Annotated in this window: 49 protein-coding genes and 1 tRNA gene (1 of these 50 running past the window's edge); 19 read left to right on the plus strand and 31 right to left on the minus strand. The window is 68.8% G+C overall.

Translation table 11 applies throughout. From position 1 onward, the window contains the following. The 3 genes in view from ACXRVZ_RS07825 to ACXRVZ_RS07835 are tightly spaced (at most 14 nt apart) and all read right to left on the minus strand, a layout consistent with a single transcriptional unit that may run on beyond the window. On the minus strand, positions 1 to 748 hold the 5' portion of the coding sequence (locus tag ACXRVZ_RS07825; RefSeq protein ID WP_457421906.1) for a tartrate dehydrogenase. The gene continues 332 nt to the left of window position 1, outside the view; only the first 748 of its 1,080 coding nucleotides appear in the window; the start codon lies at positions 746 to 748; its stop codon lies beyond the left edge, outside the window. Next, complete coding sequence (locus tag ACXRVZ_RS07830) at positions 748 to 1,638, minus strand: alpha/beta fold hydrolase (protein ID WP_457421908.1); 891 nt, start codon at positions 1,636 to 1,638, stop codon at positions 748 to 750. Before ACXRVZ_RS07830 ends, ACXRVZ_RS07825 begins: the two co-directional genes overlap by 1 nt. A 14-nt stretch (positions 1,639 to 1,652) precedes the next feature. Further along, positions 1,653 to 4,646: a hypothetical protein gene (locus ACXRVZ_RS07835; RefSeq protein ID WP_457421910.1), complete on the minus strand. Its 2,994-nt coding sequence runs from the start codon at positions 4,644 to 4,646 to the stop codon at positions 1,653 to 1,655. A 509-nt stretch (positions 4,647 to 5,155) separates the two neighbouring features. Here ACXRVZ_RS07835 and ACXRVZ_RS07840 point away from each other — a divergent pair. From ACXRVZ_RS07840 to ACXRVZ_RS07850, 3 genes are read left to right on the plus strand one after another with little or no spacing between them, the layout of a single operon-like run. Beyond that, the gene (locus ACXRVZ_RS07840; protein ID WP_457425944.1) at positions 5,156 to 6,739 is read left to right on the plus strand and encodes an ABC transporter substrate-binding protein; all 1,584 of its coding nucleotides are present in this window, start codon (positions 5,156 to 5,158) and stop codon (positions 6,737 to 6,739) included. Further along, positions 6,736 to 7,635: a LysR family transcriptional regulator gene (locus tag ACXRVZ_RS07845; protein WP_457425946.1), complete on the plus strand. Its 900-nt coding sequence runs from the start codon at positions 6,736 to 6,738 to the stop codon at positions 7,633 to 7,635. Before ACXRVZ_RS07840 ends, ACXRVZ_RS07845 begins: the two co-directional genes overlap by 4 nt. Further along, a complete protein-coding gene (locus ACXRVZ_RS07850) occupies positions 7,632 to 8,249 on the plus strand; it encodes a M15 family metallopeptidase (protein WP_457425948.1) in 618 nt (205 codons plus the stop codon). The genes ACXRVZ_RS07845 and ACXRVZ_RS07850 overlap by 4 nt, the downstream gene beginning before the upstream one ends. Here the strand turns inward: ACXRVZ_RS07850 and ACXRVZ_RS07855 are convergent. The 12 genes from ACXRVZ_RS07855 to ACXRVZ_RS07910 form a co-directional block, all read right to left on the minus strand. Next, complete coding sequence (locus ACXRVZ_RS07855) at positions 8,246 to 8,704, minus strand: GNAT family N-acetyltransferase (protein WP_457425950.1); 459 nt, start codon at positions 8,702 to 8,704, stop codon at positions 8,246 to 8,248. The two genes, ACXRVZ_RS07850 and ACXRVZ_RS07855, sit on opposite strands and share 4 nt — an antisense overlap. Then, complete coding sequence (locus ACXRVZ_RS07860; RefSeq protein ID WP_457425952.1) at positions 8,701 to 9,375, minus strand: hypothetical protein; 675 nt, start codon at positions 9,373 to 9,375, stop codon at positions 8,701 to 8,703. The genes ACXRVZ_RS07855 and ACXRVZ_RS07860 overlap by 4 nt, the downstream gene beginning before the upstream one ends. Before the next feature lie 128 nt (positions 9,376 to 9,503). Beyond that, positions 9,504 to 10,784, minus strand: a complete 1,281-nt coding sequence (locus ACXRVZ_RS07865; protein WP_457425954.1) for a winged helix-turn-helix domain-containing protein — start codon at positions 10,782 to 10,784, stop codon at positions 9,504 to 9,506. A 53-nt stretch (positions 10,785 to 10,837) separates the two neighbouring features. After that, positions 10,838 to 11,344 (minus strand): chemotaxis protein CheW, encoded by a 507-nt coding sequence (locus ACXRVZ_RS07870; protein WP_457425956.1) that lies wholly within the window; start codon positions 11,342 to 11,344, stop codon positions 10,838 to 10,840. A gap of 8 nt (positions 11,345 to 11,352) precedes the next feature. Then, positions 11,353 to 12,918: a methyl-accepting chemotaxis protein gene (locus tag ACXRVZ_RS07875; protein WP_457425958.1), complete on the minus strand. Its 1,566-nt coding sequence runs from the start codon at positions 12,916 to 12,918 to the stop codon at positions 11,353 to 11,355. A 221-nt stretch (positions 12,919 to 13,139) separates the two neighbouring features. After that, a complete protein-coding gene (locus ACXRVZ_RS07880) occupies positions 13,140 to 13,550 on the minus strand; it encodes a hypothetical protein (RefSeq protein WP_457425960.1) in 411 nt (136 codons plus the stop codon). Positions 13,551 to 13,564: 14 nt separating this feature from the next. Then, a complete protein-coding gene (locus ACXRVZ_RS07885) occupies positions 13,565 to 13,975 on the minus strand; it encodes a hypothetical protein (protein WP_457425962.1) in 411 nt (136 codons plus the stop codon). A gap of 136 nt (positions 13,976 to 14,111) precedes the next feature. Beyond that, positions 14,112 to 14,543, minus strand: a complete 432-nt coding sequence (locus tag ACXRVZ_RS07890; protein ID WP_457425964.1) for a hypothetical protein — start codon at positions 14,541 to 14,543, stop codon at positions 14,112 to 14,114. Beyond that, on the minus strand, positions 14,540 to 15,955 hold the full coding sequence (locus ACXRVZ_RS07895) for a C13 family peptidase (RefSeq protein ID WP_457425966.1): 1,416 nt from the start codon (positions 15,953 to 15,955) through the stop codon (positions 14,540 to 14,542). Before ACXRVZ_RS07895 ends, ACXRVZ_RS07890 begins: the two co-directional genes overlap by 4 nt. An 86-nt stretch (positions 15,956 to 16,041) precedes the next feature. After that, a complete protein-coding gene (locus ACXRVZ_RS07900; RefSeq protein WP_457425968.1) occupies positions 16,042 to 16,278 on the minus strand; it encodes a DUF1653 domain-containing protein in 237 nt (78 codons plus the stop codon). A 16-nt stretch (positions 16,279 to 16,294) separates the two neighbouring features. Beyond that, positions 16,295 to 19,141 (minus strand): peroxidase family protein, encoded by a 2,847-nt coding sequence (locus tag ACXRVZ_RS07905; RefSeq protein ID WP_457425970.1) that lies wholly within the window; start codon positions 19,139 to 19,141, stop codon positions 16,295 to 16,297. 108 nt (positions 19,142 to 19,249) lie between these two features. Next, positions 19,250 to 20,065 (minus strand): hypothetical protein, encoded by an 816-nt coding sequence (locus tag ACXRVZ_RS07910; protein WP_458232285.1) that lies wholly within the window; start codon positions 20,063 to 20,065, stop codon positions 19,250 to 19,252. A 48-nt stretch (positions 20,066 to 20,113) separates the two neighbouring features. On the opposite strand from ACXRVZ_RS07910, the gene ACXRVZ_RS07915 reads away from it, so the two are divergent. After that, on the plus strand, positions 20,114 to 21,151 hold the full coding sequence (locus tag ACXRVZ_RS07915) for a S66 peptidase family protein (protein ID WP_457425974.1): 1,038 nt from the start codon (positions 20,114 to 20,116) through the stop codon (positions 21,149 to 21,151). 42 nt (positions 21,152 to 21,193) lie between these two features. On the opposite strand, the gene ACXRVZ_RS07920 is transcribed toward ACXRVZ_RS07915, so the two are convergent. From ACXRVZ_RS07920 to ACXRVZ_RS07930, 3 genes are all read right to left on the minus strand, one after another. Beyond that, positions 21,194 to 21,673, minus strand: a complete 480-nt coding sequence (locus ACXRVZ_RS07920; protein ID WP_457425976.1) for a hypothetical protein — start codon at positions 21,671 to 21,673, stop codon at positions 21,194 to 21,196. A gap of 155 nt (positions 21,674 to 21,828) precedes the next feature. Continuing rightward, positions 21,829 to 23,244 carry a D-alanyl-D-alanine carboxypeptidase/D-alanyl-D-alanine endopeptidase gene (dacB, locus tag ACXRVZ_RS07925; protein ID WP_457425978.1) on the minus strand — a complete coding sequence of 472 codons (1,416 nt, stop codon included), beginning with the start codon at positions 23,242 to 23,244 and terminating at the stop codon, positions 21,829 to 21,831. After that, entirely contained in the window at positions 23,244 to 24,143 is a 900-nt protein-coding gene (locus ACXRVZ_RS07930; protein WP_457425980.1) for an ornithine cyclodeaminase family protein, read from the minus strand. Before ACXRVZ_RS07930 ends, dacB begins: the two co-directional genes overlap by 1 nt. A gap of 217 nt (positions 24,144 to 24,360) precedes the next feature. Here ACXRVZ_RS07930 and ACXRVZ_RS07935 point away from each other — a divergent pair, with 217 nt between their 5' ends. After that, a complete protein-coding gene (locus ACXRVZ_RS07935) occupies positions 24,361 to 27,180 on the plus strand; it encodes a TonB-dependent receptor domain-containing protein (RefSeq protein WP_457425982.1) in 2,820 nt (939 codons plus the stop codon). A 283-nt stretch (positions 27,181 to 27,463) separates the two neighbouring features. On the opposite strand, the gene ACXRVZ_RS07940 is transcribed toward ACXRVZ_RS07935, so the two are convergent. The 6 genes from ACXRVZ_RS07940 to ACXRVZ_RS07965 all read right to left on the minus strand — a co-directional run bounded on the left by ACXRVZ_RS07940 (position 27,464) and on the right by ACXRVZ_RS07965 (position 33,643). Beyond that, complete coding sequence (locus tag ACXRVZ_RS07940) at positions 27,464 to 28,546, minus strand: serine hydrolase (RefSeq protein WP_457425984.1); 1,083 nt, start codon at positions 28,544 to 28,546, stop codon at positions 27,464 to 27,466. Then, on the minus strand, positions 28,543 to 29,784 hold the full coding sequence (locus ACXRVZ_RS07945; RefSeq protein WP_457425986.1) for a D-amino acid dehydrogenase: 1,242 nt from the start codon (positions 29,782 to 29,784) through the stop codon (positions 28,543 to 28,545). Before ACXRVZ_RS07945 ends, ACXRVZ_RS07940 begins: the two co-directional genes overlap by 4 nt. A gap of 121 nt (positions 29,785 to 29,905) precedes the next feature. Next, positions 29,906 to 30,796, minus strand: a complete 891-nt coding sequence (locus ACXRVZ_RS07950) for a hypothetical protein (protein ID WP_457425988.1) — start codon at positions 30,794 to 30,796, stop codon at positions 29,906 to 29,908. 33 nt (positions 30,797 to 30,829) lie between these two features. Continuing rightward, a complete protein-coding gene (locus ACXRVZ_RS07955) occupies positions 30,830 to 32,026 on the minus strand; it encodes an amino acid aminotransferase (RefSeq protein ID WP_457425990.1) in 1,197 nt (398 codons plus the stop codon). A gap of 31 nt (positions 32,027 to 32,057) precedes the next feature. Next, positions 32,058 to 33,155 carry a DUF2332 domain-containing protein gene (locus ACXRVZ_RS07960; protein WP_457425992.1) on the minus strand — a complete coding sequence of 366 codons (1,098 nt, stop codon included), beginning with the start codon at positions 33,153 to 33,155 and terminating at the stop codon, positions 32,058 to 32,060. Further along, positions 33,152 to 33,643, minus strand: a complete 492-nt coding sequence (locus ACXRVZ_RS07965) for a glutathione peroxidase (RefSeq protein WP_457425994.1) — start codon at positions 33,641 to 33,643, stop codon at positions 33,152 to 33,154. Before ACXRVZ_RS07965 ends, ACXRVZ_RS07960 begins: the two co-directional genes overlap by 4 nt. Before the next feature lie 160 nt (positions 33,644 to 33,803). Between ACXRVZ_RS07965 and ACXRVZ_RS07970 the strand changes: the two genes are divergently transcribed. After that, the gene (locus ACXRVZ_RS07970; protein ID WP_457425996.1) at positions 33,804 to 34,766 is read left to right on the plus strand and encodes a hypothetical protein; all 963 of its coding nucleotides are present in this window, start codon (positions 33,804 to 33,806) and stop codon (positions 34,764 to 34,766) included. Positions 34,767 to 34,891: 125 nt separating this feature from the next. Here the strand turns inward: ACXRVZ_RS07970 and lplT are convergent, their stop codons facing one another. Next, the gene (lplT, locus tag ACXRVZ_RS07975; RefSeq protein ID WP_457425998.1) at positions 34,892 to 36,184 is read right to left on the minus strand and encodes a lysophospholipid transporter LplT; all 1,293 of its coding nucleotides are present in this window, start codon (positions 36,182 to 36,184) and stop codon (positions 34,892 to 34,894) included. 128 nt (positions 36,185 to 36,312) lie between these two features. On the opposite strand from lplT, the gene alr reads away from it, so the two are divergent. Next, positions 36,313 to 37,413, plus strand: a complete 1,101-nt coding sequence (alr, locus tag ACXRVZ_RS07980) for an alanine racemase (RefSeq protein ID WP_457426000.1) — start codon at positions 36,313 to 36,315, stop codon at positions 37,411 to 37,413. Then, positions 37,406 to 37,816 carry an alternative ribosome rescue aminoacyl-tRNA hydrolase ArfB gene (arfB, locus tag ACXRVZ_RS07985; protein ID WP_457426002.1) on the plus strand — a complete coding sequence of 137 codons (411 nt, stop codon included), beginning with the start codon at positions 37,406 to 37,408 and terminating at the stop codon, positions 37,814 to 37,816. Before alr ends, arfB begins: the two co-directional genes overlap by 8 nt. Here arfB and tet read toward each other — a convergent pair. After that, entirely contained in the window at positions 37,813 to 38,988 is a 1,176-nt protein-coding gene (tet, locus tag ACXRVZ_RS07990; protein ID WP_457426004.1) for a Tet(A)/Tet(B)/Tet(C) family tetracycline efflux MFS transporter, read from the minus strand. The genes arfB and tet overlap by 4 nt on opposite strands. Before the next feature lie 60 nt (positions 38,989 to 39,048). On the opposite strand from tet, the gene ACXRVZ_RS07995 reads away from it, so the two are divergent. Then, a complete protein-coding gene (locus ACXRVZ_RS07995) occupies positions 39,049 to 39,699 on the plus strand; it encodes a TetR/AcrR family transcriptional regulator C-terminal domain-containing protein (protein WP_457426006.1) in 651 nt (216 codons plus the stop codon). Here the strand turns inward: ACXRVZ_RS07995 and ACXRVZ_RS08000 are convergent. Further along, the gene (locus ACXRVZ_RS08000; protein WP_457426008.1) at positions 39,662 to 40,564 is read right to left on the minus strand and encodes a DMT family transporter; all 903 of its coding nucleotides are present in this window, start codon (positions 40,562 to 40,564) and stop codon (positions 39,662 to 39,664) included. The genes ACXRVZ_RS07995 and ACXRVZ_RS08000 overlap by 38 nt on opposite strands. Further along, positions 40,564 to 41,193 (minus strand): LysE family transporter, encoded by a 630-nt coding sequence (locus tag ACXRVZ_RS08005; RefSeq protein ID WP_457426010.1) that lies wholly within the window; start codon positions 41,191 to 41,193, stop codon positions 40,564 to 40,566. Before ACXRVZ_RS08005 ends, ACXRVZ_RS08000 begins: the two co-directional genes overlap by 1 nt. Positions 41,194 to 41,322: 129 nt before the next feature. Between ACXRVZ_RS08005 and radA the strand changes: the two genes are divergently transcribed. The 9 genes from radA (at position 41,323) to ACXRVZ_RS08050 (ending at position 47,097) form a co-directional block, all read left to right on the plus strand. Then, complete coding sequence (gene radA, locus ACXRVZ_RS08010; RefSeq protein ID WP_457426012.1) at positions 41,323 to 42,687, plus strand: DNA repair protein RadA; 1,365 nt, start codon at positions 41,323 to 41,325, stop codon at positions 42,685 to 42,687. A gap of 74 nt (positions 42,688 to 42,761) precedes the next feature. After that, positions 42,762 to 43,193 carry a hypothetical protein gene (locus ACXRVZ_RS08015; RefSeq protein ID WP_457426014.1) on the plus strand — a complete coding sequence of 144 codons (432 nt, stop codon included), beginning with the start codon at positions 42,762 to 42,764 and terminating at the stop codon, positions 43,191 to 43,193. Positions 43,194 to 43,215: 22 nt separating this feature from the next. After that, positions 43,216 to 43,563 (plus strand): antibiotic biosynthesis monooxygenase family protein, encoded by a 348-nt coding sequence (locus tag ACXRVZ_RS08020; protein WP_457426016.1) that lies wholly within the window; start codon positions 43,216 to 43,218, stop codon positions 43,561 to 43,563. Next, complete coding sequence (locus ACXRVZ_RS08025) at positions 43,560 to 43,937, plus strand: hypothetical protein (RefSeq protein ID WP_457426018.1); 378 nt, start codon at positions 43,560 to 43,562, stop codon at positions 43,935 to 43,937. Before ACXRVZ_RS08020 ends, ACXRVZ_RS08025 begins: the two co-directional genes overlap by 4 nt. Before the next feature lie 37 nt (positions 43,938 to 43,974). Further along, entirely contained in the window at positions 43,975 to 44,919 is a 945-nt protein-coding gene (locus ACXRVZ_RS08030; RefSeq protein WP_457426020.1) for a branched-chain amino acid transaminase, read from the plus strand. Positions 44,920 to 44,940: 21 nt separating this feature from the next. Further along, entirely contained in the window at positions 44,941 to 45,156 is a 216-nt protein-coding gene (locus tag ACXRVZ_RS08035; protein WP_457426022.1) for a zinc-finger domain-containing protein, read from the plus strand. Between the two features lies 1 nt (position 45,157). Beyond that, entirely contained in the window at positions 45,158 to 45,601 is a 444-nt protein-coding gene (locus tag ACXRVZ_RS08040; protein WP_457426024.1) for a YybH family protein, read from the plus strand. A 15-nt stretch (positions 45,602 to 45,616) separates the two neighbouring features. Then, a complete protein-coding gene (locus ACXRVZ_RS08045) occupies positions 45,617 to 46,582 on the plus strand; it encodes a YheT family hydrolase (RefSeq protein ID WP_457426026.1) in 966 nt (321 codons plus the stop codon). Then, the gene (locus ACXRVZ_RS08050; protein WP_457426028.1) at positions 46,582 to 47,097 is read left to right on the plus strand and encodes a DUF2946 family protein; all 516 of its coding nucleotides are present in this window, start codon (positions 46,582 to 46,584) and stop codon (positions 47,095 to 47,097) included. The genes ACXRVZ_RS08045 and ACXRVZ_RS08050 overlap by 1 nt, the downstream gene beginning before the upstream one ends. Positions 47,098 to 47,144: 47 nt before the next feature. Here the strand turns inward: ACXRVZ_RS08050 and ACXRVZ_RS08055 are convergent, their stop codons facing one another. Then, positions 47,145 to 47,684, minus strand: a complete 540-nt coding sequence (locus ACXRVZ_RS08055) for a c-type cytochrome (protein ID WP_458232286.1) — start codon at positions 47,682 to 47,684, stop codon at positions 47,145 to 47,147. A 142-nt stretch (positions 47,685 to 47,826) separates the two neighbouring features. Here ACXRVZ_RS08055 and ACXRVZ_RS08060 point away from each other — a divergent pair. After that, a tRNA-Arg gene (locus ACXRVZ_RS08060) sits at positions 47,827 to 47,902 on the plus strand. Positions 47,903 to 48,078: 176 nt separating this feature from the next. On the opposite strand, the gene ACXRVZ_RS08065 is transcribed toward ACXRVZ_RS08060, so the two are convergent. Together ACXRVZ_RS08065 and ACXRVZ_RS08070 are read right to left on the minus strand one after the other, a co-directional pair. Beyond that, entirely contained in the window at positions 48,079 to 48,552 is a 474-nt protein-coding gene (locus ACXRVZ_RS08065; protein WP_457426032.1) for a hypothetical protein, read from the minus strand. A gap of 101 nt (positions 48,553 to 48,653) precedes the next feature. Further along, positions 48,654 to 48,820, minus strand: a 167-nt coding sequence (locus ACXRVZ_RS08070; protein ID WP_458232287.1) for an ATP-binding protein, incomplete at its 5' end; no start/stop codon positions are given.

Consider the following 48,820-nt stretch of genomic DNA (forward strand, 5'->3'; position numbering starts at 1 on the left):
GGTCGGACAGGATGTCGCCGAACAGATTGCTGGCCACGACCACGTCGAAGTGCTGCGGCCGCTGCACGAAATGAGCGCAGAGGATGTCGATGTGGAACTTGTCGACGGCCACGCCGGGGAACTGCGCGGCCATGGCTTCGACGCGCTCGTCCCAGTAGGGCATGGTGATGGCGATGCCGTTGCTCTTGGTGGCGGACGTGAGCTTGGCACGCGGACGCGATGCGGCCAGTTCGAAGGCAAAGCGCAGCACCCGGTCCACGCCGATGCGGCTCATGACCGTCTCCTGCAGCACGATCTCGCGCTCGGTGCCGGCGTACATGCGGCCACCGACGCTCGAATATTCACCCTCGGTGTTCTCGCGGACGATCCACATGTCGATGTCACCCGGCGCACGGCCGGCGAGCGGCGAGCGCACGCCGGGCAGCAGGCGCGCGGGGCGCAGGTTCACGTACTGATCGAACTCGCGGCGGAACTTCAGCAGCGAGCCCCACAGGCTGACGTGGTCCGGCACGGTGGCCGGCCAGCCGACGGCGCCGAAGAAGATGGCGTCGTGGCCGCCGATCTGCTCCTTCCAGTCGTCGGGCAGCATCTGGCCGTGCTGCTCGTAGTAGCGGCAATGCGCGAAGTCGAACTCGTCGAACTGCAAGGGCAGGCTGAAGCGCTCGGCCACCGCGCGCAGCACGCGCAGGCCTTCGGGCATGACCTCCTGGCCGATGCCGTCGCCGGCGATCACGGCAATCTTCTGCATCACTCGTCTCCGTTGAAGAAGGCAGCCGCTTCGGCCAGCACCACGTCGGGCGCCTCCTCGGCGATGTAGTGGCCGCTGTCGACGGCGTGGCCCGTGACGTTCTCGGCGGCGGGCTGCCAGAGCTTGAGCGGCTCGAAGCAGCGGCCGACGGCGCCGTTGGCGCCCCACAGCACGCGCAGCGGCTGGGTGACGCGGCGGCCGGCATCGCGATCGGCGCGGTCATGGTCGAGGTCGATGCCAGCGCCGGCACGGTAGTCGGCGCAGATGGCGGCGGCCGTGCCGGGCTTGGCGATGCAGCGCTCGTACTGGCCCCAAGCCTCTGGCGCAAAGAAGCGGCCGCCCCGGCGGCCCATGCCGTCGCGCAGATAGGCCAGCGGGTCGGCTTCGATGAGGCGCTCGGGCAGCGGCGCCGGCTGGATCAGGAAGAACCAATGCCAGTAGGCGCGCGCAAAGGCCTCGGTCGTGCCCTCGTACATGGCCAGCGTGGGGGCGATGTCCAGCAACATCAGCCGCGTGACGGCGTCGGGGTGGTCCAGCGCCAGCCGGTGCGCGACGCGCGCGCCGCGGTCATGGGCCAGCACGGCAAAGCGCGGGTGGCCCAGCGACTGCATCAGCGCGACGGCATCGAGCGCCATCTCCCGCTTGGCGTAGGCCGCGCTGCCCTCGCCCGCCGCCGGCCGGTCGCTGTCGCCATAGCCGCGCAAGTCCATCAGCACGACGCGGTGCGTCTGCGCGAGCACGGGTGCCACGCGGTGCCACATCGCCATCGTCTGCGGATGACCATGCAGAAGCAGCAACGGCGGCCTGCCGGTGTCCAGCGGGCCGCCCTGGCGGGCGAACAGCGTGACGCCGTCACGCTGCACGTTCAAGGGTTGGAAGCCGGCCCACATGGGGGCCGATTCTGTCAGGCGGTACGCAGGAAGTAGAGGTTGGCGCTGCTGCGAGCAAGCAGCACGAAGCCGCGCAGCGCCGGGATGTAGCGCAGGCGATTCTGCACACCGCTCCCGTTGTCAGGCGAGGCCGCCACCTTCACGCCGCCCGCGCTGAGCACGCTCATGTCCCAGACGCTGGTGTCGTTGGGCTGGATGACATAGACACGGCCCGCCGCGTCGCCCTGGCCCGCGTAGAACAGGAAACGATCGTTGTCCGGGTCATATTCCATCGCGGCATAGCTGGGCTTGTCGCTCTGCCATTGCGTCAGCGCGCTGCTGGGGTTGAAGCTGACAGAGATCTGCTGGCCGCTGCCCAGCGGTACACGGCTGGCCACCAGGCGCTGCGGGTCGAAGCCCTGGCCATCGCCCCATTGCATGCAGAAGACCTGGTTGCGGCGCGCGTCAAAGGCGATCGGCCAGCGAACGGAGTCGCCGTTCGGGCTGGCGACAAGGTCCGTCCACTTGCGGTCCACCGGCGACCACTTCTTCAGGGAAGTGGTGACGATTTCACCGGTCGAGCGGATCTGCGCAGCGCCGTAGTAGCCCGAGGGCATGTCGGCCCAGGTGCCTGCCGCATCCCACTTGTTGGTGTCCAGATTGAATCCGTCGACCTTGGCGAAGTCCCAAGCGGAGCCGTAAGTGGCGCGCGCACCAAACAGCATCAGTCGATTGGTCTGCGGCACGAAGTGCAGCGAGCTGTAGATGTGGCGCGATGCCGGCAATCCATCCGTGTAATAGGCGACGTTCTGCGCGGCGGTCTTGCTGGCCGCCATGCGCTGTGTCCATGTCGGCGTGTCGGACGCAAGGCACAGCGACACGACGCGGTTGTCGCTGGAGTCAATGTGGCCGCCGGCCGCAGCGATGAGGAGCTCGCTGGTCAGTTCGTTGATCGCCATGCCGCTGAAGGCGTCAACTGCCGCGCCCCCGGCACCTGCGGTATTGGGGATTTCGAACCAGGTACCCAGCGCCTTGTCGGCCATCCAGGCCGGTGCGATGCGGGCCGGTGCGACGGACCAGACGGGCGCGACGTGAAACGCATCGCGCAGCGCTGGGTAGTTGCTCGCCGTGGTCATGCGCTGATAGGCCGTCAGGGCGCCGCTGACCCCGTGCCTCACCGCATACGCCACGGCTGTCGTCAGGTTGGCCCAGGCTGCGCGATCACCCGGCATGATTTCACCTGCCAGCTTGCCTTCGAGATTGCCGAACCAGCTGGGCAGGCTGGCATAGGTGGCCGCGTAGGCCGCCGCGTCCGTCGGGTACCAGGGGCCTTTGCCGCCCTGAAAGTCGGGCACGCCCACCGGCGAGATGCTCATCGTGTACTGCGCCGCATTGATGTACCAAAAGCCAGTGGCCGGACCCAGGCGCATCACCGCGCTGCGCGCCTTCCAGCGGAAGAACGCATCATGTTTGGTGGCCACGGCTGCCGACACCGGGAGGCCCATCGAAAGCGAGTACCCGAAGGCGGCGGTGACAAAGTCCTGCTGCCAGCTGGCGCCAAACTGCATGTTGTTCTCGTAGCCTTCGCCAGGCTGAATCCAACCGAAGGGGTTGTTCGGCTGCGCGACGTAGATGGCGTGGAAGTTCTCGATGTTGGACTGCACGCAGTTGATGAACTCCTGGCGCAGCGTGGTGTCGCTGTCCGGCGTCACATTCAGCGCCTGGCTCAGCGTGCGCCATTGCCAGGCGCAGGCGCGCGTCTGCCAGCCGCCGAAGCAGGACTGCACGAGACCCAACCCGCCACGGCGCATGTTGGGCTCGTCAGCCTTGCTCAGGTAGTCCAGCGTCGCGGCGAACTGCACCTGTTCCATGAAATACCAGCGGCCCGTCAGCAAGTAGGCCATGTAGCCCACGGAGGGGCTGTGTGCGCAGTCCCAGCGTGGCGATTGCGTGCCCGTAGGTTTGGGGGTGTATTGGCTCTTTGTCGAGCCTCCCAGGTCGCTGACGCGGCTGTCGGCATGCAGCAACAGGTTGGGGTACTGAGAGAAGCGTATGGGGCGCTGCGTCTTCTCGTCGCGGTAATGCAGCGGATAGCGGCCAGCCGCATAGCCATTGCGGATGACCGCGCCATAGGTGTCGACGCCGTCGCAGGTCAGATAGAGGGCGTCGTGCTGCGGCAGCAAGCCGATGGGCTCCTGGTAGCCCGTGGCCGCCATGGAGTCGCCCTGGTAGTTGAAGTTGGCGCTGGACAGCGGCGTGAAGCTGGTGGCCAACGCCTGGGCGACTCCAGCGGTGGCCGCAACGCGCGCGCTGTAGGTCGGCACCTGCTCAGTGGCCTGCAGATAGGCGAGATCGTGGCGCGGCGTCACGCCGGGGGCGTCAGCCAGCCAGTAGGACAACGCCGTGCCGTTGATCAGCGGCGTGCGGCAGTGGTGGGGAATGTCGATGGCGGCCGAGAAGCGCTCGGTGGAGCCGAGCTTGAAGGTGTAGGTGGCAGCCTTGTTCACCGGGCCGGTCACCTGCAGATAGCCGTTTTCCACCCAGGGCAGCACCTCGACCGCACCGCCGGCAAACAGGCGGACCTCCAGCCAGGCGACGAGGTGGGTGTCGCTGCCGAAGGTCTTTCGGAAGATCCACGATGACATCTGCGGGCCGCTGGCCCAGACGGTTTGAGGCGCGTCCCAGTCGGCTGCGCCAAAGCTGGCCGCACCAAGGGCGCCCGCGCCGAATTCAGCGGTGATACCGGTCTTCTTCAGGTCGGCCAGGCTCAGCGCCGTGCCCGCCGAGGCGCCGGTGTCGACGCGTTTCAGGCGCACCACCAGCATGGAGCCGGCCGTCACGTCGACCACACCGGCCAGTTGGGCAAACTTCAACGAGCCGTCGGGCCAGGTCGTGCGTGAAATGACCTGCAAACCGGTGATGCTGGAACCGACGCTGCTGCCTGCAGGGATGTCGCCGCGGCGGAAGGCATAGCCGAGGCAGAACGGCGCCTTGGCTTGGGTCTTGGTACTCAGCAAGCTGAACTGCATGGCACCCGAGTAAAACCCCAGAGCAGCTCCCTGCGGAATGGGCGATGGCGCGGGGGCCGGCGTAGGGGCCGGCGCCGGAGCGGGCGGCGGCGGGGGCGGAGGAGGCGCCGGCGTGGGCACCGGCGGCTTGGGCGCGGCGGTCGCGTCCGCGCCGGGGAGCACGGCCGCAGCTTCGGTCAGAGCTGGGCTGCTGCCGCCGCCGCAACCAATCAGAGGCAGCCCCCCGCCCACAGCGGCTGAATATTGAAGAAACTTGCGGCGGTGGGCATCGGTCATGGCAAAGAAATCCTATGCAGCACAGTTGCTGTGCATGCGGGCACGACGAAAGGGATGAGCTGGATTCTGGAAGCCGCTGTCAGAGCCCCAGTGGCCGAACGTTACGGGCCGGTTTTGGCGCGGCGGTATAAGTTGGCGTTATGTAGATCCATTCTGGCGTAGCTTGCTGAAGGGCAGCCGTCCCCAACAATGCCCACTATTCCGCGCTCAGGCGCTCAGCAAATTCTCAATCGATGAAGCCTCTCTACCCTGCCCTGCTGGCCATCCTGACCCTTTGCGGTGCGCCGGTCGCACAGGCTCAGGGCAAGCCGCTGATCTACTGCGCCGACGCCAGCCCGGAGGGCTTCGACCCCGGGATGTGGGACAGCGCCAGCACCAACATCGTCAACAGCCAGATGTTCGACGGCCTGCTGGGCTTCAAGCGGCCGACGACCGAGCTGGTTCCCAAGCTGGCGACGAGCTGGGAGATTTCGCCGGACGCGAAGAGCTTCACCTTCAAGCTGCGCGAAGGCGTCAAGTTCCACACCACGCCCTGGTTCAAGCCCACGCGGGACTTCAATGCCGACGACGTGCTCTTCACCTTCCAGCGCTTCATCGACCCAGCCCACGCCTTCAACAAGGCTTTTGCCGTCAACTTCGTCTATCCGCAGAACCTCGGCCTGGCCAAGCTGATCGAGGGCATCGACAAGATCGACGACCGCACAATTCGTTTCCGGCTCCGGCAGCCGAACGTGACGTTCGTCGCTAACTTCGCCTTCGCGTGGGCGGGCATCCAGTCGGCCGAGTACGCCGCGCAGCTGCTGAAGGCCGGCCAGGCGTCGCAGATCAACGTCCAGCCGGTCGGCACCGGGCCTTTTCAGTTCAAGAGCTACGCCAAGGACGACGTGCTGCGCATGAGCGCCAACCCCGACTACTGGGGCGGCAAGCAGCCCACGCCCATGCTGGTGTTCAGCATCAGCCGCGAGCCCAATGTGCGGGTGCAGAAGATCGCCGCCGGCGAATGCCATGTGACGGCGGCGCTGCGGGATGTCGACATCGTCTCGCTGGCCGGCAACGCCAACATCAGCATCGAGAAGATCCAGGCCCTCAACATCTCCTACCTGAGCTTCAACCTGAAGAAGCCACCCACCGACAAGCGCGAGGTGCGCGAGGCGCTGGACATTGCCATCGACCGCGACGCCATCTTCAAGGCCCTGTTCCCACGCGGTGACGCAATGCAGGCCGTCAGCGCCTTCCCGCCCAGCATCCCCGGCTACAACAAGAGCCTGAAGAACGAGTTCGACCCCGCCAAGGCCAAGGCCCTGCTCGCCAAGGCTGGCTTCCCGAACGGCTTCGAGATCGACCTCTGGGCCCTGCCCGTGCAGCGGCCCACCAACCCCAACGGCCAGCTGATGGCCCAGCTCATCCAGCAGGACTGGGCCAGGATTGGCGTCAAGGCCAGCATCAAGACATTCGAGTGGGGCGAGTACCTCAAGCGCGCCAACAACGGCGAGCACAACGTCTACATGAGCGGCTGGAGCGGCGAGACCGGTGACGCGGACGACTTCCTGACGCCCAATCTCAGCTGCGCGGCCAACAAGAGCGGCGTCAAGTTCTGCAACGCCGAGTTCGAGAAGCTCATCGACGAGGCGCGCGCCACGCCCGATCAGAAGAAGCGCATCGCCATGTACGAGAAGGCGCAGGAGATCTTCAAGCGCGAGCGGCCGTGGATCACGATGGCGCATTCGACCGTCTATATCCCGATCCGCAAGGACGTGGTCGGGTTCAAGATGGCGCCGAATGGCAGCGTCGACTTCGAAGGGGTGTATCGCAAGTGAGGTTRCGGCATATCGAGGTCTTCCACGCCATCATGCAGGCCGGCACCATCAGCGGTGCCGCCCAGCTGCTGCACATCTCCCAGCCCGCCGTCACCAAGGTGCTGCAGCACTGCGAGCTGCAGCTCGGCATGCCGCTGTTCGACCGCGTGCGCGGCAAGCTCTACCCCACGCCCGAGGCGCAGCGCCTCTTCGTCGAGATCGACAAGCTCAACCGCGACCTGGTGGGCATACGCCGCCTGGCCGCCAACCTCAAGCTCGGCGAGAGCGAGCAGGTGCGCCTCGTCGCCACACCCGCCGTCGCCATGGCCATCGTGCCTGCCGCGATGACGCCGTGGTGCAAGGCCTTTCCCAACTCCCGCTGCTCGCTGGCCACTCACCACACGCGAGAAATCGTCTCCGCCCTGCTGCTCGGCGAGGCCGACCTGGCCCTGTCGCTGCAGGACCCGCACCACCCCGGCATCAAGGCCGAGACCATTGCCAGCGGCGCCATGGTCGCGCTGTGCCCGCTCGGCAGCCCGGAGGCCGAAGGTGACGGGCCGCTGGGCCTGGCGGACATCCGCAGCGAGATCGTCGGCCTGCAGAGCGACGACCCACTCGCCGGCCTGCTGCACCACGCGGGCGAGGCGCTGGGCCAACCGCTCGCCAGCCGCATCACCGTGCAGACCTACCAGCTGGCGCGCGCGCTGGTGGAGGCCGGCGTCGGCATGACGCTGGTGGACCCCTTCACCGCCGCCAGCGCCGACCTGACCCGGCTGCGCGTGCGCCCGCTGACGCCGACGGTGCCGGTCAACCTGCACCTGCTGACCGCCGCCAACGCGCCGCTGGGCCAGGCCTCGCGCCGGCTCGTCCGCTTCATCACGGCCGCCGCGCAGTCGCATCTGGCGGGACTGCCATGACCGCTGCCACCGTTGCGGTCGAAGACATCGCCGCCCACCCGGACTTCCGGCCGCTCGCCGGTCTCGCGCACGGCATCGCCGTCGACCTGCGCTACGCGACGGCCGACAACTTCGTCGGCCATTCCGTCTACGCCGGCATCGACTGCGCCTGGCTGCGCCGCGAGGCCGCTGCCGCACTCGAAAACTCAGCCGCCTGGCTGCACGAACGCCGCCCCGGCTACCGCCTGCTCGTGCTGGACGCGCTGCGCCCCCAGCGCGTGCAGCAACGCCTGTGGGACGAGCTGCAGGGCACGCCGCTGACCATGTACCTCGCCCACCCCGAGCGCGGCTCAATCCACAGCTTCGGCATGGCGGTGGACATCACCTTGCTCGACCCCGCCGGCCGCGAGGTCGACATGGGGTCAGGGTTTGATGAGATGACGCTGGCCTCGCACCCCGACCACGAGGCGGAACATCTGGCGCTGGGCATGTTGACGGCACAGCAACTGATCGAGCGCGGCTGGCTGCGGGCGGCGATGCGGGAGGCGGGCTTCCACGGCATCAGCACCGAGTGGTGGCATTTCGACTTCGGCGACCGCGTGGCGGTCAGGCGGGATCTGCCGAGGGTGCTTTAAAACCGCTTCTCCATGAAGACGCTCAACGGGTCGTCGGCATAGCCGCCAAACGGCCCGCAGCGCTCGTAGCCGCAGCGGGCATACAGGCCCAGCGCCTCGGGCTGATACGGCCCCGTCTCCAGCCTCAGCAGCCCGCAGCCGCGCACCACCGCCTCGGCCTCGAGTTGAATGAGCAGCCGCTGCGCCAGGCCCTGACGGCGCGCCGCCGGGCTGACGAACATGCGCTTGAGTTCGCCGTACTCAGGGCCCAACACGATGGCGCCGCAGCCCACCGCCTGTGCCGCCTCATCGCGAGCCACGGCGAACAGCACGTTCGGCTGGGTCAGCGCGGCGAGGTCCAGCGCATGCCGGCTCTCGGGTGGGTAGAGGGTGTCCTGGTAGGCATCGAGCTCGGCGATGAGGGCGATGACCTCGGGCTGGTCGGCGGATTCAAAAGCGAGGGCCGTGGGGCTCATGGTCGCGGCATCTTCTCCTGAAGTGCCGCGATGAAAGCAGGGTCGAGCGCGGACCGACGCGGCGTTGCCTCGGCCAGCTGGACCTTGGCCCAGGCCTCGGCGTAGTTGCCCACGGTGAACAGCGTGATGGCCCAGTTCTGCAAATTCAGCGTGTGCTGCGGCGCCTTCTTGTGCACGCTGGCAAAGCGCGCAAAGGCCTGCTGCAACAGCGCATCGTCCTTGGCCGCCGCGCCCGCGAATCCCAGCGTGCGGGCGTAGTCGGCGGCGAAGTCGACATCGTCATCCAGCGATTGGGCGGCCTCCTGGAACAGAGGCAAGGCCTCGCCGGTATTGCCGCGCGCACCCTGCAGGGCGCCCATGCCCCAAAGCGCTTGGCCATTGGCGGCATTCAACAGCCAGGCCTGGTTGAACCGGCGCATGGCATCTGCAGGCTTGCCCTCGCGGAACAGCCGCCAGCCCAGCGTGGACACCTCCTGCGAGGCCTTCTTGCGATCACCGTTGAACCCCTGGTCCATGGTCGCAAGAAACTTCGCATCAGCCGCCAGCTCGACCTCTGTCTTGCCGCCGGGGCCGTACTTGGGCACGAGCGAACGGTCCTGGGCCAAGGCGCCGGCGCAGCCAACGGACCAGACCAGAACAACCAGTGCCAGCGAGCGCAGCAAGGTCAGCATGGAACTCCTTCTTGTGTTGCGGTTTTTGATGCGCCGGGACTATGCCAACAAAGCCTGGCTCGCAAAGGTGAGCAATGCCATCCAACTCCGCCTCAACGCATGGGCGGCATGCGGCCGATACCTGAGCTTCAGCCCTCGACCGCCACCGCCTTCGCCCGCCACCCGAATTGCGCCCGCAACCGTTGCACGGTCGGGTGGGAGGCCAGCAATTGCAGCGGCGCGTTCAGCAGCAGCGGCAGCAGCCCGCTGCGCGCCTTGAAGGCGGCATCGACCAGCCCCGCGGCGCGGTCCAACTGCCCCAGCACCGCCAGCGCCGGGGCGAACAGCACATTGCTGGCCGCATTGGACTGCTCTCCGCCGAGCGCCGCGTCGATCAGTGCCAGTGCCTGCCCGCCCTCGCCGCAACGCGCCAGCACATAAGGCTGGGTGGCACGCACATAGGACGGCGCGTCAGCGCGTGCGAGCAGCTGCAGCGCCGGCGCCACCAGCTCAGGGCCGGGCCGCAGGCTGGCGCGCAGCGCCAGGTGATGGCTGATCGCGATGGCGCTGTCCGGGTGATCAAGGTCCGCGCGCTCGGCCTCGCGCAGCGCCGCCTCGGCCTGGCCCGCGTAGCTCAGGGCGCGCGACAGCATCACCCGCGGGTAGACGGCAAACGGCCGCTGCGCCACCGCGCGGCCCAGCACCTCCACCGCCTCGCCACTGCGGCCCGTGGCCAGCAGATGCCAGCCGAACAGCGGCAGCAGCTCGGCGTCGTCGGGCTGCTCGCGGTAGGCGGCGCGGAACAGCTGCTCGGCGTCGTCGAAGCGCCAATCCATGTCCGCCAGCCAGGCGTGGGCGACGCGCAGGCCGCCGGCACGTGCGTCAGGGTGCCCGGCGGCGTCCAGCTCGGCCTGGCCTTCGGCCGCCGTCACACCCAGCTCGGCGGCCATGCCCCAGCCGACCGCGGCGCCGATGGTGGCCGCCAGCGATACGCGGGCCGGCGCGTAATCCGGGTACTCCGCCACGATGGCGCGCAGCACGGTCAACGCGCGGCCCATCGTGCGCGGCGTGCCGTACTGGGCCAGCTCCCAAGCATGCAGGTAGGCCTCGACGACCCCCGGTGGCGCCTTGACGACGGCCAGCATGCGGTTGTGCACGACGGGTTCCGGCTGCACGAGCCGGTAGCCGAAGCCATAGACGGCCTCGATCTTCACGCCGGGCAGCGCGCGGCGCAGCTGGCTGATGCAGCGAGTCAGGCTGTCATCGGACACCGCCGAGCCGCTCCAGGCGTGTTCGACGATGTCGTTCTTGCTGACCGGCTGCGGCTGGGCGCGAATCATCAGCGCCAGCACCGCGCTCTCCTTGGGCGGCAGAAACAGCGGTGCGTCCTGCCAGGTCGGCAGGCCATCCAGTGTCAGATCCAGGGCCATGGCGAGACTCTAGTGACTCGCCCAGCCGCCGCATGGCGGGACTTTCCCGGCGCTCAGGCCGCGTGGCGCAGCGCACTGGCCAGGCCCAGTGCCGGGGTGTCGAGCAGGCGCTCGATGTCCAGCAGGATCAGCATGCGCTCCTGCAAGCTGCCGATGCCGGTGATGCAGCTGGTGTCAAAACCGGCCGTACGGAGCTGCGGCACCGGGCGGATGTCCTGAGGGCCCAGCTCGATCACGTCGGACACCGAGTCGACGACGACGCCCACCACACGCGCGCCGAGGTTCAGCACGATGATGACGGTCAGTGGCGTGCAGGCGGCCTCGGCCTGTCCAAAGGCCAGCCGCAGGTCCAGGATGGGCGCGATGACGCCGCGCAGGTCAATCACGCCGCGCAGCACGGCGGGCGCGTTGGGGATGCCCATCGGCGCCTCGTAGGAGCGGATCTCCTGCACCTTCAGGATGTCAATGCCGTAGGCCTCGGCGCCGAGGCGAAAGCTCAGGTACTCGGTGGGTGCCGCGGCGCTCGGCACGGCGGCGGCGGCCAGTGTCAGTGCGTGCATGGCCGGGCTCAAGCGACGGCCAGGGCCTGGTCGATGCGGAAGACCGACACGGCCTCGGTCAGCAGCTGGGCCTGCTGGTTCAGGCTGTCGGCGGCAGCCGCACTTTGCTCGACGAGGGCGGCGTTCTGCTGCGTGACCTGGTCGAGCTGCATGACGGCGTCGCCGACCTGGCCGATGCCCTGCGATTGCTCGTTGCTCGCCGCACCGATCTCGCCCATCAGGTCGCTGACGCGACGCACCTGCGCCTGGATCTCCGCCATCGTGCGGCCGGCCGCGTCGACGAGACCGCTGCCCTCCTCGACCGTCTCGACGCTCTGGTTGATCAGCACCTTGATTTCCTTGGCCGCGTCGGCCGAGCGGCTGGCCAGTGCGCGCACTTCGGAGGCCACGACCGCGAAGCCACGGCCCTGCTCGCCGGCGCGGGCGGCTTCCACCGCAGCGTTCAACGCGAGGATGTTGGTCTGGAAGGCGATGCCGTCGATGACGCCAATGATGTCGGCGATCTTCCTGGAGCTGGCCGACACGCGGCCCATCATCTCGACGACCTGGCCCACCACCGCCCCGCCCTGCAACGCCACGGCCGAGGCAGACGCCGACAGCTGCGTGGCCTGGCGCGCGGTCTCGGCGTTCTGCTGCACGGTGACCGTCAGTTCCTCCATGGACGCGGCGGTCTGCTGCAGGTTGGAGGCCTGCTCCTCGGTGCGCTGCGACAGGTCGGCATTGCCGGTGGCGATCTGCGAGGAGCCGGTGGCGATGGAGTCCGAGCTTGCGCGCACACGGTCGATCAGCTGCGTGAGGCTGCCGGTCATGTCGTGCAGCGCCTGCATGAGCTGGCCGGTCTCGTCCGTGCCGCGCACGACGATGCGGCGCGTCAGGTCGCCTGCCGCCACGCTGCGGGCGACTTCGACGGCCTCCCGCAGCGAACGCGAGATCAGGCGTGCGACGCCAATCGCCAACGCCAGCCCCAGCACGATGCAGGCGGCGATCATGGCGATGACCCAGGCGCGGGCGTCGGCATACAAGCTGTCGCCCAGCCGGTTGGACTCGTCGGCGCCGGCCTCGTTGACCTGCACGATCTGCTGGATGCGCGTCTCCATCGCGTTGAAGTTCTCGCGCGCCGAGCCGCGCACCAGGGCCATGGCCCCGTCGGTGTCGCCAGCGGTCGACAGCGCCAGCACACGCTCATGGTCGGCCATGTAGGCGGTGAACAGCGGGGCGAACTCGGCATACGCCTTCTTCTCTGCAGGCTCGGACAGCGTGGCCTCGTAGGCCTTGCGGTCCTCGGCGAGCTTGGCGAGCAGGCTGGCCATGTTGCCCTCGTAGCCCTTCTTGAGTTGGGCGTCGTCGGCCAGCACGTGCTGCAGCGAATAGGAGCGGATGCGGGCGATGTCGTAGCGCATGTCGCCAACCGCCTTGATGGCCGGCATCCAGTTCGTCGCCAGGTCGGTGGCGGTCTGGTTCACACGCGCCAGCTCGATGATGGAGAACACGCCCAGCCCCGCGGTCAGCAGCAGCACGGCAATGAACGACACCACGAGCTTGGCGGCGATCTTCAGGTCATAAAACCACTTCATGAGACAGGTCCTGGGGTTGGTTTCGGGCGCCGCTTTGCTTGCATCGGCCACGGCGGGGCAATGCAAACATCGTAAAAACCCTAGTCCCACAGATCCTGATGAAAAGCCGATGACGGCGGCCGCAGGCCCCGCCGCGTGTGACTTCGTGCCGCCGTCAGCCCAAGGGCGCGGCGCGCGGCTGCTCGATGCCGTCGACGACGGCGCACTCCCGTGGATTGAGCTCAGGAGCCGCTGGCCGGCGTTGCCGACAGTCGCTCCAGCGCCTCGTTGAGCTGGCGCTGCCATGCGCTGGCATCGGGCCCGTCGCGGGGCGCGTCCAACCGGCGCAAATGACGGGCCATCACCTCGCCGACGGCGTGCAAGGCGTCGTGCCGGGCCTGGCCCTGTTGCTGCAAGCGGGCAAGCGCGCGCACCACCGGCCCATCGCCTCGTGCCACCCGGTCTTCCAGCACGACATGCATCGCCGCGTGCGACTTGTGCCGCCCGGACGCCTGCCGATTCGCCGCATGGAAGCTCACCACCAAGCGCAGTTTCTCGGCATCCGGCAGGGCCAACCAGGCGGCACCGTTCGGCGGCCGGTCCGCGTCGTACAGCGTCGGGCTTTCAGGGGCCAAGTTGGCTTTGCTCGGCATGCCCGTCGCCCAGTTCACCCGCCGGCCGCTTCAACAATTGCCTTGTCTAGCCGAGCAGCAAAGTCGCGAGCCTCTTCTTCGCCCAGTTCGACGGGGTCTCCAAAGACGCTGATGCAAAGAACATGGACCGCACCGCTTTCTTCCCATACGTCCGCGCGCTGATACGCAGCTTCGATGTGGGCCGCATCCAACGCGACGTAGTCGTCAACCTCGGTTGGCACCCATTCGGCTCCGCGGATTTCATGCATCTTGACGAGACCAAGCAGCCGCAATGCGTCTTCGGCCACAAATGTTCGCAAGCCGTTCTCAGCCTTGAAAAGGCGACCGTTGTTCGTGAGCGTGACGACGTACCCAAGCTGACGCAGCGTTGCAAGGGCGGCGGGCAGAACATTTCCTGCGGCCGCAAGGGTCAGTTTCTCGCTCATGACTCCGACGTGTTAGGGCGACAACATCCACGCCATTCTGGCCGGTATCAGCAGCGTGGAAGAACGTCGCATCCCGGCGGACACCTCTGCGGCATCTTCGATGGAATGGGCACCGGTGGGCTGAACTGCTCCGACCTCAGGCTGATGGATCAGCGGCGCCTGCGCGAGTTGGCCATCTCCTCATGACATGAACGGCGGCGGCACTGACCCACACTGGCCACAGCAACGGCAGGCCCCAGAATCCGTGCGCCGCCAACGAGCGCGCCATCTCCAACGGGACGGCCAGCCACGTCTTCGAGGCCGGGTAGGCGTCCAAAACGACGGGTGCCAGAAAGAGCTCGAAGGCAGTCCAGGGCACGACAACCCAGAGCACAACCAACGCCGGGTAGCCAACGATGCGCACCGCGGCGGACAGGACAAAGCGGCGACGCTGGTCGAGCACCGGCCTTCGAGCGGCGGCGAGCGCCATGGGCAGCAGCACTGGCAGCAGCGCCGCCTCGGCCCACAGCACGAAAGCCAGCGGCTCACGCCCGAACATCTCGATGAGGGTATCGATGACAGGGCTCATCGGTCTGATCGGCGTCCGCGCTGCTCCTCTTCCAGCCGCTCCAGCACGCTCCGGATGCCCGTGCCCTCGCTGATCTGCGGGTTGGAATAGCCGTCGCTCTTGCCCGCCTCCTGCTCGCGCACGTCGATGAGTTTGCGCGCGACCGTATGGGCCTCGGTGAACGACCAGGTCTTGCGCAGCGCGTCTTCGTACATGGCCCGACCGAAGAAGGTCAGCTCGGAGCGCTTGCCGCAGCCGTAGGAGGTGTGGTCGGCGTCGGCCGCTGTCATCACCAGCGTGCCGTCGCCCGACAGCGGCGCGATCCAGCTGCCGGAGTAGCAGGCCGAGACCGAGATCACGCGCCAGCGCACGCCGGCTTCGTCCAGCCAGCGCTTGAGCAGCTCGGGGGTCATCGGTTCGGTCTGCAGCGGCCAGGTGTTGCTGGCCAGCTTGCCGTCGGCGCCGCCGTGCGACGTGAGGTGCAGGAAGAGCACGTCGCGGTCGCGGTCCATCACCGAGGCCATGCGCTCGATGCTCTTGCGCAGGTTCAGCGGCGTGGCCCAGGGCAGCGTCGTGACCGTGGCGGGGTTGACCACCAGTTCTACCAGCCGGCCGTCCGCGCCGAAGCGCTCGCGCATCGTCTTGGCGACGACAGCGCTCTCGCGCATGAAGACGTCCTCGGAGGCGTAGGGCGCGTAGGTCAGCGCGTAGACGTTCACGCGTCCTGCCTGCGGCGGGCGCACGCTGCCAAGCGCCTGCGCGAGCAGTTCGGGCTGGCCGCTGACGATCTCGTCGGTCATGGGCAGCCCGGCATGGGCCGCGCGGTCGGGGTCCGCAGGCGGCTCTGACCACCAGAACACCGTCGGCGCAAACCAGCCACTCAGCACCAGCGGGATCGGCGTCAGCAACAGGATGGCACCGCGCGCCAGGCCCGTGCCGGCGAGGCGCCACAACAGGCGAATCTGAAAGAGGCCCGTCCACACCATGGGCAACAGCCAGCTGCCCCAATGCAGGCTGACGGGCCATTCATCCGTCGACCCCAGCAGCGCCCGTAACGCCACGGCACTGGCACCCTCGAACAGGCTCAGCACCAGGCCGGCGCTCCACAGCAGCGCGATCAGCGTCGCCACCGTGGGGCGCGGGGCGTCGTCGCCCGGGGCGGACCTCGCCACCACCCAGCACAGCCACCCGACGATGGCGACGTCGACCCAGCCGGTGAGAAAGCCCGTCCACATCAGCGTGGGCGAGCCTTCGGTCATCACCCGCTGGAACAGGAGGGCGATCAGATAGCTGGCCAGCACCAGCACCGCCACCGTCAGCGGCCGCGCCTCCAGGCGCTCCCAGCGCGGCGCACGGAAGGTGAGGACGCGAGCGCCTTCGCCGAGCCAGGCCAGCCCACCCCTTGCGGGTTCGTTCTCAAACTCCGGCGGCACGCGCGGCAGATCCGCGAAATCACTTGGCCCTTGCCCTTCCTCATCCATCCGCAAGCCCCTCCCTGCCGGGCATCCTAGCGACGTGCTCAGCCGATGCGCTCGAAGCGCGGCCGCACCACGCCGTCCACGGCCAGCGTGCCGGTGAACATCTCGTAAGGCCGCACCCACCAGCCGCTGTCGTTGTAGAGCGGCCGGTACACGACCTGAGCCTCCAGCGTCTCGCTGTGGCGGGCGACGGCCATGACCTCGTATTCGCCGCCTTTGTAGTGGCGGTAGCGGCCGGGGGCCAGGTGGGGCAATGCGGGCAGGTCGTGTTCGCTCATGCCCGCATTGGACACGCTAAGGCTGCTTGAACGCCGCGTCGCTCTCGGCGCCCTTGCGCGGCTGCCAACCCAGGCCGTAGTAGTCGCCGCGGTCGCGCGCCCAGGGGTCGAAGGCGTTGACGACGCCGGCCAGCTCCGGCGCCAACTCGGGCACCGTGCGCAGCAGCACGCGCTTGAAGGGCGACACCTCGACGCGATGGCCGTTGCTCTCGCGCGGCTCGAACTGCTTGGCCGTGGGGCCGTTGTTGTTGACCCAATCCACGCCCAGCTTGCCGTAGAACTCGGGCCGGAAGCTGCTGGTGAAGAAGCGGTCGCTGAACAGCCGCCGCGACGCGTTCAGGATGAAGACCTGGAACTGCGTCTCCGAGATCGCATAACCATGCGGTCGCGTGAACTCGGCCAGCCAGCCCACCACCGTGTCCACGTCCTCGATGTTGTCGACCAGGCTGCCGTCGGGCTTGCCCAGGCAGTCGTTGATGGGGCTGCCGTCGAGGTTCTTCTGCGCCGCCGTGATGAGCTTGCTGGCGTCGCATTTGTGCTGGCCGTAGATGCTGCGCAGGTCGGCGATGACCTTGCCCTGGCGGGCGCGTTCGGGCGAGTCGGCCGGCAGCCGCGCGTCGATGAAGTCGTCAAAGCTGGTCAGCTGGCGCAGGCCGTATTGGCGGCGGAACTCGTTGAAGCGCGGCACGCCGTGCTCGCGGTCGCGGATGAGGTCCAGCGCGGCGACGTCGATCTTGCCGGTGCTGCTCTGCAGGCGCGGCAGCGGCAGGTTCTGCAGGAAGGCCGGGCTGTTGCCCAGCGTCAGCAGGCCCAGGCGCTGGCGGCCCATGGACAGCGCCCAGTCGGCCGCGCCTTCGTTCGCCAGCCCGCCGGTGGCCTTGGCGCGGAAGGTCTCGATGACCGGCACCTTGGCGGCAATGCGGTTGGGGTCTGCGTCCCAGTGGCGCAGCTCGATGAGGTCGGGCACCAGCGAGTGCAGGCGGTAGACGCTGACGAACTCCTCGGGGAAGTTGAACGGCGAGCCGAAGTGGTTGACGCCGCCGTTCACATGCTCGGGGTTGGCCAGGTTCCAGATGTCGTCCTTGGTCGCGTCGTGGCGGGCGAACAGGCGGTCGCTCGTGTAGACCCGCGCGCCCAGGCCGAAGATGCCCGGCCCCGATGCCAGCGCCGAGTACCACTGGCCGGCCTTCTTCGCGTCGCTGCTCTTGCCGAAGTTCTGCACGACGACGGCCTCCAGCGCGTTCTCCACCCAATGCGTGCCGTCGAACAGGCCGCCCCAGTTGGCGTTCATGCCGAGGTTGAGCGGCTCGCCGTAGAGCAGCTGCGGCGTCCATTCGATGGTGTGGATCTTGGCGATCTCGGCCGCGACGACGAGGCGGGCCACCTCGAAGAGCACGTCGGCCGACACGTCGCGGTAGCGGATGACCGCAGCCGGCGCGGCCGGGTCGCGCAGGCCCGAGTCGTCGTCCGGCGCGGCGGCCGCGCGGCGGCGGAACTCGGCGACGAAGGCGTTGTGCTCGCGCGAAAACACCGTGTGATAGAAGCCCAGGCCGATGCTCCAGTTGTCCGGGAAGGCGGTTGCGCCCTGCCCCGCCCACTGCGGGTTGATGGGGTCGCCGGGGCCGAAGACGGGCAGCTGGCCCAGCGCCTCGCCGGCGCCACCGCGCGCACCGGGCAGCAGCAGCAGCCGCGCCGGATCGGCCGGGTCGCGCTTGACGCGCTGGCGCGAAACGCCGTCATGGCCGTAGATCTGCGAGGCGTCCCACCAGGCAGTCGTGTTGTTGGCATGCGTGCGGTAGGCGCGCGCCAGCGGCGTGCTGCCGTCGGCCGCCGTGTAGCGCGGCGGCGCATTGCCTTCGGCGACGAAGGCGCGGTCGATGCGGTCGCCCGGGCGGCAGCCCGACCTGGCGGCGTCGCCAGCGCAGCCCACGGGCATCCACTGCGGCTGGTTGGCCCCCTCCTCCAGGTGCGAGAACCAGTCGTGCGTCATGAACTGGATCCAGAACGCCGCCAGCACGTTGAAGAACGGCGCCTTCTGGTAGTCGCAATTCGCGTCCGTCGAACTGCCCGGCAGGCCCTGGCCGTCGCGGCACTTGGCCGGGTCGCTCTGCGCGCGGGTGAAGAGCTTGCGGCTGATGAGCTGCGGGTCGGGCTGCAGCAGCGAGAGGCGATCGCCGTGGCGGTTGCGGGCCAGGGTGTCGTCGCTGATGTCGGGGTAGGTCGCCTCGAACTGCACATTACGCGCGAACAGCGCGCCACTGGAACCCATCCGCGGGTTGAGGAGGTCGTTGCAGATGCCGCTCAGCTGCCGCCAGCGCATCAACTCACCCTGGCAGAGCTGCGGGCCGTCGCCGCCCACCGCCGCGTAGAAGGGCGAGCTCGCCGGCAGCCGCATCGAGGGCCAGGTTTTGATGGCCGGGCCGTCCACGCCGTCGCGACCGCGCACGTAGTCGGAGAAGGTCCCCGAGTTGTCGAACAGATTGAACTTGATCAACTCCATGCGCTGGTATTCCAGGTCCAGCAGCGCGCCGTCCACGCCGCGGCCGTTGGCGCCGAGATGACTCCCGACGCCGCTCGTGCCCGGCAGCAGTGAGCTGCTGTCGCCCGTGGCCCAGTAGTTGGACCAGTCGACAAACGGCGTGGGGCGGAAGGCCGCGGCCTTGTCGCCGCCCCGGCAGCGCGCCACCGCCTCTCCGACCTTGCCGTTGAAGCGCTCGCTGCGCTCGTCGGCCACCTTGCGAAAGCCGCCGGCCACCATGGCGGCACAGTTCTTCGTGTCCTCCAGGCTGGCGGTGGGCGTGGTGCTGATGCAACCGGTCAGCAGCAGCGCCAGTGTGAGCAGCGCGGTCAGGCAGAGCTTCATGTCCGTGTCCTTTGTGGTTCTGCGCGCAACATAGCGAGCCGGCCGGCTCAGCGTCAATCCTGAGTCGGCCGCAAAAGATTCACCTTGAGGACAAGCCGCTCAATCCGCTCAAGGCGGCAGCCGGCAGGCCCCGTCGGCCTTGGCGCCTTGCGACTGCCGACACAGCTCGCGCCACAGCCGCGTGACGAAGCGGTTCTCGCTGCGCGCGAACGCCGGCAACGCGCCGACATGCAGGCGGCGGCGCTCGACGACGGGGCCGAAGCGCTCGATCTGGCCCGCCAGCGCCGCGTCCTGGCGCAGGCGCTCGTCCAGGTAGTAGCTGTGCACCAGCAGCAGCGGTGTGCGGCCGGCCAGCAGCTTCTGCAACGCGCTCTCGTGGCTGGGTGCCGGCTCCACCGGCCAGCCGCGTTCCTGGGCCAGCGCCTCGGCACGGCTGCCGGCCGTCACGCCGACCCGGGCCTTGGCCGGCAGCACCTGCGCCTCCTTGGCAACCAGGCCGCGGCGCGTGTAGAGCGCGTAGTCGACATGGCCGAGGCTGAAATCGAACTCTCGCCTGGTGCCCACGGGTGACGGCAACACCAGCAGTGCCGCTAGCGGCCCGCCCTCGCCCACGCCGGCCACCAGGTCCACCTGGCCGGACTCGATCATGCCGCGCACGCGGCGCGCCGGCAGGCGCAGCAGCTCGGCCCGCTCCAGGCAGCCCATCTGGCGCAGCGAGGCCCGCACCCAGTCGACCAGCAGGCCGGGCGGGCGCTCGAAGTCGTCGCCCTGGCCGCGCAGAAAGGGCTCGGCCGGCGCGTCAGGAAAGGCGATGCGCAGGCGCTCGGGGCAGCCGTCCGCACGGGCATCGCCAGCAAAGGCGGCAGCCGCCATCCACGCCGCCATCAGGGCGACCACAATGCCGCGCAGGGTCGTCGAGTCCACGCGGCCCAGTATGCGTTGGCCCCTCATTTCTGACAGCTTGCAAACGATATGAACCCGTCCCGCCGTCAACTACTGCACTTCAGCGCCGCCGCCTCGGGCCTGCTGGCCGCCGCCGCGCCGGCCCGCGCTGAGGGCAACGCCCTGCTCGCGCGCCGGCTGCGGCCGGGCGACACGCTCGGCCTGGTCAGCCCGGCCAACGCCACCTTCGAGCGCGAGCCGCTGAAGATGGCCACGGAGGCCATCCAGGCGCTGGGCTTCAAGGTCAAGCCGGGCCAGCATGTCGCCGCACGGCGCGGGCCCTTTGCCGGGACGGACGCCCAGCGCGCCGCCGACGTGAACACCATGTTTGCGGACGACTCGGTCGCCGGCATCCTGGCGCTGACCGGCGGCTCCGGCTGCAACCGCATCGTCGACAAGCTGGACTACGAACTCATCCGCCGCAAGCCGAAGTTCTTCGGCGGCTTCAGCGATCTGACCTGCCTCGTCAACGCCATCCAGCGCCAGACAGGCCTGGTCGCCTTCCACAGCCCCGTGGCCGGCTCGGAGTGGAACGACTTCTCGGTGCAAAGCTTCAAGGCCGTGGCGATGAACGCCGAGGCCGCGCTGCTGCGCAACCCCGTCGTGTCGCCGGGTGACGACCTCGTGCAGCGCGAGGAGCGCATCTCGACGATCCGCCCGGGCCGCGCACGGGGCCGGCTCTTGGGCGGCAACCTGACGGTGCTGGCCTCCATGGCCGGCTCGCCCTACTTCCCCGATTGCCGGGGCGCGATCCTCTTCCTGGAAGACATCAACGAGTACATCTACCGCATCGACCGCTGCCTCTCCACGCTGCGCCTGACAGGCGCGTTAGGCCAGCTGGCCGGCGTCGTGCTGGGCCGCTTCACCAAATGCGAGCCAGGCGACGGCTACGGCAGCCTGACGCTGGACGAGGTCTTCGACGACTACTTCCTGCCGCTGAACGTGCCCGTCTTCCGCGGTGCGGCCATCGGGCATATCAAGCGCAAGCTGACGGTGCCGGTGGGGGCGATGGCCGAGATGGATGCGGAGGCGGGGACGATTCTGCTGCTGGGGGCGGCGGTCGCCTGAGGATGTAGTTGGCGTGGCGCGAGACGACTTGGCTTCGGCGGTCTAGCTGCTTTCACTGCGGCGGGCTGTGCTCTGCTTAGCCGAGATGACGGCCAGCATCGCTGCATACAAGGGAACAAGTACCACCGCAGAAAATTCCAAGAACAGAATGGCCACCAGCGTCTCGTCACGTACTCCGCATACACCGTCGAGCGCTGCCGCTTTTGAATGCATGGAAGCCAACAGCCGCATGAAAACGTGCCCGGCAAGGATAGGGCTCCATGCCACGGCTCGCCAGCCTCGGAATTGGCGTGCCGCCAGCGAAAACAGGACGAGGCTGTTCCATAGCCCCAACATCCAAAGCCAACTGCTCAGTGCCGTTATCGCCTGCCAAGCTCCCGGTGGCCCAGGCATGGGCGAGTCACAGTTCCAACGGAGCAACGCTGGACGCCACGCCTCTTGCGTGCCAAACGCGATGGCGAACAGCAGCGTGCTTATGGCCGCCATCGCAAAGGCGGCTAGGTACTTAGTCCTGATGTTCAAGCTGTGACGGTAAGCCCATTGATCGGAGCACCGAATTTTTTGAGACTGCGATTCTCATGGATCGGCGCCCGCCGCAGATCGGTTCTCCAGAGGCAGCAATCGCTGCAAAGCGGCTGGCTACCCCCGCCAGCGTCGATCAACTTAAAGGCACTAAATCACCGCTGCGCGGCGACCCACTCCACCAGCGCATCCAACACCGCCCGCCCCTTGGCCGCAGCCTCAGGGTGGTTGAGCAGCGCGACGAAGACCCAGGGCTTGCCGCTCGCATCCGGCACAAAGCCGGCCAGACCCACCGCATCGCGCAAGGTGCCCGTCTTGAGCCGCGCCTTGCCCGCCGCCGGGCCTTCCTTCAGGCGGCGTGACAGCGTGCCGTCCAGGCCCGCCACCGGCAGCGTGGCCAGCAGTTCGGGCGCCTGCGCGCCGGCCTGGCTCGCGCGCAGCAGGCCGGCGAGCTGGGCCGGGCTGATGCGCTCGCTGCGGGACAGGCCCGAGCCGTTGTCGAGCACCAGGCCCTTGTCGTTGAGGCCTTGCGCCGCAAACCATGCGCGCACGCTGCGCTCGGCGGCGGCCGGCGTGGGTTCGCCGCCCTGCGCGGCCTGGGCGCCAAGCTGCAGGTAAATGAGCCGCGTCAGCGCGTTGTCGCTGCTCTTCATGACGCCGCGCAGCACCTCGGCCAGCGGCCGGCCGCGGTGCGTGGCCAGCACGACGGCGCCGGGCGGTGCGGCAGCCTCCACATCGCCCGGGCCGATGCTGCCGCCCAGCTCGCGCCAGAGCTGGCGCACGGCGGTCGTCACCAGCCACTGACGGTCCACCAGCTGCAGCGGCGCGCGCTGGCGGCAGTTGGCCGGGAAGGCGCCTTGCAGCTTCAGCGCCCAGCCGTCACCTGCGGGTGTGACGATGGCGGGTTTCCAGACCTCGTCCCAGTCCTTGCAGAGGCGCGACGACAGCGTCATCGCACTCGTGTCCAGGCTCAACCCCGGCAGCGCGGGCAGGCTGCGCGCCGTCACGCCGGTGGGGGTGGCCTGCAGCTCGTAGTCCAGCAGGCTGCCGTTCAGGTGCAGCGCGTCGGGGATGACGTTGTAGCCAAACTCGGGTGCCTCGTCGAAGGGCGGCAGGCCGAGGTCGAAGCGCGTCGGGTTGAACAGCGTGCGGTCGACGACAAGGCCGCCACGGATGTCGCGCACGCCGCTCTCGCGCAGCTGGCGCAGCAGCCACCACAGCGCCGGCCAGTCGAGGTCGGGGTCGGCGCCGCCGCGCAGGATCAGCGGGCCCTGGATGACGCCATCGACAGGCGGCGTTGCGGCCAGCAACTCCGTGCGGCCGCGGTGGTTGATGCCGAGCTTGTCCAGCGCCACGATGGCCGTGACCAGCTTCATCGTCGAGCCCGGCGCCATCGCGTCGTCGGCGCGCCGGCTCAGCGCTGCGCGCGAGCCGTCCAGCGGTTGCAGCACGAAGCCCAGGCTGTCGGCCGGCAGACCGGCCTTGGCCAGCGCGGCCTCGACAGGGTCGGGCACGGAAGTCGTGGCGCAGCCGGCCAACAGCAGCGCCGCAGCCAGCAGCCAGGCACGCATCAGAAAACTCCCACGCGGTGGGCCACGAAGCGGGCCAGCGCCACGTCCTCCAGCCCGATGCCCACGCTCTTGTAGACGACGATGTCCTGCGGCCCGCGCGGGCGCGGCGTGACGAGCAGTTCGCCCAGCTCGGCCCAGCGGTCTGGCTTGCTGTTGACGAGGTCGCCCGCCTCCAGCTCGGCGGCCGTAAGCCACTCGACGGCAATCAGCGCCGCGCGGGCCAGCAGCGCATCGTCCAGCTCCCGTGCCGCGCGCGTGCTGGAACCGACCGCCGCGATGAAGGCGCCGGGCTTGACGAGGGCGCCGTCGAACAGCGGCGTGGGTGAGCGCGTGGCCGTCACGATCACGTCGGCCTGGGCGGCGGCGGTGGCCGCGTCCACGACCTGCGCGCCCAGCTCCGCCGCGAACGCCTCGGCCCCCGAGCGCGCACAGACGAGCACGCGCTCGAAGCGGCGCACGCGCTTCAGCGCCTGGGCATGCGCGCGGGCCTGGATGCCGGCGCCGAAGATCGCCAGCGTGCGCGCCTCGGGCAGTGCCAGCAGATCGGCCGCGACCGCGCTGGCCGCTGCCGTGCGCAGCCGCGTGAACTCGTTGGCCTCCAGCGTTGCCAGCGCCGCGCCGGTGGCGGCGGAGAACAGGCTGACGAGGAAGTTGTACTTGCCGTTGCGCGCCGAATAGACCTTGGTGCCGAGCACGGCGGGCAGGTCGCCGTCCGCTTCAAGGATGGCGCCCATCGCGCTGATGGCAAGCGTGCTGCCTTCCTGCGTGCTGGTCGCGCGGTGGCGGGCCAGCACCTGAGCCTGGCCACGGCCATGCTGGGCGAAGGCGGCGCGCAGCGCGGCCACGGCGCTGTCGGGGTCGAGCACGGCCGCGACTTCGGCTTCGGTGATCAGGCGCATCAAGGGTCTTTCGTCATCCTGCTAAAGGGGCAGCGCGCACTTTAGAAGGGCCGCGCCGCACTGGGCGTGTGCTTTAGGGGGTCACGCATTCCCGCAGGTTATGTGCTGCGCACAAGCATTCATTGAACGGCACGCAACACTCGGGGTGCTGCCCCCTGGGCGACCCCACGCGCGCCCGTCAACATGGCCGCAATCGAATCACAAAGGGGTCGTTGAGATGAAACTGAATCGTCTGGTGTCGCAGCTCGCGGTGGTTGGCCTCGCGGCGCATGCAGGGGTCGTGCTGGCGCAAACCCAGGGCGGGAAGCTGGAGCGCGTGGAGGTGACCGGGTCCAGCATCAAGCGCCTGGCCGGCGAAGGGGCGCTGCCGGTGCAGGTCATCACGGCCGACGAGCTCAGCAGCAAGGGCCTCGCGACGGCGGAGGACATGCTGCGCCAGCTGGGCATCAACGGTACCGGCGCCGATAGCGCCATCTCCAACAACAACGTGTTCGGCTCCGACACCGACCGCCTGACCGGCGGCTCGGCCAACGCCAACCTGCGCGGCTTTGGCCCGGGCAGCACGCTGGTGCTGCTGAACGGCCGGCGCGTCTCGGCCCAGGGCATGAGCGGCGGCGCGGTGGACCTGAACTCCATCCCGATGTCCGCTGTCGCGCGCATCGAGATCCTGAAGGACGGTGCCTCGGCCATCTACGGCACGGATGCCATCGGCGGCGTCATCAACTTCATCCTGAAGAAGGACCTGGTGGGCGTGAACCTCAAGGTCGACCTGGCGCAGCCGCTGGAGTCCAGCGCCGGCACCACGCGTCGCGCCAGCATCAGCGGCGGCTTCGGCACGCTGGACCAGGACCGCTTCAACCTGATGGCCAGCCTGTCGGTCGAGAAGAACGACGTGCTGCGCGGCCGCGACCGCGAATGGGCCAACGGCTTCCAGCCCGACCTGCGCCTGTCGCCCGACTCGTCCAGCCACCCGTTCGCCAACGTGCTGGGCAACTCCAGCACGGTGGCCAACACGGCGCTGGGCGGCACCACGGGCACGGCGGGTTCCCGGGTCGGCACGACCGATACGGTCAGGTACACCCGCATCAACCTGCTGGCGCTGACCGACGACTGCGGCGACATCGAGACCGGTGTGCGCTACCAGGCCCAGCTGTGGAACGCGACCGCACCGTCCACCAAGTATTTGTGCAACACCGACTACGGCCGCCAGTACATGCTGTCGCCCAAGAAGGAGGCCTACAACCTGGTCTCGCGCGGCAACCTGTTGCTCGGCGACAGCCATACCGCGTTCTTCGAGCTAACCGCCTCGCGCACCGCGGTCACGGCCGAGCTGACGCCCAGCCAGTTCAGCACGACGAATGCGGCCAACAATCACTACCCGGTCACCGGCCCCTACTACCTGAACCTGAAGACGGCCGGCGTCACCGATTTCGACCCGACCAAGCCCATCGCCTACCGCTGGCGCATGCAGGACTTCGGCTACCGCACGCTGGAGAACGTGGCCGACAACAAGCGCCTGCTCGTCGGCCTGGAAGGCCTGGTTGGCAAGTACGACTACAAGCTGGGCCTGTCCAGCGCCAAGGCCGAGGGCTGGACCAACCTGATCGACGGCTACGCCAACATGGGCCGCCTGAACGACGCGCTGCGCACCGGCAAGATCAACCCCTGGGTGAAGCCGGGCGAGAAGCAGACGGCCGACGCGATGGCGCTGATCGAGTCCGTCAAGGACCACGGCCGCCTGCAGGGCGGCAACACGACGCTGCAGCAGTTCGACGGCGCGCTGTCGGGCGAGCTGATGAAGCTGCCGGCCGGCTCGCTCGACTTCGCCGTCGGCTTCGACCTGCGCCGCGAGACCTTCGAATTCATGCCCGACACGGGCACCTTCTCCTGCAGCGACACGCTGTCCGACGCGCTGACGGCGGCCGACACCAGCAAGTCCAAGATCGTCTACAACTGCCCCGGCAACTCGGCCATTCCCGAGGTGTCGCGCAACATCAAGGCCGTCTACGCGGAGCTGGCCGTGCCGGTGTTCAAGGGGCTGGACCTGCAGATCGCCGTGCGCCACGACAAGTACAGCGACTTCGGCGGCACGACCAACCCCAAGATCGCCTTCCGCTACCAGCCCAACGACACGCTGCTGTTCCGCGGCTCGGTCAACACCGGCTTCAAGGCGCCGAGCTTCCAGCAGCTCAGCCTGAACACCGCGCCGCGACTGGACACCGCCGATTGGCCGGACCCGGTGCTCTGCCCGACCGACCCGACCCAGTGCACGCTGCGCGTGAACTACACCGACTCCGGCAACCCCGCGCTGACGCCGGAGAAGTCCAAGCAAGGCACGCTGGGCATCGTCGTTTCGCCCGCACGCGACCTGACGATGTACGTCGACTACTGGCGCGTGGACCTGGACGACCGCATCAAGAAGCTGACGCTGGCCGAGCTGAAGAACAACTACGGCCTGTTCACCGACCGCTTCCGTCGCGACGGCGCCGGCAAGGTGACGCTGGTGGAGGCCGGCTGGGTCAACGCCGCCGACAGCTCCACGCGCGGCCTGGACTGGGGTGCCAGCTTCGTGTCCAAGCTGGACACCGGCACGTGGAAGGCCAACATCAACGGCACCCACATGCTCAGCCACAAGGAGCGCACCATCGCCACGCAGCCGCTGCTGGAGCAGGTGGGCCAGTTCGGCACCCGCACGCTCTACCTGCGCAACAAGTTCAGCGCCGACCTGGGCTGGGCCAGCGGCGACTGGGCCACGACGATGAGCATGGTGTTCAAGTCCAGCTACATGGACGAGGACCAGACGCGCTTCGGCACACCGCGCCGCATGGTCAGCAAGTACACGACGTTCAACCTGTTCGCGTCCTATACCGGCATCAAGAACATGACGCTGACCGCCGGCCTGCGCAACCTGACCGACGAGACGCCGCCCTTCACGTATCACAACGTCGACAACGTCGTGGGCGCCGGCTGGGACCCACGCGTGGCCGACCCCTTCGGCCGCACGCTGGCCGTGTCGGCGAGCTACAGCTTCCGCTGAGTTCTCTTTCTCCCTGCCGGCCTCGCGTGATCGGGGCCGTTTCAGGCCTCGCTTCAGCGGGGCCTTTTTCTTGGGCTCTTTGCGCGTTGATTCGTGACGCGCAAGGAGGGCCTCGACGGCATTTGCGAGGACCGGGCTATGCCGGGACGCGGGTACACGCACTTGCTCCGTTGCTCGGGCCAGAGGCCCGAGCAACGCAGCATCAGGTCTGCCCGCTCTCCTGCGCCCAGGCCAATCGACGCTTGAGCTTTACAAAGCAACGCGCAACGAGCCTTTGCCTTCTTCAGCGCTGCTCTTTCAGCAAGGCATGCACGGCACCGCCCAGCGCCGGCAGCCGCCAGGTTGTCGACGCATCGGCGTGGGGTGCGTAGCGTGTGCCGAGGCTGGTGGTCACCGCGATCAGGTAGTGCAGGTCGCCATCGTGGACGATGCCGGCGTCGCTGGCGTAGTTCTGTGTATTGCCGGTCTTGTGGGCGAAGCGGACGGGAATGCCCGGCACCCAGCCGGGCAGCGCGCGCAGGGACTCGCTGCTGAGGTTGTGGTGCAGCGTCTGCGCGTCCAGCGCGCGGCGGATGACGGCGCGGCTGGCGGGGCTGACGAGTTGCTGCTGCGCAGGCGCATCGGCGTCCAGCCGCCACATCAGGCGCAACGCGTCCCAGGCCGTCATCTGGATCTGGCCCACGCCCGAGCCGGCGCCATTGCCCCAGCCGCCGTCGGGCTGGGTGTTGGCGATCATCAAGCCCGGCAGGCCTTGGGCTGCGAAGACGTCGTGCAACTCGTTGTGCACCTCCCGCCCGCCCTCGCGGCGGATGGCGCCGCGTTCATGCAGGTGAGCCACCAGCGCCGAGGTCGCCTCGTTGCTGCTGACGGTGATCATGTCGAACAGCCAGTCCGCCACGGGCCGGGTTTTGCCCGCATGCGTCAGCGGCAACGCCCAGTCGCTGCGGCCCCGGTCGACGAGGCGAGCGACACCGACGGCCACCATCATCTTCAGCAGCGAGGCCGGGTAAGGGGCAACAAAGCGGGGGCCGCTGCCAAACCAGGCGGGGAAAGCAATGCGCGACCAGTCGGCACCGGGCAGCCAGGCGTAGGAATCACCGGCCGCGTCGCGCACGTCGGCGTGGAAGGCGATGTTGTCCACGGCGCCGTCGGCACCAAAGCGCGCAACCAGGCCCTGCGGATGCTCACGCGAGAACAGCACATTGGCGGCCACCGGCGCCGCACCACGCGGGAACAAGGCCACGGCCAGGTCGATGCTCGGATGCCAGCCCAGCGCGGCGCCGTTCTGCAGCGAGTCGGCCGTGGTCTCGAAGCGCTGCGCCAGCACGGCGGCGCGCAGCGCCTGGGCGAGGTCGTCAGCCGTCAAAGCGTGAGCCCGTCCAGGGGCAGCGGGCTGGCGCGGCCGCAGACCAGTTCGGCCACGATATCGGCCGTGGCGAAGGAGAAAGTGAAGCCCAGGGCGCCATGACCCACGTTGAGCCACAGCCCCGGCACGCCGCTGGCGCCGAGGATGGGCGCGCCGCTGGGCGTGGCGGGGCGCAGGCCGGCCCAGGGCGTGGCGCGGTCGTAGTCGGCGGCGTTGGGGAAGGTGGCGCGCACCGAGCGCTGCAGCGAGGCGAGGCGCCCGGCGTCCAGGCCGACGTCGTCGCCGACGAGATCGACCATGGCCGCCACGCGCAGCTCGCTGCCGATGCGGGCGTAGAGGATCTTCTTCTCGAAGTCGGTCACGCTGACCTCCGGCGGGCGGTGGCCGGCCTGGATGGGCGCGGTCAGGCTGTAGCCCTTGAGCGGGTACAGCGGCAACTTCACGCCCACCGCTGCGGCCAGCGCGCGGCTGTGCAGGCCGGCCGCCAGCACGACGGCGTCGGCACCGATCTCGCCAAGCTCGGTCTGCACGCCGATGACGCTGCCACGCGCATCGCGCTGCAAGCCCTCGACGGGCGTGGCCAGCCGGCCGCGAAAGCGCTCGTGCGACAGGAGACGCTCATGCAGCGCGCGGCAGAGGGCGTGGCAGTCCGCCACCGCCTCACCGGGCGTGAAGATGCCGCCGGCCAGCGTGGCCTCCGTGTCGGCCAGCGCCGGCTCCAGCGCCACGCAGTCGTCATGCGACAGCGCCTGCTCGGCGCCGCCACGCACACGGGCCGCGACGCGCGCGAACTCGGCCGCCTGGCGGTAGACCACCAGCTTGCCCGGCGTGCGCAACGCGATGGCGTCGCCGAGTTGCGCCTCGGCATGCAGGCGGGCGAAAGACTGCTGGCTGAAGGCGCCCAGCGCGAGCAGGCGCTCGGTGGTGCGGCGGTTCACCGGCCCGCGGCAGTTGCGCAGGAAGGCCAGCAGCCACGACCACTGCGCCCAGCTCGCCTCGGGCTTGAAGCGCAGCGGGCCGTCGGGGTCGGTCAGCCAGCGCAGCGCCTTCAGCGGCACGCCGGCGTCGGCCAGTGGTGACACGTAGCGGTAGCTGAGCTGGCCGCCGTTGGCGCGGCTGGCGCCCTGGGCCACTGTGGCCTCGCGCTCGACCAGCGTCACGCCGTGGCCGCGCTGCAGCAGCGCCCAGGCCGTGGTCAGGCCCACCACGCCACCGCCGATCACCACGCAATGCTTCATCCCGCCCCAGGCCTTCTGTCGTTGGGGCGAGGGTAAAGAGGGCTTGCGGGGGCTGCCAATGAAACCGGCGAGCGAGGTCATAACCAAGCCGCATGGGCAGCCACCCGAGACCGCAGCGCCGTCAGAACCGCCCGGGCCGGCTGCGGGCGGCGAAGAAGGCGTCGAACTGGGCGGCGTATTCGCGCCGGGTCTGTGCCGGCAGGCCTTCTTCCAGCAGCGCACGCAACATCGCGGAGCCCTCGGGCGTTCCCAGCGCGGCGTCCACGAGCTGGATGGCGGCGCGGCCCCAGGGGGTGCGTGGGCAGGCCACGCCCACGGTGATGGGGGCGGCGGCGTGCGCAATCGGCAACGCAACGAATTGGGCGGCCTCGGGGTAGGTGGCTGCCACCAGCAGCAATGCATTGGCGTACTCGACCGTGAAGTCCGCTCGCGACTGCAACAGCATGGGGAGGATGTTGCTGCCGAAATCGCCACTCGAATAGCGATGCAGGGTGTCACTGCCAAGCAGCGCTGCAAGCTGCGCGTCCAGCTCCGCGCCGTAGCTGCGCCCCTGCACCACGGCACCATGCCAGCGCTGCTGCCTGACCAGCCGGATCAAGTCGACATGGCCTGCGTCATCGCGCGGCAGCTCGGCCACGCGACTTTGGCGAACGATCAGCTGCGGCGGCGGCATCAACCCGGTGTTGCTGAAGTGCGCCTGACGCTCGCGAGCGGGCTGGCGCACCGCAGAGGCGGCACAGACCGGCTCGCCCGACTCGATCAGCGCCCAGGTGCGCTTGGCATTGGCCATGCGGCGCTCGTGCCCGACCTGCGGCAGCCGGCGTTCAAGCCAGGCGAGCAGGTCATCTGCGGGGCGCGCGATGCCGCTGGTGGGGCTCTGTGAAAGCGTGTTGCCGAACAGCCAGGTGATGCGCTCGACTGCCACCGCTTCTCCCGCCGCGGCAGCCGGCGGCAGCCCGCCGACGCCCGCTGCGACCAGGGCCAGTGCGGCAGTGAAACGACGGGGCCACATGGAGCAGCGCTGCATGCCCGGCCCCGTGGTGCCTCAGCCCGCCAGGACCGCGGCCATCGCCTCGGCCGTGGCCTCGACGTTGCGGGTGTTCAGCCCCGCCACGCACATGCGGCCCGAGCGCAGGATGTAGACGCCGAACTCGGCCTTCAGCCGCTCGGCCTGGTCGGCGCTCAAGCCCGTGTAGCTGAACATGCCATGCTGGGTCAGGAAGTAGCTGAAGTCGCGCCCGGGCAGCTTGGCCGCGAGCACATCGTGCAGCTGGCGGCGCATGGCCTGGATGCGCAGGCGCATCTCGGCCACCTCGCCCTCCCACATCTCGCGCAGCACCGGCGTCGTCAGCACCTTGGCCACGACCTGGCCGCCGTGCATGGGCGGGCTGGAGTAATTGCGGCGGATCGTGAACTTCATCTGGCCCAGCACGCGCCCAGCCTCTTCGGCATCGGCGCAGACGATGCTCAAGGCACCGCCGCGCTCGCCGTACAGGCTCATGCTCTTGGAGAAGCTGTTGGCGATCAGGAAGGACAGGCCCTCGTCGGCCAGCAGGCGCGGCGCGAAGGCGTCTTCCTCGATGCCGTCGCCATAGCCCTGGTAGGCCAGGTCCAGGAAGGGCAGCAGCTCGCGCTCGCGCAGCACGGGCACGAGGGCCCGCCACTGGTCCTGCGTCAGGTCGACGCCGGTGGGGTTGTGGCAGCAGGCGTGCAACACAACGATGCTGCGCGCGGGCAGCGCCTGGAAGGCGGCGAGCAGGTCGTCAAAGCGCAGGCCGCCGGTGGCGGCGTCGTAATAAGGGTAGGTCTCGCAGACGTGGCCCGAGCCCTCGAAGACGGCGCGGTGGTTGTCCCAGGTCGGGTCGGAAAGGTAGACCTTGCTGTCGGGGAAGTAGCGCTTCAGCAGATCGGAGCCCACCTTGAGGCCGCCGCTGGAGCCCACGCCCTGGATGGTGGCGATGCGGCCGGCGGCGATGGCCGGATGGTCGGCACCGAACAGCAGGGCCTGCACGGCAGCGCGGAAATTGGCGGCGCCCTCCATCGGCAGGTAGGGCCTGGCGCCGGCGTTCTCGACGACGGCCAGCTCGGCCGCGCGCACCGACGGCAGCAGCGGGATGCGGCCGTCGTTGTCGAAATAGATGCCGATGGACAGGTTGATCTTGCCGGCGCGCGGGTCTTTCTGGAAAGCCTCGTTGAGGCTCAGGATGGGGTCGCCGGCATAGGCGTCGACATGCTTGAACATGGGTGGGTCAGGCTGCGTTGGGGAACGCGGATTATCGGAGCCAGTCCACCCAGCGCCCGTGGGGGTGACTCCAGGCCAGGGCGCGTTCCTTGCTCCGGTGGCGCAGCGTCCACAGCGTCAGCGTCGACGCCGCCTCGTCGGGCGGCAGAACCGGTTCGGTTGGCAGGGCTGCCTGCTGGGCGCTGAGGCGGGCCAGGTCGCCACAGATCCAGGCCAGGCCATGGCTGCGCGAGAGGCGGTCCACCGTGTCGCGCAGCCGCGCGAGGTCGGCGTCGTTCAGGTAGTACAGCACCCAGCTCGTCAGCATCACCGGCTGCACGCCGGCAGGCAGCCCCGCCAGCCAGGGCTCGATGGCGGCGATGCAGTCGTCGGTCCGGCGCAGGGTGTGCGGCAGGGCCTGCATCTGGCGCGCAGCGCGGGCCAGGCGTTCGCGGCGGGGCGCGTCGTGCGGCCACAGGCAGGCTTGCAGCCAGCGCAGGCCGGCGGGGTCGTCGACGGCTATGGGCGCGGGGTCCAGGCCATCGCGCTGCACAAGGCGCCAGCCAGCGTCGTGCGGCACGGGCGCATCGCCCAGCCAGCGGGCCGTGACCTCGGCGACCCGCCCGTCACGCGGCGCCGCGCGGTCGTGATGAGCCCCGTCATTGGTGACGTAGCGCAGCGCATAGTTGTCGACGCCAAGATTGAGGCCGGCGCTGCAGCCCCAGTCGAGCAGCGCCAGCTCTTGGCTGCCAGTCACGCGGCCCACCTCGCCCAGGGCCGGCCAGATGGCGACGCAACGGCCGACCTCGTTGGTCTGCGTGGCGCCGTGGCGCAGGTGCTCGACCAGCGCGGGCCATTCGCGGTCGAGGCAGGCCCGCAGCGCCACGGCCAGGCCAGCGTCCGCCGCGCGCTCGCCACCGGCGCTGGGGTAGTAGGCCGCCAGCTCGGGCGCAGAACCGGCCAGCACGCGCTCGTGCAGGGCCGCCAGCAGCAGATTGGCCTTGCGCTGCTCGGGCGGGGCCTCGGCCAGCAAGGCCAGCGCGCGCTCGTCCTCGGCAGCGATGCCGCACAGCGCCGCATAGAGCGGCTCCAGGCTGCATTCCTCGCGGCCGAAGCGGCGCAGCAGCGCCGCCCCTTCATCCCGAATCAAGACGCCTTCAATGCGGCTTCGATGTCGCCGCGCAGCTTCTCCGGCGGGTCATTTGGCGCAAAGCGCTTGATGACCTGGCCGTCACGGCCGATGAGGAACTTGGTGAAGTTCCACTTGATGGCCTCGGTGCCCAGGAAGCCGGGCTTCTCGCTCTTCAGGAACTTCCACAGCGGGTGGGCGTCGCTGCCGTTGACTTTGGTCTTGGCCATCATCGGGAAGCTGACACCGTAGTTCAGCTCACAGAAGCTGGCGATCTGGTCGTCGCTGCCCGGGTCCTGGCCGCCGAACTCGTTGCTCGGGAAGCCGACGATGACCAAGCCCTTGGGGCCGTAGTCCTGCCAGAGCTGCTCCAGGCCCTTGAACTGCGGCGTGAAGCCGCATTCGCTGGCGGTGTTGACCACCAGCAGCACCTTGCCGCGCTGGGAGGCCAGGTCCGCGGGCTCGCCGCGGATGGAGACGGCCTGGAAGTCGAAGACGCTCTCGCTCATGAGTCCTCCCTAGAAAGACGCCGCCGATGCTAACGCCTGAGCGCCGAGGGTTTGTAGCATGGCGCCCGGCGCGCGGCTGGCCGTCCAATCGCGCGAACCTGAGGGTTGCCCTTTCCGGGCGGCCCAGGCCCCTTTCTCCTCCCCGGACTCGCCCACGTTCATGGATCACCTGGCTAGCTTTACCCCGGCCGATCTGGCCGGCCGCACTCCCCCCGAACTGGCCGCCTTCCGCTGGAAGCTGCTGGCCCAGGGCGACTCCTGGTTCTCCAACTCGCGAGACAAACTCAACGCCCACGCCAACCTGTTGCAGGAGCTGGTGTTCAAGAGCTCGGCTGCGGCCGTGAACTGCGCCGGCACCGGCAATGCGCTGTCGCACATCGTCGACCTGCAGTCCAACCCCGATTTCGTGCGGCTGCTTGCGGCCAAGGACGCACCCGCGTGGGACGGCGTGCTGCTGTCGGTGGGCGGCAACGACCTCATCGCCGCCGCCCGCACGCCAGCCCACGACGGCAACGGCCAGCCCATTCCGCTGGAGCTGCGCCTGCTGCGCCGCCAGACCGAATGGGGCCCGCCCTCTGCCGGCGTGGCGCGCTATTTTTCCGAGCCCGGCTGGGCCACCTACGCCGCCTACCTGCGCGCCAACCTCAAGCACCTGCTGACGCTGCGCGACCAGGGGCCCTCCGCCGGCAAGCCCATCTTCATGCACTGCTACGCCGTGCCCATGCCGCGCCCGGCAGGCGCCGCGATCAACGACGAGCTGGGCGCCAGCGGCCCCTGGCTCTACCCGGCGCTGAAGGCATATGGCGTGCCCGCGGCCGACTGGGCCGCGGTGAGCCGGCTGATGGTCTTCCACCTGGCGCAGCTGCTCAAGGGCATGGCGGCCGACAAGGAGGCCTTCCGCGGCCTGTTCGTGTTCGACTCGACGGCGGTGCCGCTGGCGCTGGCCGCACCGGGCTCGACCGGCATCAGCGGCGACTGGCACAACGAGATCCACCTCAACCACAGCGGCTGCTTCAAGATCGCCCGCGCCTGGAGCGAGGCCATCGAGCTGGTGCTGGAAGGCAAGCACCTGATCCAGCCCACCACCGGCCGCAAGGGCCGCGGGTCTAGCAGCAGTTCCTGAGTTTTCGATAGGCCTCGCTCAGCGAGGCCGCCCCTCCAGCGGCCGCCGTGGAACCGGCTTTGCCGGGCCACCAGCGGCGCCCCCTTGAGGGGGCCGGCGAAGCCGGTAGGGGGTGGGCGGGGGCCTCAGCGATCGACGGGCTTGAGATCATCGGAGCGCGCCAGGTCGAGCAGATGCTCGACCTCTTCCTTGTGCTGGACGAGGTTGCGCTGGTGCCAGCGCTTGATCGCCCACATCGTGCCGGCCACGACGACGCCGAAGATGGTGATGGCGCCGAACACTGACAGGCCGAACTTGGTGATGGCCGTGTAGAACGCGCCCATGCCGAGGATGCAGGCCTGCTCATTGAAGTTCTGCACCGCGATGCTGCGGCCCGCACCCATCAGGTTGTGGCCGCGGTGCTGCAGCAGCGCGTTCATCGGCACGACCAGGTAGCCGCCGACACCCCCCAGCAGGATCAGGAAGGGCGCTGCCAGCCATACGTTGTGGATCACGTTCAGGCCGATGATCAGCAAGCCCATGGCGATGCCCAGCGGCATGACGGAGGTGGCGCGGTCCAGCCTGCAGTACACCGACGCGACCACAGCGCCCACCGCCGTGCCGATGGCGACGACGAGGATCAGCAGCGAGGCCTGCTGCGTGCTGTAGGCCAGCGCCGCCGCTGCCCAGGCAAACACCAGGTAGCGCAAGTTGCCGCTGACGCCCCAGAACAGCGTCGTCGTCGCCAGCGAAATCTGGCCAAGCTTGTCCTGCCAGAGGTTGCTGTTGCAACTCGAGAAGTCGCGCACCAGGCCCGTCACGCTGTGCGCAAAAGGCTGCAGCGGCGCCTCGGTGCGCGGGATACGCAGGTTGAACACAGCGGCCAGCACATACAGAAACACGAGGCTGGCGATGGCCGCCTCGGGCGGGGTATCGATGCCGGTGTCCAGCATTGGCAGGTCGAAGGCCAGCAGCATGTGCGACAGGAGATCGCCGATCAGCTGCCCACCCAAGCCCACGCCGAGGATGATGGAAAGGATGGTCAGGCCTTCGATCCAGCCGTTGGCCTTGACGAGCTGTGACGGCGGCAGCAACTCGGTCAGGATGCCGTACTTGGCCGGCGAGTAGGCCGCCGCGCCCAGGCCAACGATGGCATAGGACAGCAGCGGGTGAGTGCCGAACAGCATCATCAGGCAGCCCACCACCTTGATGCTGTTCGAGAAGAACATCACCTTGCCCTTGGGCACCGCGTCGGCCAACGCACCGACGAAGGGCGCGAGTACGACGTAGAAGAGGGCGAACATCGGCACCAGCGCGGCGCGTTGCCATTCGGCGGCGCCCGACGTGCGCAGCAGCTCGACTGCAGCGACGAACAGCGCGTTGTCAGCCAGCGAGCTGAAGAACTGCGCCGCCATGATGGTGTAGAAGCCGCGTTTCATCGACCGGAGTGCGATCCTGACAGAGGAGCCATGGGCAAGAGAGATCGACTAAGGACGGGCGGAGCGGGTTTATAGCATGCGCCCCGAGTCGATTTCATGCACCAGCAGCGCGCGCAAAATCGCTGGCTATGCCCCGTCCCATCGAAGCCCTCGTCCACACCGACGCCCTGGCCCACAACCTCGCCCGAGCCCGCGCGCAGGCCCCCAACGCCCGGGTCTGGGCGGTCGTCAAGGCCAATGCCTACGGCCACGGCATCGAGCGCGCTTTTGAAGGCCTGCGCGCCGCCGACGGCTTCGCGCTGCTGGACCTGGCGGAGGCTCAAAGGCTGCGCGCGCTGGACTGGCGCGGCCCCATCCTGCTGCTGGAGGGCGTGTTCGAGCCGCGCGACCTGGAGCTGTGTTCGCGCCTCAAGCTCTGGCATGCCGTGCACTGCGAGCAGCAGATCGACTGGCTGGCCATGCACAAGACGCACGAGCCGCACCGCGTCTTCCTCAAGCTGAACTCAGGCATGAACCGGCTCGGCTTCACACCCGCTGCCTTCCGCGCCGGCTATGCGCGGCTGGAGGCCCTGCCCCAGGTCGACGAGATCGGCCTGATGACGCACTTCTCGGACGCCGATGCGCAGCGCCAAGGCGTGGACGGCATCGCCCACCAGCTCGCCGCCTTCGAGGCCGCCGCCGACGGCCTGGCCGGCGAACGCACCATCGCCAACAGCGCCGCGACGCTGCGCCACCCGGCCCGCACGGCCGCCGACTGGGTGCGCGCCGGCATCATGGTCTACGGCGGCGTGCCCGACTTCCCCGAGCATGACGCCGCCCACTGGGACCTGCGGCCGGCGATGACGCTGCGATCCAAGGTCATCGGCGTGCAGCAGCTCCAGCCGGGCGACACGGTGGGCTACGGCAGCGCCTACACCGCCGAGCAGGCCACGCGCGTGGGCATCGTCGCCTGCGGCTATGCCGACGGCTATCCGCGCCACGCACCGACCTGCACGCCCGTGCTGGTGGACGGCCAACGCACACGCACGCTGGGCCGGGTGTCCATGGACATGCTGGCCGTGGACCTGAGCGCGCTGCCGGCCAGTGGCTTTGGCAGCGAGGTGACGCTGTGGGGTGAAGGCCCGCACGGGTCGCGCCTGCCCGTCGACGAGGTGGCCCAGTCGGCCGGCACCATCGGCTACGAGCTGATGTGCGCCATCGCGCCGCGCGTGCCCATCCGTCATGCCTGAGCTGAACTGGACACCGCGGCCCGACGAACTGGACTTCGACGCCATCCGCGCCAGCGGCCCTGGCGGGCAGAACGTCAACAAGGTGTCGAACGCCGTCCACCTGCGCTTCGACATCCGCGCCTCCAGCCTGCCCGAGGCGGTGAAGGCGCGGCTGCTGAACTGGGCGGACCAGCGCATCACGTCGGAAGGCGTGGTCGTCATCAAGGCGCAGGACACGCGCAGCCTGGAGCGCAACCGGGCGGACGCCGTGGCCCGCCTCATCGAACTGGTGCAGGCCGCCGCCCATGTGCCCAAGGCGCGGCGGGCGACCAAGCCGACCTATGGCTCCAAGCAGCGCCGGCTGGAAGGCAAGGCCAAGCGCAGTGGCATCAAGGCCGGGCGCAGCAGCAAGGCAGATTTCTAGGCTTCGCGCGCGCGCCGGCTGAACAGCAGCGGCAGCGCCAGCAGGTAGAGCGCCGCCGCAACAATCCAGACGCTGCCAGGCCACGTCAGCTGCGTCGCGGCGAACCCGGCTGTGACGAGCAACGGCCCGCCCACGCCGATCAGGCTGCCGATGCTGGCCAGCATGCCTTGCAGCTCGCCCTGATGCTGCTCGTCCACCTGCCGCGCCAGCACGGCCTGCAGCGCCGGCAGCGCCAGCCCGCCGATGGCGAACAGCGGCAGCAGCGCGAACGGCATCCAGCCCGCCACGGCCACGCCCATGCCGACAAAGCCGATGCCATCCGCCGCCATGCCCGCGAGCAGCGCGCGCTTTTCTCCCAGCTTCGCCACCATGGGCCCGGTGACAAAGGCCTGCGAGATGGCGTGCAGACCGCCGTAGCAGGCCAGGGATAGCCCCGCCACCCAGGCCGTCCAGCCATAGCGGTCCTGGCCGTACAGGATCCACAGCGACGCCGGCACCTGCGACACCAGCGCGACGACCGCGAACACACCCACCAGTGGCAGCAGCGCAGGCTTGCCCTGCAGGCGGTGCAGCGCGGAGAAGGCGTTGAATTTGCTGGCGTCCAGCTTGGTCGTGCGGTTCTGGTTGGATTCCGGCAGCGCCAGCCACGCCATCAAGAGGTTGGCTGCATTCATGACGGCTGCGGCGACAAAGGGCGCGCGCAGCGACCACTCGCCCAAGGCACCGCCGATCAGCGGCCCGACGACGAAGCCCAGGCCCATGGCGGCGCCCATCTGGCCATAGCGCCTGGCGCGGTCGGCCTCGGGGGTCACGTCGGTGATGTAGGCCGTGCCCACAGCCATGCTGGCGCCGGTGATGCCCGACAGCACACGCCCGACGTAGAGCCACGCGAGGCTGGGCGCCAGAGCCATCAACACGTAGTCGGCCGCGGCGCCCGCCAGGGAGGCCAGCAGCACGGGGCGGCGGCCGAAGCGGTCGCTCAGGGCGCCCAGCACCGGCGAGAACAGGAACTGCATCGCCGCGTAGACGGCCAGCAGCCCACCGTAGTGGTGGGTGGTGGCCTCGGCGCCGGCCAGCTCGCGCAGCAGGCCGGGCAGGATGGGGAAGATCAGGCTCATGCCCACGGCGTCCAGCCACAGGGTTGCCAGGATGACCGTCAGTGCTCGATTCACGGAAGACTCTCTATCGTTGATAGGGAGGATTCTGCCCGAACCTCTCTATCATTGCTAGAGATGACTGCCACTGACCGCTCCAGGCTCAACCGCGACGACGTACTGCGCGCTGCCCTCGCACTGCTGAACGAAGTCGGCATCGACGCGCTGAGTACCCGCAAGCTGGCCGAGCGGCTGGGCGTGCAGTCGCCGACGCTGTACTGGCACTTCAAGAGCAAGGCGGCGCTGCTGGACGCGATGTCGCAGGCCGTGCTGCTCGAGAGCCGGGCGCGCGAAGCGCCGGCATCGAGCGAGCGCTGGCAGGACTGGCTGCTCGCCGATGGACGCAGCTTTCGCCACGCGCTGCTCGCCTATCGCGACGGCGCCCGCCTGCACGCCGGCACACGGCCGGGCGAGGCGCAGCGCGACTCCATCGAGGCGCGCCTCCAACTGCTGTGCGCGGCCGGCTTCGAGCCCGGCCCGGCCACGCTGCTGATGATGTCGGTGGGGCGCTTCGTCGTTGGCTGGGTGCTGGAGGAGCAGTCCGCGCAGGCGCCCGACGCGCCGCCATCCGCCAACGTCACGGGTCCGGACGCGACGCATTACCCGCTGCTGGCCGCTGGCTGGGTGGCAACGGTGGGCGGCGACGCCGATGCGGTGTTCGAGCAGGCGCTGCTGCTGCTGATAGCCGGCGCTAAGCCTTCGGCGGCCGCGTCGCCACGAACAGGCTGACCAAGCACAGCGCCATGCCGCCCACGGCCAATGGCGTTGCCTGCCAGCCCTCCAGCGCGGCCGACACGATCAGCGCGATGACCGGCACCATGACGCCCACCAGCGCCGCCTGCGCCGCGCCCTTGCGCTCGGCCAGCTTGTAGTACAGCGTGAAGGCGATGACCGAGCCAAACGCGGCCAGATAGAACAGGCTGCCGACATAGGTCCAGGCGCTGTCGAAGGACAGGCCGCGCCCGGTCGCCAGCGACAGGCCGATCAGGAACAGCGCGCCATAGCCCATGCTCCAGGCCAGCACCGGCACCAGCGGCAGGCCGCGGCGCTGCAAGGCCAGTGTGAAGAAGCCGCCCACGCAGGCCGTCACGACGGCGAAGAAGCTCAAGCCCAGGCCCAGCGCCGCATCGGGCCGCGCGCCGGTGGCCGCCAGCTCGGGCCAGAAGATCAAGGCCACGCCCACCACCGCGCCGCTGGATGCGAGCAGGAAGCGCCGGCTGACCGGCTGACGCCACAGCAGCCAGGCGGCCAGCGCGTTCATGAACACCAGCAGGCAGAACAGCACCGCCACCAAGCCGCTGGGCACATAGCGCTCGGCTTCGTAGACGGCCCAGTAGTTGCCGGCGTACTGGATGACGCCGGTGGCCAGCGCATAGCCGTGGGCATAGCGCGGCAGCTTCAGCGACGCGCCCTGCCAGCGCGCCAGGCCCGCCAGCAGCAGTGCCGACAGCGCGAAGCGCCAGCCCACCGAGGTCAGCACCGGCACGGGCGAGGCCAGCTGGTAGAGGATGACGTGCCAGGTGCTGGCCCAGATCAGCACCGGGGCCAGGAACAGGAACCAGGTGGGCAGGCGGCGGTCGTTGGCGCCCGCCATCAGGCCGCGCGCTTAAAGGTGGCCAGCAGCGCACCCGCCGCGACGAACAGGGTGCCGAACACGCGGTTCAGCAGCTTGATGTGGCTCTCGCTTTTCAGCGCCGCCAGCACGCGCGCGGCCAGCACGGTGTAGCCGGCCATGACGACGAGGTCGGTGAAGGCCAGCGTGGTGCCGATGACGAGGTATTGCGGCGCCAGCGCGGCGTGCAGGTCCAGGAACTGCGGCACCACGGCCAGCAGGAAGACCGTGCCCTTGGGGTTGACCGCGTTGATGCCCCAACCGCGCAGCACCAGTTGGCGGCGCGTGGCCTGGATGGCGCCGTCATCGGCGGCCACCAGCGGCTTGGCGGGCGCGCGCCACTGCTGCACGCCGAGGTAGATCAGATAGGCCACGCCGGCCCACTTCACCAGCGCAAAGCCCAGCGACGAGGCCGCGATCAGCGCGCCCAGGCCGGCGCTGACGAGCACCACCTGGGTCAGGATGCCCAGGATGAGGCCGAAAGTCATGAAGTAGCCGCGCCTGAAGCCGTGCGACAGCCCCGCGCTCATGGCCGCAACGGCACCCGCGCCGGGCGACAGGCTGATGGCCCAGGATGCCGCGAAGAACGCGAGCCAGACTGAAAACTCCATGACCACTCCCTTGCTTCCGCGGAAAAAGGAGATCACCGCAGGGCCGCAGGTTTTAGCACGGTGGTGAGCGACGGGCAGAAGTCAGGGCCTGGCTCCGCATCGAATAGGCCGCGCGCTGACAATGGCCGCATGGCCACGAGCAAAAGCATCTACACCTGCACCGAGTGCGGCGGCACGACACCCAAATGGCTGGGCAAATGCCCGCATTGCAACGCCTGGAACACGCTGACCGAGAGCGCCGCCGAACCCGCCGGCGGCGCCAAGAACCGCTACCAGTCGCTGGCGCGCAGCCAGCCGGTGGCCACGCTCTCCGAGATCGAGGCCAGCGACTTCGAGCGCACGCCCACCGGCCAGGAGGAACTGGACCGCGTGCTGGGCGGCGGCATCGTCGCCGGCGGCGTGGTGCTGATCGGTGGCGACCCGGGCATAGGCAAGTCGACGCTGCTGCTGCAGGCCGTCGAGTCCTTGTCGCAGACAGTCAAGGTCCTGTACGTGACCGGCGAGGAAAGCGGCGCGCAAGTCGCGATGCGCTCGCGCCGGCTGGGCCTGTCCGGCACCAAGGTTCGCGTGCTGGCCGAGATCAGCCTGGAGCGCATCCTGGCCACCATCGAGGTCGAGGAGCCGGACTTCTGCGTCATCGACTCCATCCAGACGATGTACTCCGAGCAGCTCTCGTCCGCGCCCGGCTCGGTCGCTCAGGTGCGCGAATGCGCCGCGCAGCTGACGCGCACGGCCAAGTCGCGCGGCTGCGCGATGGTGCTGGTGGGGCATGTGACGAAGGAAGGCGCGCTGGCCGGCCCGCGCGTGCTGGAGCACATCGTCGACACGGTGCTGTATTTCGAGGGCGACACGCACAGCAGCTTCCGCCTCGTGCGGGCCATCAAGAACCGCTTCGGCGCCGTCAACGAGATCGGCGTGTTCGCGATGACCGAGAAGGGGCTGAAGGGCGTGGCCAACCCCAGCGCCATCTTCCTGTCCACCCACGCCGAGCCGGTGCCGGGCAGCTGCGTGCTGGTCACGCTGGAGGGCACGCGGCCGCTGCTGGTGGAGCTGCAGGCGCTTGTGGACAGCGGCGGCGTCAGCCCCAGGCGGCTGTCGGTCGGCCTGGACCGGGACCGCCTGGCCATGCTGCTGGCCGTGCTGCATCGGCACGCGGGCGTGGCGACGGGCGACCAGGACGTGTTCGTCAACGCCGTGGGCGGCGTGCGCATCAGCGAGCCGGCGGCCGACCTGGCCGTGCTGCTGGCCATCCAGAGTTCGCTGCGTGGCAAGGCCTTGCCGCGCGGCTTCATCGCCTTTGGCGAGGTCGGCCTGGCCGGCGAGGTACGCCCCGCGCCGCGCGGCCAGGAGCGGCTGAAGGAGGCGGCCAAGCTGGGCTTCAGCGTGGCGGTGGTGCCCAAGGCGAACGCGCCCAAGAAGCCCATCGAGGGGCTGACCATCCATGCCGTCGAGCGCGTCGAGCAAGCCATCGAGGTGCTGCGCGGCCTGGTCTGAAGCGTCCGGGATTGCCTTGGGTCGACGGCTGTCAAAGTCTGCTTAGGATGGGGCTTCCACCGGAGGAACCTTTCATGTCCGACCCCGCCGACCTCAGGCAGTACGCTCGCACCGACTTTCTCGCCGCCCAGCACGATGCCGAATCGCTGCCAGGCTGGGTCTTCAAGCCGGTGCAGTTCAGCCAGGGGCCGGCCGGCCTGGTGCTGAACATGAGCGACGGCGGCCTGCAGGTACTGACCAGCGCCTCCGAGCCGCTGACCGAGACCAAGTACGAGGTCGTGCTGCTGCTGGGCCGGTCCGACGTGGACTCCGACGACGAGCAGGTCTCGTGGTTCAACGGCGTGGTGGAGCGCAAGTGGTCACGCCCGGTGCCGCGCATGGGCATCCTGCACGGCATGTGCTTCACGGCGCGCAACTCCACGGCCGAACAATTCCTGGCCGGCCACCAGCCGGCGCTGGAGTCCGGACAGTGGGTGCGCTGCGTGCTGCTCAAAGTCGCAACCTGACGACGTGGCAGGATGCGCGCCCATGAGCGCCCTGCCCGCCCCCCCTTACTACGCTGTCATCTTCACGAGCCAGCGCACCGCCGTCGACAGCGGCTATGGCGACGCCGCCGACCGCATGGTGGCGCTGGCGGCCGAACAGCCGGGCTATCTGGGCGTGGAGAGCACGCGCGGCGAGGACGGTCTGGGCATCACGGTGTCCTACTGGCGCAGCACGGACGACATCGCTGCCTGGCGCCGCAATGCCGAGCACAAGGTCGCCCGCGACACCGGCCGCAGCGACTGGTACGCCCACTACACGCTGCGCATCGCCAAGGTCGAGCGGGCGTACGCGTGGCAGCGCGCGGATGGCGCCGAGGACCCTCAACAATGAACCCGTGGATTGGTGTGGGCCTGGCGCTCGTGGCGCTGATCGGCGGCGGCCTGCTGCTCGGCTGGCAGGGCGCCATCTTCGCGACGACGGGCATCGTCTTCTGGCTGTTGTTGCAGATCTCGCGGCTGATGCGCGTCATGAAGACGGCCGGCGCGGCGCCGCTGGGCTCGGTCGCCAACGCCGTCATGCTGAACAGCAAACTGCACGCCGGCATGCAGCTGGTCGACCTGATCAAGCTGGCCGGCAGCCTCGGTGTGAAGCAGGCGCCCGAGACCTTTGTCTGGCGCGACGCCGGCGGCGACGCGGTGGAAGTGGTGCTGAAGAAAGGCAAGCTCGCCGAGTGGCGGCTGATCAGGGCGGACGGCTCTTCGTAAAATCGCCGTTTTTCCTCTTTAGCACCTGGAGTACCCGATGGTTCCCGCCCCCCTGCATGACCGCGACGGCAAGATCTGGATGGACGGCGAACTCGTCGACTGGCGCGACGCCAAGATCCACGTGCTGAGCCACACGCTGCACTACGGCTGCGGCGCCTTCGAGGGCGTGCGCGCCTACGACACGGTCAACGGCACGGCCATCTTCCGGCTGCAGGAGCACACCCAGCGTCTCTTCAACAGCGGCAAGATCCTGCGCATGAAGATCCCGTTCTCGCAGGAGCAGGTCAACGAGGCGCAGCGTGAGGTCGTCAAGGCCAACGGCCTGAAGAGCGCCTACATCCGCCCGCTGATCTGGATCGGCTCCGAGAAGCTGGGCGTCAGCCCCAAGGGCAACCAGGTGCACCTGATGGTGGCCGCCTGGAGCTGGGGCGCCTACCTCGGCGAGGACGGCCTGAAGCGCGGCATCCGCGTCAAGACCAGCTCCTACACCCGCCACCACGTCAACATCACGATGACGCAGGCCAAGACGGTGTCCAACTACACCAACTCCATCCTGGCCAACATGGAAGCCACCGACGACGGCTACGACGAGGCCTTGCTGCTGGACGCCTCGGGCTTCGTCAGCGAAGGCGCGGGCGAGAACCTGTTCGTCATCAAGGGCGGCGTCGTCTACACGCCCGACCTGTCGGCCGGCGCGCTGAACGGCATCACGCGCAACACCATCTTCTCGATCTGTCAGGATCTGGGCCTGAAGCTGGTCGAGAAGCGCATCACCCGCGACGAGGTCTACATTTGCGACGAGGCCTTCTTCACCGGCACCGCCGCCGAGGTGACGCCCATCCGCGAGCTGGACCGCATCGAGATCGGCTCGGGCGAATATGCCGGAACACGTGGCCCCATCACGGAGAAGATCCAGTCGGCCTTCTTCGACATCGTCAACGGCCGCAACCCCAAGTACGCCGAATGGCTGACTGCCTGCTGATCGACGTCTGAGAGCACAAAAATGAGCAACGCCCAAACTCCCGCCGCCACCGTCGAAGTCACCGCCAAGGACTGCAACGACAACGGCACCGTCTTCTGCCCCAACCCCAAGATGGCGCTGTGGAGCACCCATCCCAAGGTCTTCATCGACCTGACCCACGGCGGCCAGGGCCAGTGCCCCTACTGCGGCACGGCCTACAAGCTCAAGGCCGGCGAGGTCGTGGGAAGCCACCACTGACATGCCCCGCTCTCCCGCCCAGACGGCCGCGCTGCTGGCCTCGCCGGATGACACCGAGGCCCAGTTCTACGAGGCCTTGCAGCACGCCGACCTCGACCATCTGATGGCCTTGTGGGCGGACGACGAGGACGTCGCCTGCGTGCACCCGGGCGGACCGCGCATCGTCGGCCTGGGCGCCATCCGCGCGGCCTTCTCGGCAGTGTTCGAGCGCGGCGCCGTCAACATCCACCCCGAGCGCGTGCGCCGGCTGCACAGCGGCGACTGCGCCATTCACCATGTGCTGGAGCGCGTGCAGCGGGTCGGGGACCCCCAGCAGGCCTGGGTCATCGCCACCAACGTCTATCTGAAGACGGCACTGGGCTGGCGCCTGGTGCTGCACCACGCCAGCCCCGGCAACGCAGGTGACGTGCAGGAGCTGGTGGCGGACGCAGGCACCCTGCACTAGACACTCTTCGCGCGCATGCAGTACCGCGCCCCCCGCTGGCTGCCCGGCGGCCATGCCCAGACCATCTGGCCCGCCCTCTTCAGCCGCCAGCACGACGGCCCGCTGCCGAGCTGGACACGCGAGCGCTGGGACACGCCGGACGGCGACTTCATCGACGTCGACTTCCTGGCGGATGCACCCGAAGGCGCACCGATGCTGGTGCTTTTCCACGGCCTGGAAGGCGACCGCACCAGCCACTCCAGCGTCGCCTTCGCCAGCGTCGCCCGCGCGCGCGGCTGGGCGCTGGCGCTGCCGCACTTCCGCGGCTGCTCGGGCGAGCTGAACCGCGGGCCGCGCGCCTACCACTCGGGCGACTATGAAGAGGTCGGCTGGATCCTGTCCCGCCTTCGCGAGCGCCACGGCCGGCCCTTGCTCGTGGCCGGCGTGTCCCTCGGCGGCAATGCGCTGATGCGCTGGGCCGAGGAAGCCGGCACCACCGCCGCGCACACGGCCTGCGCCGTCTGCTCCATCTGCTCGCCCATCGACCTCGCCGCTGCCGGCGCCGCCATCGACCGCGGCTTCAACAGGCAGGTCTACGCGCGCCGCTTCCTGCGCACCATGATTCCCAAGGCGCTGCGCAAGCTGCAGCAGCACCCCGGCCTGTTCGACGGCGAGCGCCTCAAGCGCGCGTCCACCATCTACGAGTTCGACAACCTCTTCACCGCGCCGCTGCACGGCTTCAAGGGGACGGAGGACTACTGGGCCCGCGCGGCGGCCAAGCCGCACCTGCACCGCATCCGCATCCCGGCCCTGGTGCTGAACGCGCGCAACGACCCCTTCGTGCCCGGCCACAGCCTGCCGCATGCCGCTGAAGTGGGCGCTTATGTGACACTCTGGCAGCCCGGCCATGGCGGGCATGTCGGCTTCCCCGCCGGCTCGCTGCCCGGGCATCTCCTGACGATGCCGGAGCAGGTCTGCGACTGGCTCTGGAGACAACGCTGATGGACGACATCGTTCAGGCCGCTCTGAAGAAGTGGCCCAACGTGCCCCACTGCTACGGCTGGCTGGCGCTGGACGCGCGCGGCGACTGGTACATGCGCGACGACCGCATCCAGCGCGCCGGGCCCTTCCCGCGCGTGAAGGGCAGCCGCATCGACCACGACAAGCTGCTCGCCTTCATCGGCCGCAATTACGACAGCGACGAACGCGGCGCCTGGTTCTTCCAGAACGGGCCGCAGCGCGTTTACGTCGAGTTGGAATGCACCCCCTGGGTCTGGCGCCTTCAGCCCGGTGGCGCCGTGCTGACCCACACCGGCCGCGAGGCCCAGGTCGAGTCCGTCTGGCTGGACGAGACCGGCCACCTCTACCTGCTCACCGACCTGGGCCTGGGCCTTGTGCACACCCAGGACATGGGCCTGGCCGCCGAGGCCGTCGAGGCCGGGCGCTGGACGCCGCAGGACTGCTTCGCCGCCAAGATGCCGTCCATCCATCACTACCAGCGCCGACCTCATCCCTGAATGAAAAAGCCCGCACGCTGCGGGCCTGATCGGCGGAGCGGGGAGACTCAGTTCGCTGCGGAGGCAGCCGGGGCCGGCGCCTTGGGCTCGTCGAACTTGGCGCCGCCGGCATTGGCCATGTAGACCACGGCGCGGTGGATCTCGAAGTCGCTGAATTCGCCGCCACCTTGCGCGGCCATGGCGCCCTTGCCCTTCAGCGCCGAGTTCAGCAGCGCTTCCACACCGGTCTTGATGCGCGGGCCCCAGGCGGCGGCATCGCCCAGCTTGGGGGCGCCCAGCACGCCGGCGGCATGGCAGGTGGAGCACTGCGCCTGGAAGACCTGTTCGCCGGTCTTCAGCGAGGCCACGTCATTGGCGTCCTTGACTTCGACATGGCCGACCGGCGCGATGCGCCCGGCGACGGCCTGGCCCTCCAGCGCCCCGGTGCCGGCGGCCGGCTTGGTCGACGTGGTCACGTAGTTGGCCAGCAGGATGATGACCACGATGGGCACGACGAAAGCGAAAAACACGGCCCAGGCGAGCTGCTTGGGGGTCTTGATCGGGCCGGTATGGGCGTCGTCTTGGTGATGATCGTGGCTGGCGCTCATGGATTCCTCTGGTCGATCCTGTCGGTCTTGTCGGTCTTGTCGCGTGCCGACGCCAGGCGCGACACGAAAAACCGCCGAATTATAGGCACCGGCCATGAGGCCTCCCGGGCGGTAGAAGCCCGCTGTTAGACTACGCGGCTTCGCGCCCGTAGCTCAATGGATAGAGTACTGCCCTCCGAAGGCAGGGGTTGTTGGTTCGATCCCAACCGGGCGCACCAGACGGATCAAGCACTTAGCTTCGCAGCTAGGTGCTTTTTCTTTGCCGGTACCGTAGTAGTACCTTAAACACCGTCGGAATGTGGGCCAGGCAGCCGCGTCGGCAGCGCTACCGTTTCGTTGACGATGACCCGATACACGGACCGATGAACGTCGCGTTCAGCGCATCAAAGCGGTTCTAGCCGCCAACCAACTTGACGCGGCAGCGCCGCACAAAATTCTCGTATAGCGGAACGAACTTTCGCGCTTCCTCGTTCAGCACTCGGGCCTCGTCCAGCACCCATGCGGGACGCACGCCTTGCGCACGAAGCTGGTCCGAAAAAACCGACGCGTGCTGACCACCAGCCCCCACCGGAACCGTTTTTCCAACGAGATGAAGGGACAGTGAGGCTCCAGCCTCATAAAGCTCCTTCAGCCCCGCCTGTAGGTCCGCGTCAACAAATTCTCTCTGTGGTTGGTCCCAGGTTTCGTAGAAGTCATACAGCGGTTGGATCGCGGTACGCAAAAAGGCGCCACCGAAATCGTGGTCACGAAGGAGTCGGATCGCCGGGTCAAAGTTCAGCTCATGGATCAGCTGCTCGTACAGCTTGAGGTCGTGCACCTGTGCAGCGTTGACCTGCGCAGGCCTCAGTTGGGGGTAGTGCTGAAACAACCTCTCATCGTCGCGGGCAAGGTCGCTCTGTTAATTCCCACGCCATCCTGACCCACCGTTTCCGTCCAATTCTGACCCACCCTTGTTCGAGCCTCTCGGGCTCAGCTTGTGGGTAACTTCCTCGGTTTGGACTCCTTCTTGGTGGTGGGTTGAGCTGAGCTGTTCTTGAAGCGGTAGCTGTCGTTGCCGGTTTCAAGGATATGGCAGTGGTGCGTGAGCCGGTCCAGCAGCGCCGTGGTCATCTTGGCGTCGCCGAAGACGCTGGCCC

The sequence above is a fragment of the Roseateles sp. P5_E8 genome (assembly GCF_054177665.1).

Excerpts from the sequence above, each read along its gene's own strand:
- ACXRVZ_RS07915 (WP_457425974.1), top strand. The coding sequence starts at position 20,114 with ATGAACCCGTCCCGCCGTCAACTACTGCACTTCAGCGCCGCCGCCTCG.
- ACXRVZ_RS07905 (WP_457425970.1), bottom strand. The coding sequence starts at position 19,141 with ATGAAGCTCTGCCTGACCGCGCTGCTCACACTGGCGCTGCTGCTGACC.
- ACXRVZ_RS07835 (WP_457421910.1), bottom strand. The coding sequence starts at position 4,646 with ATGCAGTTCAGCTTGCTGAGTACCAAGACCCAAGCCAAGGCGCCGTTC.
- ACXRVZ_RS07865 (WP_457425954.1), bottom strand. The coding sequence starts at position 10,784 with ATGGCCCTGGATCTGACACTGGATGGCCTGCCGACCTGGCAGGACGCA.
- ACXRVZ_RS08025 (WP_457426018.1), top strand. The coding sequence starts at position 43,560 with ATGAACCCGTGGATTGGTGTGGGCCTGGCGCTCGTGGCGCTGATCGGC.
- arfB (WP_457426002.1), top strand. The coding sequence starts at position 37,406 with ATGCCTGAGCTGAACTGGACACCGCGGCCCGACGAACTGGACTTCGAC.
- ACXRVZ_RS07830 (WP_457421908.1), bottom strand. The coding sequence starts at position 1,638 with ATGTGGGCCGGCTTCCAACCCTTGAACGTGCAGCGTGACGGCGTCACG.
- ACXRVZ_RS08020 (WP_457426016.1), top strand. The coding sequence starts at position 43,216 with ATGAGCGCCCTGCCCGCCCCCCCTTACTACGCTGTCATCTTCACGAGC.
- ACXRVZ_RS07955 (WP_457425990.1), bottom strand. The coding sequence starts at position 32,026 with ATGTTCAAGCATGTCGACGCCTATGCCGGCGACCCCATCCTGAGCCTC.
- ACXRVZ_RS08005 (WP_457426010.1), bottom strand. The coding sequence starts at position 41,193 with ATGGAGTTTTCAGTCTGGCTCGCGTTCTTCGCGGCATCCTGGGCCATC.
- ACXRVZ_RS08045 (WP_457426026.1), top strand. The coding sequence starts at position 45,617 with ATGCAGTACCGCGCCCCCCGCTGGCTGCCCGGCGGCCATGCCCAGACC.
- ACXRVZ_RS07965 (WP_457425994.1), bottom strand. The coding sequence starts at position 33,643 with ATGAGCGAGAGCGTCTTCGACTTCCAGGCCGTCTCCATCCGCGGCGAG.
- ACXRVZ_RS07850 (WP_457425948.1), top strand. The coding sequence starts at position 7,632 with ATGACCGCTGCCACCGTTGCGGTCGAAGACATCGCCGCCCACCCGGAC.
- radA (WP_457426012.1), top strand. The coding sequence starts at position 41,323 with ATGGCCACGAGCAAAAGCATCTACACCTGCACCGAGTGCGGCGGCACG.
- ACXRVZ_RS07945 (WP_457425986.1), bottom strand. The coding sequence starts at position 29,784 with ATGAAGCATTGCGTGGTGATCGGCGGTGGCGTGGTGGGCCTGACCACG.
- ACXRVZ_RS08030 (WP_457426020.1), top strand. The coding sequence starts at position 43,975 with ATGGTTCCCGCCCCCCTGCATGACCGCGACGGCAAGATCTGGATGGAC.
- ACXRVZ_RS07870 (WP_457425956.1), bottom strand. The coding sequence starts at position 11,344 with ATGCACGCACTGACACTGGCCGCCGCCGCCGTGCCGAGCGCCGCGGCA.
- dacB (WP_457425978.1), bottom strand. The coding sequence starts at position 23,244 with ATGCGTGCCTGGCTGCTGGCTGCGGCGCTGCTGTTGGCCGGCTGCGCC.
- ACXRVZ_RS07840 (WP_457425944.1), top strand. The coding sequence starts at position 5,156 with ATGAAGCCTCTCTACCCTGCCCTGCTGGCCATCCTGACCCTTTGCGGT.
- ACXRVZ_RS07855 (WP_457425950.1), bottom strand. The coding sequence starts at position 8,704 with ATGAGCCCCACGGCCCTCGCTTTTGAATCCGCCGACCAGCCCGAGGTC.
- ACXRVZ_RS07930 (WP_457425980.1), bottom strand. The coding sequence starts at position 24,143 with ATGCGCCTGATCACCGAAGCCGAAGTCGCGGCCGTGCTCGACCCCGAC.
- ACXRVZ_RS08055 (WP_458232286.1), bottom strand. The coding sequence starts at position 47,684 with ATGAGCGCCAGCCACGATCATCACCAAGACGACGCCCATACCGGCCCG.
- ACXRVZ_RS07875 (WP_457425958.1), bottom strand. The coding sequence starts at position 12,918 with ATGAAGTGGTTTTATGACCTGAAGATCGCCGCCAAGCTCGTGGTGTCG.
- ACXRVZ_RS07900 (WP_457425968.1), bottom strand. The coding sequence starts at position 16,278 with ATGAGCGAACACGACCTGCCCGCATTGCCCCACCTGGCCCCCGGCCGC.
- ACXRVZ_RS07885 (WP_457425962.1), bottom strand. The coding sequence starts at position 13,975 with ATGAGCGAGAAACTGACCCTTGCGGCCGCAGGAAATGTTCTGCCCGCC.
- lplT (WP_457425998.1), bottom strand. The coding sequence starts at position 36,184 with ATGAAACGCGGCTTCTACACCATCATGGCGGCGCAGTTCTTCAGCTCG.
- ACXRVZ_RS07935 (WP_457425982.1), top strand. The coding sequence starts at position 24,361 with ATGAAACTGAATCGTCTGGTGTCGCAGCTCGCGGTGGTTGGCCTCGCG.
- ACXRVZ_RS07950 (WP_457425988.1), bottom strand. The coding sequence starts at position 30,796 with ATGTGGCCCCGTCGTTTCACTGCCGCACTGGCCCTGGTCGCAGCGGGC.
- ACXRVZ_RS08035 (WP_457426022.1), top strand. The coding sequence starts at position 44,941 with ATGAGCAACGCCCAAACTCCCGCCGCCACCGTCGAAGTCACCGCCAAG.
- ACXRVZ_RS08050 (WP_457426028.1), top strand. The coding sequence starts at position 46,582 with ATGGACGACATCGTTCAGGCCGCTCTGAAGAAGTGGCCCAACGTGCCC.
- ACXRVZ_RS07890 (WP_457425964.1), bottom strand. The coding sequence starts at position 14,543 with ATGAGCCCTGTCATCGATACCCTCATCGAGATGTTCGGGCGTGAGCCG.
- ACXRVZ_RS08040 (WP_457426024.1), top strand. The coding sequence starts at position 45,158 with ATGCCCCGCTCTCCCGCCCAGACGGCCGCGCTGCTGGCCTCGCCGGAT.
- ACXRVZ_RS07995 (WP_457426006.1), top strand. The coding sequence starts at position 39,049 with ATGACTGCCACTGACCGCTCCAGGCTCAACCGCGACGACGTACTGCGC.
- ACXRVZ_RS07970 (WP_457425996.1), top strand. The coding sequence starts at position 33,804 with ATGGATCACCTGGCTAGCTTTACCCCGGCCGATCTGGCCGGCCGCACT.
- ACXRVZ_RS07860 (WP_457425952.1), bottom strand. The coding sequence starts at position 9,375 with ATGCTGACCTTGCTGCGCTCGCTGGCACTGGTTGTTCTGGTCTGGTCC.
- ACXRVZ_RS07880 (WP_457425960.1), bottom strand. The coding sequence starts at position 13,550 with ATGCCGAGCAAAGCCAACTTGGCCCCTGAAAGCCCGACGCTGTACGAC.
- alr (WP_457426000.1), top strand. The coding sequence starts at position 36,313 with ATGCCCCGTCCCATCGAAGCCCTCGTCCACACCGACGCCCTGGCCCAC.
- ACXRVZ_RS08015 (WP_457426014.1), top strand. The coding sequence starts at position 42,762 with ATGTCCGACCCCGCCGACCTCAGGCAGTACGCTCGCACCGACTTTCTC.
- ACXRVZ_RS08000 (WP_457426008.1), bottom strand. The coding sequence starts at position 40,564 with ATGGCGGGCGCCAACGACCGCCGCCTGCCCACCTGGTTCCTGTTCCTG.